At 38.4% G+C, this 45,791-nt stretch carries 31 protein-coding genes and 3 tRNA genes; 22 read left to right on the top strand and 12 right to left on the bottom strand.

The window, feature by feature from the left end; translation table 11 throughout:
- The first annotated feature begins 768 nt into the window (after window positions 1-768).
- The 11 genes from ACRD64_RS21875 to ACRD64_RS21825 all read left to right on the top strand — a co-directional run bounded on the left by ACRD64_RS21875 (window position 769) and on the right by ACRD64_RS21825 (window position 18,305).
- Entirely contained in the window at window positions 769-2,670 is a 1,902-nt protein-coding gene (locus ACRD64_RS21875; RefSeq protein ID WP_430936096.1) for a 4Fe-4S binding protein, read from the top strand.
- A gap of 142 nt (window positions 2,671-2,812) precedes the next feature.
- Window positions 2,813-4,246, top strand: a complete 1,434-nt coding sequence (locus tag ACRD64_RS21870; RefSeq protein WP_430936094.1) for a T9SS type A sorting domain-containing protein — start codon at window positions 2,813-2,815, stop codon at window positions 4,244-4,246.
- A gap of 252 nt (window positions 4,247-4,498) precedes the next feature.
- Window positions 4,499-7,609 (top strand): SusC/RagA family TonB-linked outer membrane protein, encoded by a 3,111-nt coding sequence (locus ACRD64_RS21865; RefSeq protein WP_430936092.1) that lies wholly within the window; start codon window positions 4,499-4,501, stop codon window positions 7,607-7,609.
- Window positions 7,610-7,646: 37 nt separating this feature from the next.
- Complete coding sequence (locus tag ACRD64_RS21860) at window positions 7,647-9,119, top strand: RagB/SusD family nutrient uptake outer membrane protein (RefSeq protein WP_430936090.1); 1,473 nt, start codon at window positions 7,647-7,649, stop codon at window positions 9,117-9,119.
- Window positions 9,106-10,596 (top strand): hypothetical protein, encoded by a 1,491-nt coding sequence (locus tag ACRD64_RS21855; RefSeq protein WP_430936088.1) that lies wholly within the window; start codon window positions 9,106-9,108, stop codon window positions 10,594-10,596. Before ACRD64_RS21860 ends, ACRD64_RS21855 begins: the two co-directional genes overlap by 14 nt.
- A gap of 141 nt (window positions 10,597-10,737) precedes the next feature.
- On the top strand, window positions 10,738-13,155 hold the full coding sequence (locus ACRD64_RS21850) for a zinc-dependent metalloprotease (protein WP_430936086.1): 2,418 nt from the start codon (window positions 10,738-10,740) through the stop codon (window positions 13,153-13,155).
- Window positions 13,156-13,422: 267 nt separating this feature from the next.
- Window positions 13,423-13,629: a hypothetical protein gene (locus ACRD64_RS21845; protein ID WP_430936084.1), complete on the top strand. Its 207-nt coding sequence runs from the start codon at window positions 13,423-13,425 to the stop codon at window positions 13,627-13,629.
- Between the two features lie 52 nt (window positions 13,630-13,681).
- Window positions 13,682-14,035, top strand: coding sequence for a hypothetical protein (locus ACRD64_RS21840; protein WP_430936082.1), 354 nt, complete (start codon window positions 13,682-13,684; stop codon window positions 14,033-14,035).
- A 270-nt stretch (window positions 14,036-14,305) separates the two neighbouring features.
- Window positions 14,306-16,678, top strand: a complete 2,373-nt coding sequence (locus tag ACRD64_RS21835) for a DUF2339 domain-containing protein (protein WP_430936080.1) — start codon at window positions 14,306-14,308, stop codon at window positions 16,676-16,678.
- On the top strand, window positions 16,668-17,912 hold the full coding sequence (locus tag ACRD64_RS21830) for a DUF3999 family protein (protein WP_430936078.1): 1,245 nt from the start codon (window positions 16,668-16,670) through the stop codon (window positions 17,910-17,912). Before ACRD64_RS21835 ends, ACRD64_RS21830 begins: the two co-directional genes overlap by 11 nt.
- Before the next feature lie 129 nt (window positions 17,913-18,041).
- Window positions 18,042-18,305 carry a hypothetical protein gene (locus ACRD64_RS21825; protein WP_430936076.1) on the top strand — a complete coding sequence of 88 codons (264 nt, stop codon included), beginning with the start codon at window positions 18,042-18,044 and terminating at the stop codon, window positions 18,303-18,305.
- 447 nt (window positions 18,306-18,752) lie between these two features.
- On the opposite strand, the gene ACRD64_RS21820 is transcribed toward ACRD64_RS21825, so the two are convergent.
- The 4 genes from ACRD64_RS21820 to sqr are packed head-to-tail and all read right to left on the bottom strand — an operon-like array spanning window position 18,753 to window position 21,531.
- Window positions 18,753-19,253 (bottom strand): DsrE/DsrF/DrsH-like family protein, encoded by a 501-nt coding sequence (locus ACRD64_RS21820; RefSeq protein ID WP_430936074.1) that lies wholly within the window; start codon window positions 19,251-19,253, stop codon window positions 18,753-18,755.
- A gap of 26 nt (window positions 19,254-19,279) precedes the next feature.
- Window positions 19,280-19,591, bottom strand: a complete 312-nt coding sequence (locus ACRD64_RS21815; RefSeq protein WP_430936072.1) for a TusE/DsrC/DsvC family sulfur relay protein — start codon at window positions 19,589-19,591, stop codon at window positions 19,280-19,282.
- A 28-nt stretch (window positions 19,592-19,619) separates the two neighbouring features.
- Window positions 19,620-20,282, bottom strand: coding sequence for a DUF1641 domain-containing protein (locus ACRD64_RS21810; protein ID WP_430936070.1), 663 nt, complete (start codon window positions 20,280-20,282; stop codon window positions 19,620-19,622).
- A gap of 10 nt (window positions 20,283-20,292) precedes the next feature.
- On the bottom strand, window positions 20,293-21,531 hold the full coding sequence (gene sqr / locus ACRD64_RS21805; RefSeq protein ID WP_430936068.1) for a type III sulfide quinone reductase, selenoprotein subtype: 1,239 nt from the start codon (window positions 21,529-21,531) through the stop codon (window positions 20,293-20,295).
- 318 nt (window positions 21,532-21,849) lie between these two features.
- Between sqr and ACRD64_RS21800 the strand changes: the two genes are divergently transcribed.
- Window positions 21,850-22,536, top strand: a complete 687-nt coding sequence (locus ACRD64_RS21800; protein ID WP_430936066.1) for a Crp/Fnr family transcriptional regulator — start codon at window positions 21,850-21,852, stop codon at window positions 22,534-22,536.
- 82 nt (window positions 22,537-22,618) lie between these two features.
- Here ACRD64_RS21800 and ACRD64_RS21795 read toward each other — a convergent pair.
- From ACRD64_RS21795 to ACRD64_RS21785, 3 genes are all read right to left on the bottom strand, one after another.
- Window positions 22,619-22,691: transfer RNA gene (locus ACRD64_RS21795), tRNA-Lys, on the bottom strand.
- A gap of 61 nt (window positions 22,692-22,752) precedes the next feature.
- Window positions 22,753-22,825 (bottom strand) — tRNA-Lys (locus ACRD64_RS21790).
- 61 nt (window positions 22,826-22,886) lie between these two features.
- Window positions 22,887-22,959, bottom strand: a tRNA-Lys gene (locus ACRD64_RS21785).
- Window positions 22,960-23,170: 211 nt separating this feature from the next.
- Between ACRD64_RS21785 and amrB the strand changes: the two genes are divergently transcribed.
- From amrB to ACRD64_RS21765, 4 genes are all read left to right on the top strand, one after another.
- The gene (gene amrB, locus ACRD64_RS21780) at window positions 23,171-24,574 is read left to right on the top strand and encodes an AmmeMemoRadiSam system protein B (RefSeq protein WP_430936064.1); all 1,404 of its coding nucleotides are present in this window, start codon (window positions 23,171-23,173) and stop codon (window positions 24,572-24,574) included.
- A 12-nt stretch (window positions 24,575-24,586) separates the two neighbouring features.
- Window positions 24,587-25,501, top strand: a complete 915-nt coding sequence (locus ACRD64_RS21775) for a metallophosphoesterase (protein WP_430936062.1) — start codon at window positions 24,587-24,589, stop codon at window positions 25,499-25,501.
- Window positions 25,461-26,501 carry an AmmeMemoRadiSam system radical SAM enzyme gene (amrS, locus tag ACRD64_RS21770; RefSeq protein ID WP_430936060.1) on the top strand — a complete coding sequence of 347 codons (1,041 nt, stop codon included), beginning with the start codon at window positions 25,461-25,463 and terminating at the stop codon, window positions 26,499-26,501. The genes ACRD64_RS21775 and amrS overlap by 41 nt, the downstream gene beginning before the upstream one ends.
- A gap of 560 nt (window positions 26,502-27,061) precedes the next feature.
- The gene (locus tag ACRD64_RS21765; RefSeq protein WP_430936058.1) at window positions 27,062-27,493 is read left to right on the top strand and encodes an Hsp20/alpha crystallin family protein; all 432 of its coding nucleotides are present in this window, start codon (window positions 27,062-27,064) and stop codon (window positions 27,491-27,493) included.
- A gap of 239 nt (window positions 27,494-27,732) precedes the next feature.
- Here the strand turns inward: ACRD64_RS21765 and ACRD64_RS21760 are convergent, their stop codons facing one another.
- Together ACRD64_RS21760 and ACRD64_RS21755 are read right to left on the bottom strand one after the other, a co-directional pair.
- On the bottom strand, window positions 27,733-28,806 hold the full coding sequence (locus ACRD64_RS21760; protein ID WP_430936056.1) for a PorP/SprF family type IX secretion system membrane protein: 1,074 nt from the start codon (window positions 28,804-28,806) through the stop codon (window positions 27,733-27,735).
- Between the two features lie 106 nt (window positions 28,807-28,912).
- Entirely contained in the window at window positions 28,913-33,910 is a 4,998-nt protein-coding gene (locus ACRD64_RS21755) for a PKD domain-containing protein (RefSeq protein ID WP_430936054.1), read from the bottom strand.
- A 317-nt stretch (window positions 33,911-34,227) separates the two neighbouring features.
- Here ACRD64_RS21755 and ACRD64_RS21750 point away from each other — a divergent pair, with 317 nt between their 5' ends.
- Window positions 34,228-35,139 carry a proline dehydrogenase family protein gene (locus tag ACRD64_RS21750; RefSeq protein WP_430936052.1) on the top strand — a complete coding sequence of 304 codons (912 nt, stop codon included), beginning with the start codon at window positions 34,228-34,230 and terminating at the stop codon, window positions 35,137-35,139.
- Between the two features lie 72 nt (window positions 35,140-35,211).
- Here ACRD64_RS21750 and ACRD64_RS21745 read toward each other — a convergent pair whose 3' ends face one another.
- The 3 genes from ACRD64_RS21745 to ACRD64_RS21735 form a co-directional block, all read right to left on the bottom strand.
- On the bottom strand, window positions 35,212-38,007 hold the full coding sequence (locus ACRD64_RS21745; RefSeq protein WP_430936050.1) for a T9SS type A sorting domain-containing protein: 2,796 nt from the start codon (window positions 38,005-38,007) through the stop codon (window positions 35,212-35,214).
- Between the two features lie 58 nt (window positions 38,008-38,065).
- Complete coding sequence (locus tag ACRD64_RS21740; RefSeq protein ID WP_430936048.1) at window positions 38,066-38,455, bottom strand: hypothetical protein; 390 nt, start codon at window positions 38,453-38,455, stop codon at window positions 38,066-38,068.
- A 158-nt stretch (window positions 38,456-38,613) separates the two neighbouring features.
- The gene (locus ACRD64_RS21735) at window positions 38,614-39,915 is read right to left on the bottom strand and encodes an MATE family efflux transporter (protein ID WP_430936046.1); all 1,302 of its coding nucleotides are present in this window, start codon (window positions 39,913-39,915) and stop codon (window positions 38,614-38,616) included.
- Window positions 39,916-40,193: 278 nt separating this feature from the next.
- Here ACRD64_RS21735 and ACRD64_RS21730 point away from each other — a divergent pair, with 278 nt between their 5' ends.
- From ACRD64_RS21730 to ACRD64_RS21710, 5 genes are all read left to right on the top strand, one after another.
- The gene (locus ACRD64_RS21730) at window positions 40,194-40,796 is read left to right on the top strand and encodes a superoxide dismutase (RefSeq protein WP_430936044.1); all 603 of its coding nucleotides are present in this window, start codon (window positions 40,194-40,196) and stop codon (window positions 40,794-40,796) included.
- Window positions 40,797-40,968: 172 nt separating this feature from the next.
- Entirely contained in the window at window positions 40,969-42,006 is a 1,038-nt protein-coding gene (locus ACRD64_RS21725; RefSeq protein WP_430936042.1) for a polysaccharide deacetylase family protein, read from the top strand.
- 5 nt (window positions 42,007-42,011) lie between these two features.
- Entirely contained in the window at window positions 42,012-43,568 is a 1,557-nt protein-coding gene (locus tag ACRD64_RS21720) for a polysaccharide biosynthesis C-terminal domain-containing protein (RefSeq protein ID WP_430936040.1), read from the top strand.
- A 104-nt stretch (window positions 43,569-43,672) separates the two neighbouring features.
- Window positions 43,673-44,791, top strand: coding sequence for a glycosyltransferase family 4 protein (locus ACRD64_RS21715; RefSeq protein WP_430936038.1), 1,119 nt, complete (start codon window positions 43,673-43,675; stop codon window positions 44,789-44,791).
- A gap of 482 nt (window positions 44,792-45,273) precedes the next feature.
- The coding region (locus tag ACRD64_RS21710) for a PKD domain-containing protein (protein ID WP_430936036.1) at window positions 45,274-45,791 on the top strand (518 nt) is incomplete at its 3' end.

The following is a 45,791-nucleotide window of genomic DNA, read 5'->3' as shown; positions in this document are numbered from 1 at the left end:
ATTGGGGAAGTCCGTCTGTGTATGTGTTTTTGTACCAATAGGTTCCCTTAAGTTAACGGCTATGGATTACTTTCGGGGGCATCGTTCTGGTGAGTTGAAGTGTTGCAGCGAAGTGTCTTGTTTTAAAGTAATTTCAATGTGTAATAGAATTTCTAATGCATATTGCGGGTTAAACAAAGGAATAGGTTAGGTTTAGGTTAAAGTCATCTGTAATCACATAACTTTTCCCGATGCTAAAGCAGGGGTAGGTTAATTAACCAATCATAAGGTTTGGTTTTTCTCCTGCTTTAGAAAAGGAATTCAATATAAAATTGCAAACAATATATGGTGGTGTCTCATAATGGGGGGTGTGCTTTAAAAAGAGTTGAATAATAAAAGTAGCGCCTTCATTTGTTAGGGTGTTGAAATTTTAACGGGTTTTTTAATTGGGTTTGCCCCTTTGTAATAATTATTAACTTATAAAATATATTCTTTTCATGTTTCTTTACACGGGAACGAGATAATTAGTTCAATTTAGAAAGGTTATTAATTAAAAGTATTAAAAATTTAAACTGCACATAATTAGAGTATTAAAGAGTGCCAAAATTTTTTGGCACCTCGCAAACGGGTACCAGTTGACATTTTTGGGGCGATGCGAGTTTATTTATTGCACAATTTTATCATCGAAAAATAACCTGCCACCAATACTGCCTTAAACTATACTAAAAACTTATTTTAATATATACCGAAGATGCCTTTTGTATTTATTAAACAAACGAAACGATTACAATGAAGAAATTTTTTACCAGAAATGGTATTCGCTCTCTTATTCAGATGAGTATTTTAGGGATTACAATTTATTGGTTGATCAAAGTGTTGATGAATCCTGAATTATTTGTGGATTTTGAGAAGTATTGTCCTATGGGAGGGATTCAGTCGTTGTTTACCTTTTTAGAAAATGGAGCACTAGCCTGCACTATGTCGGGCATGCAGCTGATATTAGGTGTTGCTTTGTTGGTTTGTGTGCTGCTGTTTAGTAAGCTTTTTTGTAGCTTTATTTGTCCACTCGGAACCGTTTCTGAATGGTTTGGGAAATTAGGGCGCAAGCTGAAAATTCAGTTTACCATCAATGATACCTGGGATAAGGTGCTAAGGATATTTAAATACGCTTTATTAAGTATTACTTTCTATTATACATTGTCGTCCAACGAACTTTTCTGTAAGGCCTACGATCCGTTTTTTGCCATTGTTTCGCGGTTTGGACACGATGTAATTCCATGGCTGGCCATTGCAGCTATAGCTATATTGGCAATAGGTTCCATTATAATTCCTATGTTCTGGTGCAGGTATGTGTGCCCACTCGGTGCTATCTCTACCTTGTTTAAGCATATTTATGTGGTTATCGCATTGGTGGTTATTTATTTGGTGATTTACCTGCTGAAAATTGAGGTTTCCTGGATATATCTGCTGATCATCCTATTTATAGCAGGCTATTTCTTCGAAGCCATTTTGCCCGAACGCAGTAAAAGCATTCAAATGATGAAGATTACCAGGAATACAGACTCTTGTATCGACTGTAATCTGTGTTCTAAAAAGTGTCCGCAAGGCATTGATGTGGCTTCACTTGAAGTGGTGAATCATTCCGATTGTAACCTTTGTGGAGATTGTGTGGGGAGCTGTCCGGTTAGCGATACCTTATTAATAAACAATAAAAACAGTTTCCGTTGGATGCCTATTTTAGCCTTGGCGGTGTTTGTCTTGGGCGGTATTTACCTGGGCAGCAAACTGGAACTGCCTACCGTAGATATTAAGTGGGGGACAGAAGAGGAAGTGGCACAAAGCGAGTATGTTGAGTACTCGGGTCTCAAAAATGTGAAATGTTACGGAAGTAGCATGTCCTTTGTGGGGCAGATGAAAACCGTAAAAGGAACAACAGGAGCAGCTACCTATACAAACTCACATACGGTAAAAGTTTGGTACGATACTACCGCAACTACCGGAGCAGAGGTGAAAAAGGCCTTGTTTAGTCCGGTTAGGGTGCATGTAAAGGATGGTGTCGATTCACTAAAATATGCCATCGTAGATGCCAAAGTATATAATTTCTTCGACCAGATGGATGTTTTTTATCTCGACCAGATTGTACGCAGCGACGGTAATATACTGTCCTTTGAATCATCGTTTGGCGAACCTGTTAATATCAGATTCTATGCCGATTACAATATTAATACAGATTCGTTACGAAAAAGTATTGAACGTAAATACATTACCCTAAAAAGTGGTGGAAAAGAATACCAGCAGAGCATTAATTTCAAAGTGTCTGAAGCCAATAGAACCAAAGAGTATGTTACCGGAATAGACTTGAAACGAGGTATGTTTATGCCGTATAAACGGACTTGCAATAATTATAAGTCGTACCCGAAAGATCAGATAGTTTCCTTTGAAATGACCTTTGATACTTATCCGCGTAATGAGCAGATGATGCAATATGTAATCAACTCGGTGGCGAAAAAAGATACGGCCGTTGTGGGTATGGTAACTTATTACAAATCGGAACCTACACTGCGCGTGTATTTTGTTAAAGATAAAACAGACCCTCAAGAGGTGGCAAATCTAATTACAGCTGAAAAGCTCACTATTACCTACGACAACGGAGTTGTGGAAGAAATGGATAACCCATATACCTATAGATAAACAATATAAGCAGGTTTATAGCTGGCTACCCAAATAATCCTTTCCCTATTATTAGTGATTGTTGGTAGTTGACTATAAATCTAGCTTTGTTCCCCAAAGGGGAATTAGTAAACAATAATATTAATCTTTAAATTTTTTTACAATGAAAAACCTTTACATGACATTGGTTGCACTGATGGTTGCTTCCTTAAGTTTTGGACAGATTGAACTGGTTAAGGATATTTGTCAAGGAACAAACAGTAGTAGTCCATCGGAAATCTATGTTTTTGGTGACAACCTATTTTTTAAAGCAGATGCATATTATGATGCAAATGCAGATGGTGTTTATACTGGCGAAGGAGAGTATGACTATGGTATCGAACTCTGGATGTCAGATGGAAGTCCTACAGGGACAACAGAATTAGTTAAAGATATTTTGCCTGGAGATGGTACATCATCAGTTTTTGATTTTTTTGCATTGAATAATAATCTGTATTTCTCTGCTAGAAACGAAAATACATATCCAGCAACAGTAATGTATACTACGGATGGTACAGAAGAAAATACCGTTCCAACAGGAGTAACCCATGCCGCTTTGAATCCTTTGCAGTATGGCGATCTTATTTACTATGTTGCATCGAATAATCTTTATTCATACGATGGATCAACTTCAACATTAATTGATGCCACAGTTACAGTTGGAGGAGGAATATTTACTGTATTTAAAGATAAATTATTCCTTTATATGAAAACAGCTGACGCTACCACAGGAAGCGAATTGTACAGTTACGATGTTACAAATGGTTTTGTGCCTATCAAGGATGTAGACGAAGGAACAGGAAGTTCGAGTATCAGCTATTTTGCTGTTGTTGGTGATAAGCTATACTTCGAGGCTGACAATTACCTTTGGGAGACTGATGGAACTACTGATGGAACGGTTGCTGTTTCTTCTGCTTCGACAATTGGAGGTGTAAAATACTTATACGCCTGGAATGGTAAATTATATTTCGAGGGAGATGATGGTTCAAAAGACCAACTTTGGGTATTTGATCCAACAGGTGAAGGTTCCGTTACAAATATTAGTATGTTAAAAGATGATTTAGATGCAGATGTAGATCATAATCCAATTCACTTTGCTGCAATTGGTGATTACTTGTATTATGCTGCGGATGATGCTGATGCATCTAGTACTGATGATCTTTTATACCGTACTGATGGAACAAATATTGAATTAGTAGAGAGTGGGATTACTAAAATTGATGACATCGTTGTTATGAATGACGTGCTTTATTTTGAAGGATATGCAGCTGCTAAAGGTAACGAATTGTATAAATTTGATCCATTAACCTTAGATGTTGCTGACGCAGCTTATGCTTCAAGCTTATCTATCTACCCTAATCCAACAGAAGGAACAATCAATATTGCCGGTTTAGTTTCCGCTGATGCCAAATATACTGTATTTGATATTGCTGGTAGAACTGTGATGGCAGGTGTTGTTGCCGGACAAAGTATTGATTTGGATGTTGAAGCTGGTATTTATATGTTGCAATTGGTTGATAACGGAATCAAATTAGTACATAAGATTCAAGTAAAATAATAATTGTGATACTAACGTCATTGCGAAGGGAACGAAGCAATCTATTAAATGGAACAGAAGGCCACGCTAACCTCGCAATGACGATTAATTTATAGATTTATAGGTTTTGTGAGATTCTTGATTAGACTGATACCTCATAACTAAATTAGCCACCACCTATCCTTTATTATACTCCTCCATTGTCATCAAAATAAATTGATGTTTATTTTTATATAGGTCTAAATAATTGAAGTATATAAAAATATATATGAATTGAATAAAGAAATAGAGGAGAACGAAACGAACAAAAACAAATCAATGAAGTCGATTTTTTATATACTGATATCCACACTTCTATTATTATCAAGTAATCTATTTGCACAAGGGCGGGTAGTTACCGGTAAGGTAACCGATGCCAGCGATGGCTCGCCTTTACCCGGCGTAAATATTATACTGCTGCCATCACAAAAGGGAACCATTACCGATTTTGATGGTAACTTCAAACTTATGATCAGGGAACAGGATGAGGATAGCGAAGAAATATTGGTCTCGTTTATTGGTATGAAAACCATCAAGGTACCTTTTACCAAACAAAGTAGCTTTCATTTTAAAATGGAGGAAGAAGTTAACGAATTGGAGCAGGTAGTAGTAACGTCATCATATGGAACTAAAAAACTAAAAGAAGATGTGGTAGGAAGCATAACCACCATACAAGCAAAAGATATTCAGGTGGATCAGGCATTTGAAAGTGTAGACAAGATGCTGGAAGGGCAGATTGCAGGAGTTATCATGGAAGCCGGGTCGTCGCCATTAGATCCGGTGTCAATTGATATTCGAGGGCAGGGAACTTTAACCAATAATACTACTTTGGGTACTTCGTCGCAACCGCTAATTATTATTGATGGGGTGATCATGACAGAAGAAACCGGGATGGACAGTCAATATTTTGACGGGGGTGGCGTTTTTTCCGAAGATTTTTTAAATCCATTAGCTCAAATTGCACCAGAGGACATAGAGTCCATTAACGTACTTAAGGATGCAGCTGCTGTGGGAATATATGGGGCGGATGGTGCTAATGGTGTAATTCTTATTACCACGAAAGGAGGTAGAAAAGGAAAGCTACGATTTAATGCATCCACACAGCAAGGTTATCAGGAAGCAGTAAACCGCATAAAATACTTAAGCGGAGAACAATATACTGACCTACGAAATGAATATCTAAGAAATACGGGTCAAGACGAAATTGCATACAATGGCGTTAACACGGATTGGTTTGATTTACTAAACAGAAATGGTTCTTATCAAAAATACGCCATGTCGGTGAGTGGTGGTTCCGAATTGTTCACGTTCAGGGCTGGGGTTAATTATCTTAAAATAAACGAACCGCAAAATGGCAATAACTCCAACCAATATAAGTTAAGTTCCAAGTTAAATTATCGAGACGATAAATTACAATTGACTTTGTCCTTAAATCCCAGTATTATCCAAAAGGAAAATCCTAACATTTACTATTCATATGCGTTTGCTCCCAATATTGCTCCGTACAACGAAGATGGAACCTTTGGCGAAATTGGAGTGCAAGGTATGGCAAACCCGCTGGCTGCGTTGGAACAAAACATAAACGAAAGTGATACCTATGGGGTAATGAGTAGTTTTGATGCCATATATAACATTACCGAGGACTGGAACTTGTTTACCTCTTTTGGTATTGATTATAAAGACAAGGAACAGGATAGATATTTCTCTGGTGCGAATGAAAGCGGACGTTACAGTGGGACCTTTGAAGCAGACGGAATTGAATACCCCAGATGGGGACGTAGGGTTATTAATCAGCGACAATCTACATCGTGGAGTTGGAAGGGAAATACATCCTTTAAGAAACAGATTACAGAAAGCCACTATTTCGATATCATGGCGGGAGCTGAGTTATACGAGAGTAAGGCTGACCTGCAATACCATTCTGGGGCGGGATTTGTTAACCCGGATATTATCAACCCGGTTTCTGCAGCAGTACAGGATGATGATCCTGAAACTGAAAAGGATGAAACGAACAGTAACCAAAACGATGGTTCAGATATCAATAATAATTCCAGGGTTTCGTTATACTCTCAGATTAATTATAACTTTAAGAAAAAGTACTATCTACTAGTTAATCTAAGAAGGGATCAAAGTTCTGTTTTTGGAGATAATACTGATGTGGCCTTTAATGGAGGAGCCGGTGTAAGTTGGGCTATCTCAAAAGAATCATTTTTAAATGATGTTAAATGGATCGATTTCTTAAAAATTAGAGCCAGTTTTGGATCAACCGGTAACTCTAGGATTGGGTCGTATAGCTCAAAGGGTTTGTATTACTTATCGACTTCTTTTGGGTACAACAGGTTACATTATGCCCGACCAGATGATGCACCGAATGACGAATTGGGTTGGGAGAAGAATTTCAAGTATGATTTGGGAATTGATTTTAACTTCTTAAAACGATTTACATTTACAGCCGAATATTTCTACGATGATATTCAAAATATGATATCTAGTAGAGATGTGCCATCAGAAACAGGGTATAATTCAACTCAAATAAACGGTACCAATATGGCAAACCAAGGGCTTGAGTTTGCTCTTTCCAGTAAAATAATAAACGCTCCTGGTTTTAAATGGGACATGAGAGTGAATTTATCGACATTGAAAAATGAAATCACTTCGCTGAAAAATTTCGGGGATGATTATTCTTTGTCAAGTACAGCCACTTCAATTAGACAAGGCTATAGTACTTCAACTATTTGGGGAATTAAATGGGTAGGTATTGACCCTGCTACAGGACGTGATTTGCTCGAAAAGGATGGGGAGATATACGATGCAGCAACTTATAACAATATTTTCTCTGCAGTAGACTGGGTGCCTATAGGAAATAGACAACCTGATTTTTATGGAGGGTTTTCCACATCTTTTTCATACCGAAACAACTTAAAGTTGAGCGTTAGGGGATCGTACAAATATGGGGTGGATAAGATGGTGGATGATGAGTTGATTGCTAAATATAACATTACAGTAAACCGGAATTTAAGTGTTAATGCATACGACTATTGGAAACAACCAGGTGACATTGCAACACAGCCGGCTGTTACCAGCGATAATCCCCCTATATCTAACTATAACAAATATGTTTATGATGCTTCACACTTTAAAATCAATAATATAAGCTTATCTTATATTTTACCAGTTGCTAAAATGAACATCTTCCTTGATAATTTGGTAGTTAATTTTGATGTTTCTAATGTTGCTACTTTTTATAAAGATAAAAGCCCCTATGGGAAGAATGGTATAAAAGAATTCTATTATTTATATCCTCAGGCACGTACCTGGTCATTAGGTATTAAGGCAAGTTTTTAGTGATTAAAATATTTTCAATTTGAATAAAGAAGAAACGATGCGAAATATATTAGTATATCTTACAGCTATATTGTTATTGTCAGTAAGTTGCAGTGATTTTCTGGAGCAGGAACCAGGAACTCAAACATCTACTGAGGAATTGTTTTCAACCTATGAGGGGTTTCAACTGGCATTAAATGGATGTTATTATGACCTTGAAGATATTTCTACTTTTAGGCAGCATGCCATCTACGCCGATTTATTGGGTGGCAACATTGTTTTTACGCCTTCCCATACATCTTCCAGTAAAGGGGAAATAGATGTTCCATATTCCGTTGAAAATGTATACTCTTTTCAGGATAAAGAAGAGAATAGTGACTTGTCATCGTTGTATGATGGAGCTTATGAAATAATCAATGCGAGTAACGAAATATTGGAACATTTGGATCAACTAACAGAGGTGGGTGATGACGTAAAAAGACAACTTAAGGCCGAGACATTATGCATAAGGGCGTTATGTCATTTTTACCTGGTCAGAATGTATTCGCAGAACTTTTCTTATACCCCTGATGCTTCTCATTTAGGCATTGTTTGTAACGAAAGAACTCAACAGGTTGGCGTAGATTACCCTGCACGAAAAACAGCGGTAGAGAGTTATAGTTTTGTTTTAAATGACCTTGAGGATGCGATTGATAATTTTACAGAAATTAGCTTACTGAGCGGACCTTCATATTCATATTTTAATAACATCTCGTGTAAGGCTTTGTTAGCAAGGGTAGCCTTATATGCCAGCGAATATCAAATGGCTGTTGACTATTGTAGCGATGTTATTCTGAACAGTGGGATTTCATTGATGAGCAAAGAGGAGTATGACAATCAATGGAAAGAAGACAATGCTCCTGTTTCGGAAATTATATTTGAGTTTTCGGCAGTACAAAGCGAGGATGGTACTTATCAAACTACGAATACTATGGCTGGAGCCTACGGTTTTTTTAGTACAAGCGATTATCAGGAATACTCAAGTTCAGGAGATTTGTTGAGTCTGTTTGAAGCAGGAGATGTGAGAGGGGATTCCATGTTTTTAGAAGTTGATTTGCCAACTGTAATCCCCAATCAAACCGATTTGGAGGATCTGCCATATTACTTCACACATAAATTCCAGGATAACCCTGGAAATCCTTTGATGCGATTAAGCGAGCTTTATTTGATTAGAGCCGAAGCTTATGCACGGTTGGATGAGCAGGGAAATGCATTAAGCGATTTAAATACAATAAGGGATAGGGCAGGGGCGACACCTGCTTTAATTACCGACGATTTATTAGATGAAATATTTTTGGAACGAAGACGTGAGCTTTGCTTCGAAGGACATTTGTTGTTCGATATAGCTCGTTTTCATAAGAATGTTGATCGTAACGATGGTTGTATTGCCAATACTTGCCATCTTGATTATCCGTCTAATTATTTTGTGTTACCTATTCCCAGAGGAAATACTTATTTAAATTCAAATTTGGTTCAAAATGAAGGTTACTAAAGTATTATTCATATTAATTATTGCTATTACATTTTTAAGGTGTGATTCCGATGATATTACGGGGGAAATGACCTATAATGGTTCCCCTTTTGTGCGCTTTTTCCTGCTGACAAATAGTAACAATGAACCGTTTGAGGCAGGAGATGTAAAAGATAATAGTGAAACAGCATTGGAGGAGTATACGCATGAATCCATTAAACCGCTGAAAATTCCTGTTGTCTTAACTTATCCCGGTTTAGACAAAGAAATAACGGTTGAATACTCTAGTGATGTAACTGGTAATTTTGATGGTTTAAACGTCAGTCCGGCAAACTTATCTTTTGGTCCGGATAACTTTACAGATACAATTACTGTAAATTTTAACAAACGATGGAATGCGGATGATGACATTAAAATTGACTTTGTTTTGGTGGACACTAGTGATGAAAATGTAAACCTGGGACATCTAAATAGCGAATTGAAAAATAAGAACCTAGCTTTAAGCCTAGGTACGGTTAATACAAGTGTTTCGTTTTCTGATAATCGCAAGGAAATAGATGGGTTGGTGGGTGAACGGATAGAATTTGAGATATTGTTCAATAAGGGGTTTTTACCAGAGGAAGTAGAATCATTACAGTTGTTCGATCAGATTAAAGAGTTTGATTATGTTTTGGAACGTGAGTTGGACCTTGTGAACTTTTCGAAAATTAAATACATATTAACATTAAATGAAAATATAAATGATGATGATGTTGAATATACCACCAAGTTAAAATTGGTTGAAGAATCCTTGTATCAGTCTTCGGGTAATTCCAGTTTCTGGATAGTGAAACCTATAAAAATACCGAGAGATAAAAAAGTGTTTACCGCATCTAATTTTTATAACCTTAGCGATCCTTATTATAGAACTTACGGCGAAAACTGGATGGATTACAATAGTGAGCCTGGTTGTGAGTGGACCGCTTTTAATACCTTCACATATCCGTTGGTTGTTCCAGCCACAGATTCAATGGCAGTGTTGTATTCCGATAATGGTACTTCAGATACTAATGACGATGTTTATCACCATGCATTTAAGGTAGGTTTTTATTCGCCTAATGCAGGAAGAACAGTAAATTCATTTAATTTGAAACGCTGGTTCACTAATGACTATACAGATGAAGATAAGTCTCCAGGGTTTAACATTAGAGATGCGTTGGAGTTTTTCCCGAAAGATGGAACCAGTGCATCAGAGGGAATAGTGAAGGTAACCGGACAGGAGTTAACCATTTCAAATAAGACTTATGAAGAATTTAAGATAGAAATTAGTGGAAGTGGCACATATCAGGAAGTTTCAGAAGGTCTTTTCGAAATAATTTTGGTTTTAAAAGCTTACAGCGAGGAATTGTTCGGAGGGACGCGTGAGTCCCATTACCGGATATATAATAAAAATAGTTATGGAGGAGATCCAGAACCATTAAGCGAAGGATGCTTTGAACCTCAGGAATTAGTGAAATAATTTTCTATTAGAAAAATAACTAAAAATGCAATTATATAGATTGTAAATAAAGTAATGCAGAGCCCGGAGTGAAGAGGTATATTAAAACGATATGTCTCCAAGTCTTTGTGTTCATCCAATTTGATTCTAATTTTAAAAAAAATGAAAATATTCCATTTATTGATAAGCCTATTGGTTATAGGTTCATTTTCGGTACAAGCCGAAGAAAAAAAAGAAACTAAAACCAACGGGAAAATAAAACCTTACGAAAAGGTGATCACCTCCGATTTTACCACGCAAAAGGGAATGTGGACGGTGCATAAGAGTGAAGATAAGTTGTATTTCGAGATACCGGATTCTTTATTCAAACGCGAGTTTCTGATGGCTTCGCGTATTGCCAAGGTGAGCAACCCGGCACGCGGAAAAGCTTATGCAGGTGAGTTACGTGTAGGACCTGTGGTATTCCAATTTTCACACGATGAAGAAAATGTATACCTTTTGGTTCCTAATGTAAAAGACGTATTAGGAGAAAAAAGTGAGGACATTAAAAATGCCTTCGCCCGAAACTACATGACTCCGGTATTGGAAACCTTCCCAATAAAAGCTTTTGGTAAAGACAGTGCTTTGGTGATTGATATGACCGATTTTTTTGATAAAGAATTACCCGTGGTTACACCGTTTAAAAGCAAAGGAAAACCCGGAAAACTGGATACAGAATCATCGTACCTGGCCAAAGTGCAGGTATTTGAAAAAAATATCGAGTTACAATCTTATTTTAACTGGAGCACAAATTCTACACCCTACCGTACCATGGTCAACCGTTCCATTGTATTACTCGATAAAGAACCCATGATGCCCCGATTAAGCGATCGCAGAATCAACTTTTTCGATGGCGGTATAACCTATTTCGAGGACAATGGCGGAACATCCCGGAGGGAATCTTATATTCATCGCTATAGGATGGAACCTAAACAAAAAGACATAAAAGATTACCTGGCAGGAAAATTAGTGGAACCTAAAAAACCTATTGTTGTTTATATCGATAATGGTATGCCCAAAAGATGGCAAAAATATGTAAAACAAGGTATCGAAGATTGGCAAATGGCCTTTGAAGCCATTGGTTTTAAAAATGCCATTATGGCCAAGCCATTTCCTGACGACCCGAAATTTAATCCTGATAACCTGATCAACACCACTTTCCGCTATGTGCCAAATACTACTATAAATGCCCAGGGGACACGCTGGACAGATCCGCGTTCGGGCGAAATCATAAAAGGAGATATTATCTGGTATGGCGATGTGATTCAAAAGCTGCACGACTGGCGTTTGGTACAATGCGGACAGGTTGAAGAGGAGGCTCGCGAGAAGTTGTTCTCGGATGAGCTGATGGGACGTTTGATTCGTTATGCAGCAGCTCACGAAATGGGACATACACTAGGATTTGAGCACAATATGAGAGCTTCATATGCATATCCGGTAGATTCGCTGCGTTCGGTTACTTTTACCCAAAAATATGGCACTACCCCATCTATTATGGATTATGCCCGATACAATTATATAGCGCAACCAGAGGATAAGGGCGTGGAACTAACGCCGCCGCCACTGGGCGTATTCGATATCTTTGCCATTAAATATGGATATCAATGGTTACCTAACATTGCCAAACCAGCTGAAGAATACGAAACATTAAATAGTTGGTTTTTAGAAAAGGCCGATGACCCCATGTATCGTTTTACGCCCCAATTTGCCATGGGTATTTCCGGCGATCCGGCAGCTCAGGCCGAGGCTTTGGGCGATGATGCTGTTTTGGCGGGTACCTATGGTATGAAGAACCTGAAATTTATAATGAACCACCTGGTAGAGTGGGGGACTGAGCCTAACAAGGATTACGATTATCTACGTCAGTTATATAAAGAAGTAACCAGTCAGTACAACCGTTACCTGGAGCATTCCATGTCTTACATTGGTGGGGCTTACCAGTATTTTGGTGTAGAAGGTGAGGATAAACCCTTGTTTACACCGGTTAGTAAAGCCAAACAACAAGAGGCCATAGCCTGGATAGTAAATGAAATGGCCAATAGCGAATGGCTCGTTAACAAAGATATTGAAGACCGATTAGGTTCGTTACGAAATGATTACTATAAAAAAGTGATTGGTGCCTTTGATAAGATGATGAGCGGATTCTTCTTTCAACGTATCGAAACCAACCGTTCTGTTTATTCATCGGAAGCGTACTTAAGCGATATGAGCGATTTGATTTGGGGATTATCCGAAGGTGGATTAACTGATATTGAAATGGCCTTGCAACAAAGCTACGTGCATAATCTCATTACGATGACCAACTCGGTAAAAAACCATTTAAAACCACAGATTTCCAGTAAGCTGTTTGAGGATAGTTTTGGTAATGAAACAGCCCTGGCAACAGGAAATGCAGCTAAAGTAAATTATGTAGATCGTTTTATCGTGATGGCTTCTTTAACTGAGTTAGAAAAAGCAGAGAAGATAGTAAAGAAGCAAATCAAAGGAACCCATAAAGCACATTATGCGTTGATGTTAAAAATTATTGAAGCGAATAAATAGAGGGATGGCATCGCTCCAAGCGATGCTATCCTATTAATATAACTCACCGGATGAATATTTACATTACGCAAATTTTCATCCGGTGAGTAAAAACAACCTAAAGCTAGCTCGGATTTGTAATCCGAGTTCAAATAAACATTGTGCACCTTAGTGCCCTTCGTGCCTCCGTGGTAAAAAAAACCAATGAGAAAGATTTCCGAGAAATTATCATTACTTCTTTTAGCTATTTTGTTTGCATCAAATACCATCGCCTAAACCTCCTATGCCGTGGACCAGGTAAAAGGCACCAACCTTAAAACTATTGACAGGTTCTCGCTCAACTACCAATATATCGATAAAGATAATAATGTGGTTATCGATTCCGTTACTTTTCAAAAAGCATGCGTAACGCATAAGCTACCTGCGTCACAAATGAAAACCTACACCGATTCGGTAGCTGTGGCTATGATGCTGGAGTTTAACGATGGAACATAGCCAACAAAGCCATTAGTACCGCGGGTATACCTGGACCAAACAAAGTTATTTTATGTGGATAGCTCCAACTGAAGCCAAAAAGTTTGCATCATCACTTGACTTACACCATTCTTATAAGCTACGCCAATGGTTAAGCGCCGAGAATAATCCCGACAAAAAGGTTTTAAAGGCATTGAAGAAGATTAAGGCCAAATTAAATAAGGCTGGCCTAACAGAATACGACGAGACTTCAAGAGCTAAGTTTTTAAGTTATGCTTATACCAACAACCCAGATAAAATAGCTTTTTATGTCCAAAAAAGAGCCGAGAAAAAACGCCTGATGGAAGCCTACAAAAAACGACATGGTAAAATAGATCGTTTAAAAATTGGCGTAGGCTGCGATGAGGAAAATTGTTGCCAGAAGTAAAGGTCAACCAATAAACGCCGTGGTATCCTCGATGATCAAGAACCTGGTTCGGGAACAACGGAGGTTTATTCCATACAGAAATGAATAGCCTATATTTCTAAAATTGGTTTTATAGTAATCCGAAGTAGTTGTTTTAAAGGATTTCACCATTGAAAAGCGTTCAGGACCTCCAATCGTCGCAGACATTGGAGCGTCAGAATATACCGTCCCTCGTATTTCAAAAAAAATCGTACTTTGTAAAACCTAAATTACAAACCGAACAGACTTGATATGGATAGCTCAGACGATCAAATCAGAAAACTGGAACAAAAACTTGACTATATCCTTAAGCGACAAGTTGATTTTACCAAGGAAATTAATAACATAAAGGAAGAAATAAACCTTATCAGAAAAATCGAAAGTTTGTCATCTTCGCAAACAGAGGAGTCGACCTCGAAAGTTTCGACAGAAAAAGGTATTTATAATCCGGCAGGTGTTAGATCGTTGCAGGAAAATAGTAATCCGGAGCAAAAGCAAAAGGCAACAGAACCTGCTATTTCTTTAAAAGAACAGGCTAGGCCAAAAGACCTGATTAAACACCAAAGCAAAACAAGTCTGGAAAAGTTTATCGGCGAAAACCTGATGAACAAAATAGGAATTGCCATCTTGGTAATAGGAATTGCTATCGGAACCAAATATTCCATCGAGCATAATCTAATCAGTCCCTTAACACGGATCATCCTGGGCTATGTAAGTGGTATTGCACTCCTTGTGGTTGGGATGAAACTGCGGAGCAAGTACGAAAACTACAGTGCCGTATTGGTCAGTGGTGCCATGACAACCATGTATTTCATCACTTTCTCGGCCTATAGTTTTTTTGGTTTAATACCGCAAGTACTCACCTTTGGTCTAATGGTTGTGTTCACGGTTTTTACGGTTATTGCAGCGCTATCCTATAGCCGTCAGGTGATTGCCCTAATTGGTTTGGTGGGTGCTTATGCCATACCTTTTTTGTTGAGTGATGATAGCGGGAATGTACTAACCTTGTTTACTTATATAGCCATCATCAATGTCGGTATTCTGTTTATCTCTCTAAAAAAATACTGGAAACCACTTTACTATGTTTCTTTTGGTTTAAGCTGGTTGATGTTTTTTATGTGGTACCTGCCCGAATATAAGTTTGAACCGTATTTTGCCCTGGCATTAACTTTTGCCAGTATTTTCTTCATATCGTTTTACATCACCTTTTTAGCCTACAAGCTACAGAAAAACGAAGTGTTCAAACGACCCGATATTATTCTGTTATTAGCCAATTCGTTTATTTTTTATGGAATAGGATATTCATTGCTCGATAAACAGATAGGGTACGAGCAATTACTGGGTTTATTTACCCTTTGCAACGCCATTGTTCATTTTACGGTAGGACTTATTATTCATCAACAAAAACTGGCAGACAAGAACCTGTATAATTTGGTGACAGGGCTGGTACTGGTTTTTGTGGTGATTGCTATTCCTGTTCAATTGGACGGAAACTGGGTGACACTGCTTTGGGCAGGTTTGGGTGCATTGTTATATTGGATTGGTAAAACAAAAGAGGTTTCCTTATACGAACTGCTATCTTACCCGTTAATGCTGTTGGCATTTTTTAGCCTTCTTCACGATTGGATGTTTAATTATAATGTGCCATACAGTGGTGTTGACAAGAGTTTAGTCAGTATTTTTAATATTAACTTTTTGTCTTCGTCGCTGGTGATTGCAGCTTTCGCATTTATACAATATGTACAGCATAAAAACCAATCTCACTTGTTGGAATACCCACGAATATCACAACGGTTTACTTATGTTATTCCCGGTATGTTGCTGTTTGTTACCTATTACGCATTTAAAATGGAGATATCTTATTATTGGAATCATCTTTTGGTGGATACCAGAATTTCGGTTAAACCAGAGGGAAAGGATTACTATAATTTTATCAGTAATTATGATTTAAATCGGTTTAAAACCATCTGGTTGTATAATTACTCAATGCTATTTGCAGCTATTCTATCGCTTATCAATTTAAAGAAAATTAAAAGCATAAGTCTGGCCTATGTTACGCTAGGCGCAAGTGTGTTGATTATTGGCTTGTTTATAACCAATGGCATTTACACCCTGGGTGAATTACGGGATAGCTATGTACTTCAATCGCAGTCGGAATATTTTCATCGTGGATTTTTTAATGTAGCCATGCGGTATGTGTGTGTCGCTTTTGTGGCAACACTTATGTATTTTGCTTATCTAAATCTGCATATCAATAATCTGTTAAATAAATATAGGCTTTACTTCGACCTGTTATTACATATCACGATTATAACAATGTTGAGTAACGAGTTGGTTACCTGGTTGTCGGTAAATGGTTTTGAATCAGTTTATAAAACCACTTTGAGCATTTTGTTTGGGGTTTATTCGCTTGCAATCATAATCCTGGGTATGGTTCAAAAAAGGCAACACTTGCGGATAGGGGGGATGTCGCTTTTTGCAGTCACGCTGTTAAAACTTTTCTTTTATGATCTGACCAACTTAAGCACCATACAAAAAACTATTGTGTTCGTTTCCCTGGGGGTGCTACTTTTGGTGATCTCATTTTTATATAACAAATACAAACCCGTAGTCAATGAAGAGTAGATATATAGTATTTCTTCTGTTTATATTGCTCAACTCTTTGATGTGTGCACAAATAGAAAAATATAAGTACAAAAGGGAGATTTTGAATATAAACGAAACATGGCATAGATTGGAGCTTCCAGATAATATGTTCGGAAACTTAGAGGATAACCTTGCCGATATTCGAATTTATGGAATAACGCCATATAAAGATACGGTTGAGGCACCTTATTTTTTAAAGGAAAATGTTCCGCAAACATCTGTCAAAAAGATCCGTTTTAAAACGATTAATAAATCGCATGATAAAAATGGTTATTACTATACCTTCGAATTAAAAGAGGGTGTATCGGTTAACGAGATAGAGTTAGACTTTACACGGAAAAATTTTGATTGGCAGGTGCGTCTCGAAGGAAGCTCGGACAGCAAAGAGTGGTTCACGATATTAGATGATTACAGAATCGTATCCATAGTGAACGATTTTACTGATTTTCAGTTTAACAAACTGTCATTTTCTTCATCAAAGTATAAATACCTGAGGCTATTTATTCCTGCAACAAAAAATCCACGTTTAAGCAGTGCGGCTCTTGTTCAATCGAGTACACTTGATGGGGAAGGAAAAAAATATCCAGTCAAGAACTTTTATGTAACCGAAAATAAAAAGTATAAGACGACCGAAATTGAAGTGGATTTTGATGACCCAGTACGTGCAGGAAAAGTGACTATAAACATTAAAAGTGATTTCGATTATTACAGACGCGTTAGTATTAAATTAATACAAGATAGTATTGAAACAGAAACTGGATGGGTTTATAGGTATGGTAAATTGCTCATAGGAACTTTAAATTCGCTGGCAACGAATGATTTTAACTTTAAAAGTACAACATTAAAGAAGATGCTCGTCTCTATCGAGAACAATGATAACGAGCCATTGGATATTGAGTCAATAGAAGTAACGGGCTACAAACACGAATTGAACGTCAGATTTGCAAGAGAAGCGACTTATTACTTGTTTTATGGAAACGAAATGGCTTTGTTGCCCAAGTATGATATAGTCAGGTTCCAAGATCAAATACCTGCACGGTTGACTGCCCTGAATTTAGGTGATGAAGAAAGGATGTTTGACCGTAAAAACATCCCCCCATCCGCAATTTTTAACAAATTCTGGCTTTGGGGTGTAATGGTTGTTGTAATTGTTTTATTGGCGTGGTTCTCTTTAAAAATGCTTAATGGAAAGCACTCATCGGATGACGGTTAGTTTTTAGGTATAGCCGTCAGATAAGTTTGCAGTGCAGCAGCCCATAAAGCGCGTGAGGATAATGTAAAATAGAATTGACTTTTGACAGCCAAAACACTAACTTCCTGTCAACTATTAAATCCAGACATTATGAACTCAGAAAAAATCACAATTTTAGGCGTTAGTGTGTTCGATCGTACCAAAGAAGCGGGAGAAGTGCAAAAAGTGTTAACTAAATTTGGCTGCTCCATTAAAACCCGTTTGGGATTGCACGAAGTTTCGGATGACTTTTGTAGCAAAAGCGGATTGATTATCCTCGAATTGTTTGGCGATAAAAAAGAACAGAAGAAACTGGAAAAGAAACTGGTAGGCATTGAAGGTGTTGAGGTACAGAAGATGGCCTTTAAGTGTTAGTCCTAAACTCATTGGGTGACTATTTATATTGTATCAAAAGTCATCCATAAGTGTTTTGGGTTAGCCGCTTTGTTTACGGCATGGCACCTGCATTTTGTTCTGGCGAAGAGGCTGATATCTCGGTTACCAGGTTGGCAGGTTTTTGGATGTCAGCAACCGATCTGGTAAATTTCTTTCCAACCCTTTGAACTACATCTAAGCTATTGGTACCTTGCTCACTAATTTCATTGGCACAATTACGACGGCGTTCTGCTACTTATCTGCATCTTGGAGAAAGCTTAAGTACGAAAACAAAAGGTAAACCCTTTGAAGTATGAAAGTACCAATTGTCCCTACACCGGAAACCATTTGTAATAAGTATTAAATAATTAATTGGTATAAAACCTATCGACAAAGTTGCCGGTAGGTTATTTAACACTAGTCACAGATTCAATTAGAATGGTTATATTAAGTAAAAATAATCTGCGTGTTATCTCCGCCACACATGGCATAAAAATCGGCAACAGTTAATACCGCAGAGACCTCTTCGTACAAATCATCCTTGGTTAATTTAAACATGTCCATGGCTAATTTACACGCATAAATTTCTCCACCTCCCGCAGTAATCATTTCAAAGAATTCTTCAACAGGAGGAATATCCAAATCTTCCATTTGCTTTTTCATCATAGATGATACGCCAGCTTCTACGCCCGGTAACATACCCAGTAAGCTCGGAAATGCCAGGCCACCAGGCATTCGCATTGCTGGATTTCCTATGGTTGCCGTATGTAGCTTGTTCATTTGTTTTTTAGTGATCGCATCTAAACCAAAAAAGGTAAAAAATAATTTTGCTTCGATGCCTTCCATAACAGCACCGTTAGCTAATACAAGCGTAGCATAAACATCTTCAATGGATCCTTTTGCACATATAATACACACTTTTTTTAATGGACTATCTTCTTTATTCATGGCTTTTGTTTTTTAATGAGACTGACTTAAACACAGCTTGAAGGTTTTGGAATACCTGCAATTCGGGAGGCATATTTTAATGGTCCACCAGGGAATAGCTTGTATAATCCCTTAATGTCTGTGATGCCTGACTTACCCACTTTACGAATAGTTAATACTTCACCACTTTCAAATTTCTCTCTTAAATAAGCCAACACTTCAAAGTGTAATTCTGTAAGTTCAATACCTATCTCCTTGGCAATGGCATGGGCTATTTCCCGATCCCATTGTGCCGGATTGGTCATATAACCTTCATCGTTTACATCTACCGTTTTGTTTGCATATTCTTTTTGTGCCATCGTAGTATAAATTTAGTTTGTTAGAATATTATTCTTTCGACATATTTTTCATGAAGGCAACCATAAAACCCATTGCCTTCTTCATTTCAGGTTTATTCAGTTCGCGAATTAATTTAAACACGGAATACTCCGGAGTGTCTTTTACATCAATGCTTTGGTACACCTTAAGGGCATTTTGTACCGAATGCATTATTTCTGGCTGGGTGAAATTTTTAAGAGTGCCCATAATGGTCACGATATTATCGGCCAATAGACGAACATCCTCAGATGAAAAATTAGTGACTACATTGTCGATAATGCGACTTGCTTCGCGAAAGAACTCGAAATAGCCCTTTTGCTCTACTTTGTGTAAATTTCTTGTTAAATCGATGATGGAATTGCGAGCTAAGGGAGCTGCATCTTTTACGAAATCTATCGAGCTTTCAAATAGAGATAGGATATCAGATATATTATCGACGTTTTGCAACAGTTTTATGCCGAGTTGTTTTAATTGGTCTATATCAATTTCCACCTGTTGGTTCTCCAGTTCAACAACCGCCGTATCGTACATGTCCTTGCCCACAATTTGCAAGTCGGCTAGTAAGTCCTCTACGCTTTCCGCCTTTTGGTTTTGCAGATTGAGCGAATCAAGTACCAAATCCATTTTGTGATTGAGCAAGTTTATTTGCTCTTGTAAATATTGCTCATTCATAGTGTTGGCTTTAAAAGGTTACACGTTTCTTGCCGGCCATAGTCATATCTGCTTCCACAGGCAATTCCTTCCCTTTTAACAGTAAATGCCAATAAATCCATCGAAACATTATTTTGCCATAATGATTTATTTTGGTGTTTTTGAGTAAGCCAAATGGTCCAATGCCAGGTAAAGGAAAGGTGCCCGGAAGGGGTTCTGTTTCATAGTTAAAATCTATTAATGCCCCCATTCCGTATCCAGTTTCAATATAACAGTTGGCATGTCCATCGAAATGAGCGGTCAATGGTCTTCCATCTATCGCGTTCATCAGGTTATCAAACAATATTTCAGAAGCAAAATGTGCCACTGAACCAGCTTTGGACGTGGGTATGTTAGCGGCATCACCAAGTACAAATATATTGTCGTGATCCCGATGTTTTAAGGTGTGTTTATCCGTAAAGGCAAAATTGAGTTCATCACCTAAACCACTGCGATTCACCATTTCATCGCCCATATTCACAGGAATTATTGTCAGGGTATCGAATTCTACTTCCCGCTCGTCGTACGACACCAAAGTTTTTTTATCATTATCGATACGCTCGATATAAAAATCGGCAACTACATTGATGTTTTTTTCGTTGAGCAATTCTGAAAGCATCTTGGTGGCAATAGGCTTGGTAAATACACCCGACATGGGCGTAACGATGGTAATATCAACCTTATCGCGCATCCCTTTCTTAGTAAAGAATTCCTCCGCTAAAAACACAAACTCTAATGGAGCAACCGGACATTTGTAAGGTATCTCCGTAATTGCCATCACTAATTTACCTCCATTCCAACGTTTAAAGTGTTTTTGTAAGGCAAGCGCTCCTTCAATCGTATAAAAGTCAAATATGTCTTTATACCAAAGCTCTTCTTTCAAACCCGGGGTTTCATCCGGCCGTGTTTGTGTTCCTGTAGCTATAATCAAAAAGTCGTATGGCAATACTTTTCCACCTTCTAATTGCACTTTTTTATTTTCGGCATCTACTTTATCTATGGAAGTGTACAACACTTTAATTCTTGCCGGAAAGAAAGAGCTTTTGGGCTTTGTGACATCGCGTTCGTTATAAATACCAAAGGGAATAAATAAAAAACCCGGCTGGTAATAGTGCGTACGGTGTTTATCAACAATTGTGATGACCCATTCTTCTTTATCCAGAGCATTGGCTAGCTTATTGGCCATCATGGTGCCAGCTGTGCCTCCACCTAATATTACAATTTTCTTCATTTCGGATATTTTATCAATGTTATACTCTTTTCAGGCAATTCGTTTTTTTATTTCGAGGTATTCAACTTTGCACATTATGAAACTTGACATGGATCATACCGCGTACATTGGGCAAATCATTATTTTTAATCTCCTTAATTTTTAAGTATATTAGAATAGTTACCTCGATGTAATTATTTGTTAAATAATCCTAGCTCTAAATGATATAAGAAAGTTAGTTGTTGTGAACGGTAATAAAGTGTAGTGAGTGGGTAATAAGTATCAGTTTATGATATATATCAATTGAAATCAAAGAATAAGATGATATAAATCAATTATATGGATCAGGAATGTAGTTGTGAAGCGTGTGAACTAAAAGAATTGTTTTTTAAGAATGTATCTTCTGACCAATTGTCGAGTCTTTGCGGAAGTAGAATAGAAAAAAAATATAGCAAAGGTGAATATATAATTGAAGAAGGAAGGTTCATAGAGGAATTTATATACTTAAAAAGCGGTTTGGTTAAACTGTTTGTTACCAATACAGATGGCAAGGAACAGATACTTTCATTTGCCAAGCCTTTTGATTTTGTGAGTCTGCTTAGTTTATTTTCAAAGCCACACTATAGTTATTCGGTTATGGTCATTGAAGACTCTACTACATGTAATATTCCCATTGAACACATAAAGAGTCTGATTCTTCTGAACGGAACTTTTGCTAAAAGTATTATTGAAAAAATGAACCGTGTAAGTGATGCCGTTATTCACGAATCATTGGAAATAAGAAGACGAAATCTTCGTGGAAGAATAGCCTATGTATTGTTACATTTCTCTGATAACATATACAAAAGCAGAGAATTTGAACTACCCGTCAACAGAAAGGAGATTGCAGAGTATATTAGCATGACCACCGAAAATGTGATTCGCGCATTGACCGAATTTAGAAAGGATGGCATCATCAAAATTTACGGTAAATTTATTGAGATTTTAGCTTACGATAAATTAGTACAGATTTCGGAACATGGGTAACTTTGGGCGTGATCCTTCAATATTTCGCGTGATCTATAGGAATCATAAAAAAAGGAGAACAAAACTTGCTCTCCTTTCTTTGTGATTCAGCTGGGGTTCGAACCCAGGACCCCATCCTTAAAAGGGATGTGCTCTACCAGCTGAGCTACTGAATCATTCTGATATATCGGGAACCCCGATTTTATTTTCAAGACCGCTTTCGATCTTTTTAAAGTGTGATTCAGCTGGGGTTCGAACCCAGGACCCCATCCTTAAAAGGGATGTGCTCTACCAGCTGAGCTACTGAATCATTCTAATATATCGGGAACCCCGATTTTATTTTCAAGACCGCTTTCGATCTTTTTAAAGTGTGATTCAGCTGGGGTTCGAACCCAGGACCCCATCCTTAAAAGGGATGTGCTCTACCAGCTGAGCTACTGAATCTCCTTGTTGCGTCGTCTTATTTCGTTAACGCGGATGCAAAAGTAGATGTTTTTTCTTAAATGCCAAATTTATTTGGCGCTTTTTTTGTGATAGTTTTTTGTAGTGTTATAACGGTTGATAACAAGAGTTTTGTTGTGAATAACTTGTGTCAAATAATGATTACAAATAAAAAAATAAAGCATTAACTTTAAAGTACTAAATACAATATGTCATGTTAAGTGTTGAAAGAGAACCTGTGGTGGCGGGTACGTTTTATAATTCAGATCCTGCGGAGTTAATTGTTCAGTTGAAAAAATGTTTCGATGGAGTTCAGGAAGCTGTTCAACGCTGCGTTTCTGCACTGATCGTTCCACATGCCGGATATTCTTATTCAGGAAAGGTGGCGGCGAGTGCATATGCCCTCGTTGATCAAGAAGCCGAATTTGATAACGTCTTTATTATTGGTTCAAGTCATCACGTGGCCTTTAACGGAGCCTCGGTATACAATAAAGGGCATTATAAAACGCCATTGGGCGTTGTTCCGGTTAATTTGGATATCGCTAATGATTTGATCAGTAAAAGTAAAAATATGCTTTTTAACAAGGAAGCGCATTCCGAGGAACACACAATAGAAGTTCAATTACCTTTCCTGCAATACAGAATTAAGAATCTTAAACACATTGTGCCGATAGTTATTGGGGTTAAAGATTATGCTCATTGTAAAAAAATAGCTGAGGATTTGCGCCCGTATTTTAATAGTAAGAACCTGTTTGTTTATAGCACCGATTTTTCGCATTATCCTAGCGATGATGATGCGAGGAGAGTGGATGAAGGAACGGTAAATGCAATTTGTAGCAACAAACCTAAATTGCTTATCAAAGAATTGGAAAAAAAGGAATTGCGAAATATACCCAATCTATTTACAGGATTATGCGGCTGGAGTTCAATACTTACTCTTTTGTATTTAACCGAAGGGGAGTCAAGGTATCAGTACAAGAAAATTAAGTATATGACATCTGGCGAGACCCAGTTCAGGAATAAGGATAGAGTGGTGGGGTATCAATCTATTCTCATAGTGGATAACGGAAGAGATGAAATGGGTATCAGTGAAAAGAAAAAAAATATGTTATTGCAAATAGCGCGTCAGGCTATAAAAAGGCAATTGGGAGTAAAAGTTGACGAATCCGGGTTTATTGTTGATGACAGTATCAAACATCTCGACAGTGCATTTGTTTCGGTATATGTGGGCAGTAATTTGAGAGGTTGTATCGGTCAATTCACTTCATCCCATAGCCTGCCCGAACTGGTTGCTGAACTGGCGGTTTCATCCGCATTTAACGACGGCAGGTTTACGCCGATCTCAAAAAAAGAATTAGATGATATAACTATAGAAATATCTGTGTTGACACCAATGCGTAAGATACATAGTATCGAAGATATTGAATTGGGAAAACATGGTGTGTATCTAAAAAAGGGAGATAGAAAAGGGACATTTCTGCCGCAGGTTGCTACGAAAACAGGATGGAACCTGGAGGAGTTTCTAGGGCATTTGGCACGTGACAAAGCCCATGTTGGTTGGCTTGGATGGCAGGATGCTGATTTGTATGTTTTTGAGGCAATTGTTTTTTCCGATTAAACGTTTCAGGTAATGGGTACAAAATTAAATAGGCGAGAATTTATCCGAAATGGCGCATTGATTATAGCAGGCCTTTCTTTTTTGCCATCATGGGCTAGTCCCAGTAGAAAATTAAGGTTTGGGTGGGTCACTGATATTCATTATGCCGAGGCGCCCGTAAAATGGGGGAGATATTATTCGGAAGGAGTTTTTAAACTTAAAGAGGCGGTGAACCTGTTCAATAGTGAAAATGTAACTTTTGCCATTGAAACGGGAGATCTGAAGGATCAGTCAGAACTCCCTGTCGAAAAAGAAACTTTGGGTTACCTTAAAAAGATAGAAAACGAATTTGCCCAATTTAAAGGGCCGCGTTACCATGTCCTGGGTAATCATGATCTAGATTCCCTTTCTAAGGAACAATTCATGAGCCATGTGGAAAACACGGGGATTGATAAAAGTAAAACGTATTATTTCTTTGAGCATGCAGGGTTTAGGTTTGTGGTATTGGATGCCTGTTTCAAATCGAATGGTGCAGATTATGACCACGATAACTTTGATTATCGTGATACCATTATTCCTCAGGAAGAAATACTGTGGTTGGCCGATGTGTTAAAAAAGAGCGATAAGCCGGTTGTTATATTCGTGCACCAGTTGTTGGACGGCGAAGGGGATTTATATATTAACAATGCTTCTGCCGTGCGCGATGTGTTAAAGGCATCAGGTAATGTTGCGGCGGTGTTTCAAGGCCATCATCACGATGGAGGAGCAAAAGTGATCGACGGTATTTTATATTACACTTTAAAGGCCTTAGTTGAAGGAAGTGGCGCGGCAAACAACAGTTATGCTATCGTTAATCTGGACACAGACGGTGAGATAACTATAGAGGGGTACAGAAAAGCAGAGGGTTATGAATATGTATCGTCACAAGAAAAAATCCTTGCCATGTAAAGAAGCGCTGTATTGGCATGCGAAAGGAGATGGCGTGCAATGTGTGTTATGCCCGCACAATTGTTTTTTAAAAGAAGGCGAGGTGGGCATATGTCGTACCAGAGTCAATCGAAACAGTAAATTGGTTGCCCTGACTTATGGATACCCATGCGCTATGTATGTGGATCCCGTCGAAAAAAAACCGTTGTATCATTTTTTACCCGGGAGCAAAACTTTTTCTATCTCTACTACCGGATGCAATTTAAGGTGCTTAAACTGTCAGAACTATAGTATATCTCAGGCAGATTTTATCGAAGATGAGTTTCAATTTGTTTCTCCGGAAAATATGGTGGATGCTGCCCTGTCTCAAAAATGCACCTCTATCTCCTACACATATACCGATCCTGTTGTCTATTATGAGTATGCCTATGATATTGCGGTTCTAGCAAAAGAAAACAATCTGAAAAACATAATAGTTTCCGCAGGATATATTCACAAAAAGCCTTTGCGTGAGCTGTGCAGATATATTGATGCAGCTAATATCGATTTAAAATGTTTCGACCCCAAAATTTATAAAACATTATCGGGTGTAGCCATGAATAATGTTTTGGATACGCTATTGGCATTGAAAGAAAAGGGAGTCTGGCTTGAAATAACAAACCTGTTAGTTCCGGGTTATAGTGATAGCATAAAAATGATAGAGAGGATGTGCTGCTGGTTGGTGGATAATGGATTGTCAGATTTTCCTTTGCACTTCAGCCGGTTTCACCCAACATACAAGTTATTAAACAGTCATCCAACTTCAATCTCAATATTGGAGGAAGCTTATTTGATGGCCCAAGAAATAGGGATTAAATATGTTTATCTGGGAAATGTCCGGGATGAAAAATATACTAATACGAAATGTCCGGCATGTAATAACGTAATTGTTCAACGTGATGCGTATCGTATCAGGATAGATTTAAAAGAGAACGGTCGATGCAGGTTTTGTGATTGTAAAATTGAAGGAGTTTGGAACTGAAAATTGATCATGTTTCTTTTTGGTATTCATTTGTTTTTCTGTGCCTGAAAATAGCATTCTACGAAACAAAAATTTACTTTATAATCAGGTGGATCTGGAATAATTTAAGGGAGTAAGCGCTCAATGCCTAATGATCCCAATATATTATAATGTCGCAAAACAGCGAAAAAGAATAAATGAAGTCTCCGCTTAATCTATCTTTGTTTAACTTCCATTTAGGCAATACAAAGGAGGTCATATTCAGAATGAATACGACCTCCGGTACACACAGGAATTGTTGGGAGGAAAAAATTTTCTTTTGTAATATCTGAAGGCAAATATCAGTTTTTAAGCATTCTTTACTATTACCCATCTGTTACCATTATCTTAAATTAAATTACACGTTGTTTTATAGGTGTAGGACAAAATGGCGTAAAAATAAGGAATAGCAATGTCAAAATGACATTATTATGTTGTGAATGTATGACTTTATGTCCTGATTAGTAGGGTGGTATACAGTTTGAGAATAACAGTTCAAACAATGAAAAATATTAAAAACTAAAAAATAGGAGGATTTCATTATGACACTAGTTAGAAGAACAAACAGAAATTTAGATTCATTATTAAATGATTTTATGGGTGGTGACTTTTTTATGAACCAAAACGGATTGTATTCGGGAAGTAAGTCTATCCCAGCCGTAAACATTATCGACGACAACGATCAATATTTAATTGAATTGGCGGCAGCCGGATTAAAAAAAGAAGATTTCAACATCGAGTTTAATAATGGTAAACTGACCATTTCGGCTAAGGAAGAAGAAAGTAAAGAAAACGTTAAATACACACAAAGAGAATTTAACTATGCCGGATTTACCAGAACCTTTGCGGTACCTAAACAAAAAGTAGATGATGGAGCAATCGCTGCAAATTACGAAAACGGTGTATTGAGAATTACACTTCCCAAGAGGGAAGAAGTGAAACCAAAACCGGCACGATTGGTTGAGATTGCATAATTGATTTGGTTAGTATGATTTGTATTAGGGGGCCTTCGATAGAGGGCCCTTTTTATTACGAAGTCTTTTAACTTAAAATCTATTGTCTGATTGGTAACTGTTTAAAATCATTGACCAATGACTAATTGAACCGGTATCGATCACTGAATGTCAATTCCTAAAAAAAACCGATTACTGATTGCTGAATCCCAAACACCTTTCATTTCCCACCTCTCATCAACTCACCGGTTCACCAACCACTAAAACACCCTTCGCCTTTTGCGTTTATATTTGCTTCGGCTCGTACTTGATAAAGGATTCGCTGTTTCGGAACAAGGTAATGCCGGACGTTTACCGTTAAGCCGTAAACCCATTCTCTGGTTAAACTCAAATATTACCGATAGTTCATGGGCGCCTTGAGAGTTCCATCCCAAACTGGATATGGAAACATCGTAGCTATAACCAAAACGGAGTGGTCCATATTTATACGACAGTAATGCAACTATGGCATCTTGATTAATGCTTGAGCTGTTTTCCGTTGATATAAACGGAAGTCCGCGGTACCAGATTCCAATCTCTATCGGATCGTTAAACCAGTATACGCCCAAATCCATTTGAACATCCTGAGCTTGTTGTTGCAGTCTATAGCTTAATGAAAAAGATCTGGCATGACCTTTTAGACGTCTTTTTTCGTTCCAGATATTTACCCCTCCAAACAAAACTGTTTTCAAAGGCATTCTCATCTCTTCGTTTAAAAAGGAATAGTTGGGTTGAGCTAAGTGGTCTACCGTTATCCCAAACCAATATTTCGAACTGTAAAGAAATGCCGAGGCGGCAAAGTCTATGTAGTTAGCTTTTTCGTTGTTTAGTCTGCTCCAGGATCCTGATCCTCCTAAACCTTGCATTTCATCCACAAACATAAGTTTGTTAAAGTCAATAGTCTTATCGCCGTAGGTAAACTGCAGTCCGGGAATTAATTGCCATTCATCGTTAATTACCAGATTGTAGCTGTACTGAAAGGCAAAATTAGTTGTGGTTAAGCCGGCACTTCCAGCCTTGTCTTGATATAGCAAAAAACCAAGCCCGCTATTTAGACCTTGAAAGAAGTTGTCAAATGAGATGGAATAAGTTTCAAAAGCGTTTTGTATCCCTGGCCATTGGTTTCGGTAGTTAGCTATTAATCGGCCACCATCGGTAGAGCCTGCTAAAGACGGACTCATATACAGCGGATTAGCATAGAACTGCGAAAAATGCGGATCTTGAGCCATAGTGCTATTTACCATACCGCTTATAGCGATGATTAGAAATAATAGGTATGTTTTAAATCTATTCATCTGTTTAAAATTATTGAAACCTCTTTAACCTGAGCAATATTCTTTAATTATTATATAAAACTTATTTTACCCTCAGGGCCTTTTGCCAGCAGGCATGCATCCCGGTTTATCTCAATAAGGTTACATCTCCGGTATACACTTTAAACTGGCCCGTACTAAACCTACAGGATACTTTCCATATATACACGCCCTGCGAACAGAGCTGCTTTTTGTGATATCCATTCCAGCCCACCTCGATGTCTTCACTCTCGAACACCAACTGACCCCATCGGGTAAAAATCTGGAGTTTATATTCAACCACTCCTTTTTGAATCGCGGGATGGAAGATGTAATTGTTGTTGTCGGTACGGTCATATCTGCCATCTCCGGGCCCTGAAGTGTTAGGGGTGAACGCGTTCGGAAAAGTGATTTCTCCGCCCTCCTTGGCTGTTACTGCCTGGTATTGAATGTACGAGTTGGTGCAGCCAAATTCGTTTTCGGCGTCCAGGGTGATGTCGAAATTGCCTGCGGAAGTATAGTTGTAAACCGGGTTTTCGTCGGTAGATGTTTGCCCGTCACCGAATCGCCAAAGGTAACTATCCGCATCCATCGATTGGTTCACAAACGTTACGCCTTCTCCCGGAATGGTAACTACGTTAGGGCGTACATCAAATAATGCTGTAGGTTCGGGATAGACCTCCACCTTAAGATCATCTTTTATCGTTGTGCCACCGGGGCCTTCCACAGTAAGGGTCACAGTATAGGTTCCTTCGGTATAATAAATATGTGTGGGATTAGGATCGGCAGAGATATTTCCGTCACCAAAATCCCAGTGATAGGTTTCAACGTTTGTCGCATTGCTGTAAAAATCTACTTTTAAGGCAGGGCATCCTTCGGTGGGTGGCCCATATTCCACCGTTGGCAGGCCGGCAATAATGATAATTCCTTTTTTAATTGTGTTTTCACATTTATCGGAATAAACCCGAAGGGAAAGATCATATTCACCGTAATCCGTGTAAGTGTAGCTGTTGGGTTGTCTTTCCGTTGAGGTATTTGAATCTCCAAAATCCCATTGATATTCCCAAATATCTCCTTGGGTTAAATTGTTAATTTCTATGGTCGATTCCGGCATCTGTAGTTCTTGTGGTGCAACACTGAAATCAACATTTGGAGTTGCATAAACGGTAACTTTTGTGTAGGCTGTATCACTACATCCATAAGGTGAATTGGCAATCATACTCACATCGTATTCAATGTCGGCATCCGTATTATTCTTAAACATATTCAGTCCGAGGTACGATTCGGAAGTGTTTCTGTCACCGTAATCCCAAATAAAATCGTTGGCTCCTTCCGACTCGTTACCAAAACTGACTTCCAAAGGCGAACATCCTTTGCTGTCTCCCGTAATTTTAGCCACCACATTGGGTTTTACACTTGTATAGCCTTCCATCGAGTCTTTACATCCAAAGCTGTTTTCGGTGAGGAGTTTAATTTTAAACTCCTTTGGCGTATAATGGTCGTTGGAATAAATATGGTCTACGCTTTCGTTCCCTGTCATGGTAGCTGAAGTACCGTCGCCAAAGTTCCAGGTTGAGCTTACGATATTTTCGGTATAGTTTGTAAATGTTACGCTTTTGGGAGAGCATACCGAAAAATCGTTGGGTTCGAAATAAGTGTTTGGGCTGGGTAGTGCTTTCACTTCTACCGAGGCTGTGTCTGAACATCCATAGGGAGAAGATGCTATCATCTGAACGTCGAAAGTTAACTCTTCGTCTGTGGCATTTTCAAATATATTCTGACCTAAGACTCCTGCTGAGGTATTTCCGTCTCCATAGTCCCAAAGATAGCTGTTTGCGCCGGTTGAATTATTGGCAAAGTTGGCTTCGAAAGGAGCGCAGTCTGTCACCGCTTCGCTGATATCGGCATGTACGGATGGATTAACGGTAGTAAACCCATCCAACGAATCTTTACAGCCAAAACTGTTTTCAGCTATTAATCGTATCCGGTAATTAAGTGGACTGAATGTGTCGTTGGTGAATGTGTGTTCAATGTTTTCAGTGTCGCTAGTCGAAGCTTTATCACCATCGCCAAATTCCCAATAGGATTTAACTGTGTTTTCCGAATTGTTTTCAAAAAGAATATTCTTTGGCGAACAGATGGCAAAATCATTGGGAACGAACTTAGCAGTGGGAGACGGCAATACGGTTACCGTTACTTCGGCAGTATCTAAACACCCAAATCCGGAGGTAGTGTAAAGGGTTACTTTATGTTTTTCTTTTACCTGGTTATTGTTTGAAAACAATTTTGCATTTACATTTCCTCCTGTAACAAGATTTCCATCTCCAAAATCCCATTCGTATTTAAAGGCTCCTATGTCAGCCACAAAATCTGCGTTTAAAGGTGAGCATCCGCTGTCGGGATTAGCGGAAAGGTTAAATTCCTGTCTTGGATAAACGGTGGTGTACAATTCGGAAGTATCGGTACAACCAAAAGCGTTTTCGGTTACAAGTTGTACCTCAAATGATTGTGTATACGACTCGGGGTTAATGAATAGGTGCGCAGCATTTTCTGAAGTTATTGTGTCTGTGCCATCACCAAACATCCATTCATAAGCACTTCCTCCTTGCGATTTGTTGGTGAAGTTGCTTTCCAAAGGTGTACATCCCACTGCTTCATCTATCTCGAAATAAGAAATTGGAGTAGGGGCTACCTTAACGGAGTGGATAGTTGTATCTGCACATCCATTTAGGGTTCGTGCAATTAATGTGATTTCGTAATCAACGGCAGCTGGTGTTTTGTTGGTAAATACCAGCTGTGGGTTTTCAAGGTTCGAAATGATTCCGTTTCCAAAGTCCCAGTAATAATTGTCCGCATGGCTTGAAGTGTTTTCAAATTCTATTTCCAACGGAGTGCAGCCCACGGCTGGAGGAGGGGTTATTTGCGCATCCGGTAGCTGGAAAAAATTGATTTCAACAGTGTCTCCACCAACACATCCATTGCCGTTATCCTCGTTCCAGGCAAATTTAAAGGTTCCAGGTGTGTCTACGGTAACATTTGTAATTTCCGATGCGTCGTTATTAAAGTTGGCGGTTCCTGTTCCTTCGGCTTTTGTCCATTTGCCGGTTCCAACATGTTTGAACGCAATTAATTGTATCGACAAACCACAAGTGTCTTTGTCCTCCATAACGGCAGGTAATGGTATTTCGGTGAAAGAAAGGTTGATGTCGGCCGAGTCAACGCAACCGTTGTTTTCTTCTATCCATCTTACTACGTAAGTGCCATAAGTATCGGCAACAACATTTGGGTCGGGTAAGCTGAATGACGAAAATGCCAGGTTACCCGGGCCACTGACGGTTTTCCAGCTTCCTGTTCCTATACTTGGCATCGCTGTAAGAATGGTTTGTAAACCACATTCGTCAATATTGTTGCCGGCATTGGCTATAGGTTGAGCATCCACTGTTATAGTAATTGTTTTGGTATCCTGACAGCCATGCGTATCCCTGACGGTATAATTATATTGAAAGGTGCCGGCTTCATCGGCGGTGAAAACAGGTGATTGAATATCAGTTGCAGATAACTTGTCCGTTCTGGTTCCTGTCCATTGATGAAATATGTAAGCGTTGGAACCACCGGATGGCTTTGGATCTAGTGTAATGTTCGTGCCTAAACATACTTCAATGTTGTTATTGGTAATACTGATGTTAACTTGCTGAACATCCATAATTATGGTGTCACTGCTCCAACAGGTGTTTTGGTCTTCCACGCGATAAATAAGTTCATATTGTCCACTTGTAGCTGTTGTAAAGTCCGGGTCGACGATGCTGGTACTGCTTAAACTACCGGTTTGGCCACTCCATGAATGTGTATACGGCGCAGTTCCCGAGCTGGGGTTACCATCGAGCCCGATTGCAACCCCGGGACAAAGATGGGTTGTATCCCCTTGTGCGATATCTGCTTTGGGTGATTCCAGTACTTGAATGTTTACAGTACCTACATCGGAACAACCATTACCATCGGTAATAGAATAGGTAATAGAGTGTGTTCCGGGGCCCGCTATTTCGGGATCGAACATAGCACTCCAGGGGTCACTAATTCCCGGGCCTGCCCATTGTCCACCTCCGTCAGCTGCAATCAATAAAAAGGGATCTTCCGATTCGCAAACAGCTGCTACCGGATGAATTGAAGCATCAGGTAAATCCACAATAATGGCTTGGGCTGTTGTGGTCACCGGAGGAAAATCACCGTTGATAGGGTCGGCAGGAGGCAGACCGTCGTAAAGGTCCGCATCGTAAGGGTTGCAAACATTCCAGTTGCGAAGCGTTACTTCAAAAAAAGCGCCAACCGGATGCCCCGTTGGAATGTAAATATCCAGTGTTGTATTGTAAGGAGCAGAAGGTGCCTCAACTGGGCCCGGCATATAATCTATCGATCCTGACCAGGGGTAAGCCCTTACGGAACCATCTACCTGGGCATTGGCAATTGTGCTTCCCCCAGTACCGTAGATCCATTGAACCCACCTGTCGGCATTGTTGATCACATCGTTTTCGTCAGGTGGAGTACAATTCCACTGGCTTACATCTTCAAAATGGAAAAGAGCATCGTTCCCAACGCAAATTGGTTTAGGATCGGGAGTGATGGCTAAATAGCCCCCGTTTTGGTCGTCCGTGTCCCATACTGTTACAATCTGTTCCTGTTCGGAACTGGTGCAAACAACTCCATTAACAACCAAAGCCACTCTCGGATGATAATTGCACTGGTTACCTGTGTTGGGATACGTATGGCTATGGGTTGTTTGCCAATCCCTATCGGTGGCATTAATCAAGGTAGCATCAATGACCTCAACCGGGGTGCCATCGTCCCAATCGTACTGTATTTGTATGGTCGCTGTGCCTTTGTCATTTACGCCGTAATACGTAACCTCCCAATCTACATCTACCGGGGCACATTTTCCAATGGGGTGAATGTCGTTCCCTTTTGAAAGATGGGTGCAGTCTTGTCCGAAACTGAAGCTGTAAATCAGAGTGAACAAAATAATGCAAAGCCCCAGGCGATGTGGTGTGCTGTGTTGATTGATCACCGTGGTTAATTTATATGTTGTGTTCCCTTTGTTACGTAGTATATCCAAATTAGTTTTGACAAATAGATGTTTTTTTGTGATAAAAACTTTTATACGCACATTTTCAGTAGATTATGATAATAAAAAAGTGGGTGAGGTTAAATCTGTAAATATTTTGGCAATGAGTATATTCTGATTCGTGAATTGTCTTTTTAAATATGATTTATGTCAGGATTACCCTGTACGTAAGGGTTTTATGAGAATAGTCATTTTTTCGGAATGTAAAAAAGTAGAAGTTTATACTGGATAACAATATCAATCGATTTGAAAAAAAATGTTGTTGTACTCATAAATTTAATAATAAGCGATTGATGAAAATAATGGATATGATTAACAAAGCAGTTGCCACGGTAGTACCCTATTTTCCTAAGAAGTTTATATGGGTATTCTCTAAGAAATATATAGCAGGAGTTACCGTGCAAGATGCCATTCAGGCTTCTCAAAGCCTGAATATGCACGGAGTATGTGTTACTGTGGACTTGCTCGGGGAGTTTATCACGAATATGGAGCAGGCCAGCTTTAATAGGGATCAATATTTGCAAATTATCGAAGCATTTGAAAATGCCAAAATTGATGGTAATTATTCCCTTAAACCAACAAGCTTTGGATTATTGATAGATCCCGAGAAGTGTTATCAAAATATTCGTACCATTGTTGCCTTGGCTGCCAAATACGGCAATTTTGTACGAATCGATATGGAAGATTCAGCATGTGTTGATTTGGAATTGACATTGTACAAACGATTAAAACAAGAGTTTCCGAAAAGTGTGGGGTTGGTATTGCAGGCGTATCTAAAAAGGACAGCGGATGATATTGATGCGCTGTTAAATTTACATACACCGGAGTCACCTTTAAATTTCAGGCTATGCAAAGGAATCTATAATGAGCCGGAGGAAATCGCAATTAAGGATGGAAAGAAGATAAATGAAAATTACCTCAAACTACTAGATAAGTTGCTTTTTAGAGGTGTGTATGTAGGTATTGCAACACACGATAAGGCATTGGTAGACGGAGCCAATAAGCTTATTGAAAAATACCAGGTTCCTAAGGATATGTACGAGTTTCAGATGTTATACGGGGTAACACCTGAACTGAGAAACAGTATTGTAGGAAATGGAAATAAAATGCGGGTTTACGTACCTTATGGTGAGGACTGGTTTGGATATTCAACGCGAAGATTAAAAGAAAATCCGAAAATGGCACAGCACATCATTAAATCAATTTTTGTCAAAGGTTAGGTTAATATATTGGTTATGTTTATGTGAGGGTAAGGTCGGGGAAGGCCTTACCCTCTTTTTATTTTATTTATTTTATCGAATGCTAATTTTTTGAGCATAAACCTGGTTATCAAGATTAAGCTTAATGATGTATATGCCTGCACTTACATCGGTAAGATTAAACTGATACGAGTTCAATTCTTCCTGAGAATTAAATTTGTTTTCAAAAACAATACGTCCGTTGTTGTCGAGAATAGAGATGAACATGTTGCTGCCAGATGCAGTTTTTACATCAATATTAAACATTCCATCACTGGGGTTTGGGTAAACCGTAAATGATGAATTATTCTTCGCTGTTGACTCAGGGCTAAAGCCTGTGCCTGAAGAAGGCTTACCAACAAAAATTCCTCTTCCATGAGTGGCAGTTACTACTTTACCATCCAGATCGCTGGTTTTTACCATGTTGCATACTACGTTTCCAAGATTGTTTGTTGCAACATTTTCCCAAACCGTAGAGGTACCATTGAGTGTTTGTGTTTTGTATAGGCCAATACTGGTTGAAATATAATAGGTTTTTTCATCGTCCCAATTCAAAATGGCTGCACCTCTAACCGAAACATCGGAAGCGGTAGGATCTGTAGTAACAACCGAATAACTAAGGTTACCGTCGATCTGTGTGTAATTAACTCCTCCATCTGAAGAATAAAAGATACTGGGGACGTTGTAGTTTGAAAAAATTACGATTATTTCATTGGCGTCTCGCGGGTTAATGGCAATGCAGTTAGGGTACGATCCGGAGTTGGCTTCGTTTATTGAAATGTCGTTCCTAACCAGGCTCCCTTCATCGACAGTACTGTTTTCAACCTTATAAACCAACGGATTGCCCGATTCGGCGTAGGCAGCATAGTAAAGCACATTTGCCGGAGATTGTGAAACAGCCATGGTTGTTACCGTATAGCCCGGTACGTCCAAAACGCTTGGGGCAGACCATCCTGACATATTGGAATTATCAAAATCGAAAATATCCTCAATTGCTTTATTGATCCATACGTTTTCTCCTGCCGCATAATACATTACCTCTTCGTTATTAGGGTTGATGACAAACGGGTTGATATATAATTGTCCGGTAGCGTCAGCCGGTACAACAAAGGACCATTCCGCACCATCATTACCAAAAGGGTTTATCGGAAAATTTTGGGCATCGTAATTTGTCCGTATCACCGTACCGTTTTGCGATGAAACATAAGCATAGTTGGCACCAAGATAACAATAACCGCCATCCCCGCTACTAATGTTCTCGGAGCCGGAAGTGGAAGTGTTGTACCTAAAAGCAGGTGTCCCGTTGTCCTGTGTTCCACCTATATAGCGATCATCGTCAGCAGTATTGATATCGGCAATCGTATAAAATTGCGTAACATTGTAGCCATTGTTCTTATCAATCCATGGCATTAACGAGCTGGCCGTAGTGTTTTGTGTAATATCTGCAACATAGCTCAAGCCTCCATCGTGACCGCTCCAGACAGCATCATTGTTGTTGGGATCAAAAATGGTAATATGGCAATCGGCATGATGATTTGTATATTGACCATTACCACCATCTGTTTCATATCCCCCAATCCAACTATAATCTTTGGTAGGAGAGGATGCAAAACCATCATTGGATCGGAATAGAGAGGTGTTTCCGATGATAATAAAATCTTCATCATCCGGCTTTACCGCCAAAGTCATATTATAATTGGCTTGTGGTCCTAATTTTCCATTGTTACTATCGAAGGCTGGTAAATTCGCCGTCCTGTCTATCAGTTCATTATTTGTCAGATCTATTTTATGAAACGATATGTTGGTTTCGTCAATGTTTGTAAATACATAACCGATATTTGTATTTGATGGTGCGAATCGTATTACGCTTCTATCGTGTGTTGAAGGGAATGTTGTTGAACTGGCATCTATCTGAGAAAAGGCAGTCGCGTTGTACTGCTTATAATATACTCCGGGCGAATTATCCGGCGTGCTACCCTCGTTAAAGTTTGCTTCGGATAAAACGGCTAAAATGTTTCCCTGCGAATCAATGTCAAAATCACAATAAACATGGTCGTTACCTCCACCTAATTCGCCACTTAACGAATATGTGCCGTCCGTCTCCGATAATTTGATTAACCCATAGCTATGGGCGGCCAGAATTAAATCTCCGTTGTAAGGGTTTACTTTTATCTTTGAAATATAATCGCTTATATCGTCCCATTCAAAAGGTGCTGTATTGCTGCCATAAACGATATTCCAAGTTTCACCATTATCTGTAGATTTGTATATCCCATAACCTGAATAGAAAGATCCCGTTGCATCGGCAGAGTTGCCATTAAATTCCCCACTGGCATAATACCAATTGTTTTCTTGTCCGGATCTGGTGTCTTGGCATATGGAAGTTACCGAGTATGTTTCGTCAGGAGAGTTTTTTAATTGCCAGCTCTCTCCCTGGTCAGTCGATTTCCAGATACCGCCGGAGACACCTCCCGCAATAACAATGTTCGAGTTACGCGTGTCAATTGCCAAAGCCCGCGTTCTACCCCCAACATCATTGGGGCCTGCTTCGCTCCAGTCATAAGCCGCGCTACCGCTTTTTAAAGTGCTTTTAGGCAGTGAAGAATAAAGTGCCAGTTCTTTACTCCTGATACCATTAGGTATTTTATTCACTGCCGGATCCCTAAGCATATGAAAGAAATAGGCTTCCCTGTTTTTAATGGTTTGGGCCGCTGCTTTTGGCGAGTGTGACGACCTAACCTTTGGAGGTAATTTAATGTGGTTGCGGGTTACATGGCGGTTGGTTAAGACAACAGTTGCGGCAATGGCAACACTTGCGACGCTAAGTAAAATATAAGATCTGTTTTTCATACTTTTAAATTAGACAAGCGGATAATAATTATTAACGATAGGTTCCAGGGTGTTTTTGCTATTGTTGGGAGATTAATATTAATTTCCAAGATTGCGAATCGTGATATGGCCTTACTTTGTTAACTAAAATACATTTAACCGTTTTGTAGGCCTTTGGTTTGGTGTTTACATAGCTTTTAATTACTAGTTTCTCCCCTTCGGAAATAACAGGGGCGGAACTTCCTCGCATATGGATGGTATCAATAACAAAGTATTCGGCCCCGTTTGCAATAGTTAAATGACCGGTGACCAAGGTTTCGTTATGACCTATTTCGTCACCTCTAAATTTAGGTTTTGGGTGGGTTGATGATGTATCTGATTGGATAGTTTTATCGATAGGTTTGCACCCAATCAGGGATAAGGCAATAAATAATATATAAAATTGGCCTGAACTTATGGTTTTTTTCATACGGAGGATATGTTTATTTTAAACAAGTGACAAATTTTGATTGTTCACCAACAAGTATTATTTCACTCTATTGAGCCATGAAATATAAAATTAAACAACATTACAATTGAAATATTCTTTACGGAGATAAGCCAAATTTGATTCGATATATAATAAGATTATTTAATTTTAACAAAAACCGCACTTTTAGCTAAAAGGCTTTGTGAAATACTTCTTGATAGCATAAATAATAACATGGCCAACCATAATGCATGTACTCCAATATAGCCGGCTAATATATAATAAGGTGCAAAGAAGAACAGAATTGATGAAATGAGCATGGTGTTTCGCATGGCTTTGGAAGCTGTTGCTCCAATATAAATTCCGTCCCATATAAATGAAGCAAAGCTGGCCAAAGGTAAAAACACAAGCCATATTATATACTGCGAAGCTTCGCTTAGTACGGTTTCCTTATTGGTGAACAGTTTTAAAAGTTGGTTTCCCGCACTATAATAAGCTAAGGTAAACGACAAGCCAAAAAAGATGCCCCAATAAAAAAGTTTTCTCGAAGCTTCTACAAGTTTGCTTTTGTTACGGGCGCCATAGTATTTACCCACTATAGCTTCCGCCGCATAGGCAAAGCCGTCTAAAAAATACGAAAACAGAAAAAGAAACTGTAATAAGGCACTGTTGGCAGCCAGCGCTATATCTCCGAAGCTGGCAGATTTAGAGGTGAAAAAAGTAAAAACGGCAATAACGCACCAGGTTCTGATAAATATATCAGCACTCACATTTAAAAATCCCTTAAAATGTTTGGCTACCATAACGGCTTTCAGGTTAAGGTAGTGAAGTGTTTCTTTGTATCTTTTCAGAAATAAAATGATGGCAAGTACCAGGCCGGTATATTGAGCAATTACCGAACCCAAAGCAACACCTCGTTCCTCCATGCCTATTTCGCGTACCAGGAAAAAACTGCATCCTATATTGACAATATTTATCAAAACTGAAATAATCATAGGATACAACGCGTTTTGCATTCCTAAAAACCAACCATTAATCACCATTAGCGAAATAGCGGCTGGTGCCGCCCAAATTCTTACGTAATAATAGTTTCGGGCTAATTCCTTAACTTCCTGCGATCCGTCCAATAGCCAAAAGCTTAGTTTCTCGAGACCAGCCTGAAAGATCAGCAATACTAAACTGCCCACAATTGCTATTAACATACCGCGAAACAAAACCATAGCCATTTCCCGATTGCTTTTCTTGCCAAAAGCCTGTGCTGCTATCCCACTAATGCTCATCCTAAGAAAAGCAAACCCCCAATACACAAAATTGAAGATAACGCCACCTAAAGCAACTGCTCCCATAAATAATTCAGAATCCAAATATCCCATTAAGTGTAAATCCACCATGCTCAATAAGGGAACCGTTAAATTGGTTAAAATATTGGGAACGGATAATTTAAGTATGTCTTTATGCACTGTATGTCAGTTGTTTTTGTAAAAAGTAATACTAAGAATACAATTGGAAGTATGATCATATCCTGCGTAATCTTAATGATATGTTCTGGCCTCGCCGGTTTAATTAATTTGGGAGTCGAAGATAATATTTTTATTTTTTTTTAAACATTTTGTTTTGGGTGGTGTTTTACCCTTGATTTTAACAAAGCGGAAAAAAAGATGTAAAAATCTTATTAAATTGTTTTGATTTAATCTAAATAAGAAATAAATTTGTATCACATTCATAACCGAAAACAATTATGGCATTTGAATTACCAAAATTAAATTACGCTTACGATGCTTTAGAGCCGCATATTGACGCCCGTACTATGGAGATTCATCATACGAAGCACCATGGGGGATACACCAAAAACCTAAACGCTGCTATTGAGGGAACTGATATAGCCTCTTTTTCTATTAAAGATATATTAAAGGATGTTTCAAAGCATTCAGTGGCGGTAAGAAATAATGGTGGCGGATTTTATAACCACGATTTATTTTGGAAGGTAATGTCACCCAACGGTGGAGGAATACCATCTGGAGACTTGTTTCAGGCGGTAGTAAAGAATTTTGGATCGTTTGATGCGTTTAAAGATCAGTTTTCAAAAGCGGCTGCGACCCGTTTTGGTTCAGGTTGGGCTTGGCTGGTAAAAAAAGATGATGGAAGTTTAGTGGTGAGTTCCACGCCAAATCAGGATAATCCGTTGATGGATGTTGCCGAAGTTAAAGGTACCCCTATTTTAGGATTGGATGTTTGGGAGCACGCCTACTATTTAAAATATCAAAATTTACGTCCTGATTATATCAGTGCATTCTGGAATGTAATTAATTGGGACGAAGTTTCTAAACGATTAATAGGTTAGTTTGTTTATTTTGTCTGGGTAATGTGGGGTGTCCGTTATAAATGGGCACCCCATTGTATTTTATACACTTACAAAAATTTGAACCTTATCGCCAACGAACAAACTGAAAAAGTGTGTATAATTGATTTGAATGATTAGTTTTGTTGGTGACTAATTTCATCTGCCTTTCAAATTGAAAAAACTAAGACAAAACCTAAAACAACTTTTCTGCCCGCTTGCCGGGATATTGCCATTTAAAATGTTACGACAGTTTGCCAATCGTGATTTGTTGGTAATTAACTATCATAGTATAAATAATGCTGATCCCGATCCTGTTATTAACAAAAACATTTATCGTAGCGTTGAAGAGTTCGAGCAGGATATCAAATTCTTAAAAAAATATTATCGGTTCGTTTCATTAAAAGAAGTGTTGGAAGGCGTGGCGGGCACTAGAAAGTTAGGAAAAAAATGTGTGCTGCTGACATTTGATGACGGATTAAGGGTGGTGTATGACAAATTCCGTCCCGTCTTAATAAAATATGATATTTCTGCGGCTGTTTTTATAAATCCCTGTTTTATCGACAACAAAGAACTGCACTACCAACGAAAAAAGAATCTAATTCTACATACCGTCACAACACGCGAGGTTGAAGAGAAAAAGAAGCATTGGAAAACAATTTTCGCCGAGCAGGAAATGTATTCGCAAAATTTTTACGACAATGTGAATTCCATTTGTTATAAAAATTCATCTTTGCTGAATGACCTTTCAGCGTTGTTTAAAATTGATATCGACAAGTACCTTAATCGCCATCCGATTTATCTAAGCAGTGATCAAATCGAGAAAATGATGGAGGAGGGGTTTTATTTTGGCGGGCACAGCATGGATCACCCAAACTATGACGAAATTTCCTTTAATGAACAGCTGCGGCAAACCCTTGAAAGTATAGAATGGGTGTCCAAGAAGTATGATGTTAACTATAAGGTGTTTGCTTTCCCATTGCGTGAACATAATATTCCGGTTGAATTATTTGAAGCAATTAAAGGTCAATGCGACATCTCATTTGGGGTAAGGGGCATGGGACCGGATACGATAAATAATCATTTGCAGCGGGTGGAAGTTGAATCGAGCTCCATGAAGATAGAACATGCATTGAAACTTGAATACTTAAAGTATATGTTACGATGCCTTGTTGGAAATAGGAAGTACAGACGTAAGAACTTGGTGAAATAGGATTTATGGCAGAATCGCACAAAAAGCAATTGGTTGAAAATACAATGTGGGTTTATGCGAGTAAAGTTATTACCCAAATATTAGGTCTCATCGCTACGGTTTTAGTCATAAGAAAGTTACCGGTTGATACTTATGGAACTTTTACATTTTTATTTGGGTTGTTTTTTGTGTATCAGTTGTTTATTACAAGTCCCATAAAAAATGCTTTGCTCCGTTATGTTCCGGAATTTAGTGAAAATGGTAACGTGATTGTTGTTCGCAAAATGTTGGGATTCGCATTAATACTGTCCATGGTATTAATTACTGTATTTTCATTTGCTCTCCTATCTTTTAAAGACGTATTTGCCAGGTTTTTTAATATAACCGGCTTTGAAACGCATATAAATGCTTTTTTTGTTTTTGCATTTTGTTATGCCCTCAAGATTCTTTCCGAAACGATTATTGCTTCTTTTTTAAAACATCCACTCAGTGCTAAAGCCGGTATATTGGTTGTTGCTTTCAGATCCACAGCCTATCTTGTTTTACTGAATGAAATTTCGGTTAATTTGCTTTTGTATATCGAGGCCTTTGTTTCAATAGTCTTTGTGTGTTATGTAATCCGCGAAATATTTAAACAAATCCTTTTAAGAGACAATAACGAGTCTAATGGAAACTTTAAGGAGATCAAAGGGAGGGTATTGCGATTTTATTTGTTGTCATTTTTTTCGGAATTGGGTTATGGTATTATCGGGAAAACCAGCGATCATTATATCATAGCTGCCATGTCGTCTCCATTTTATATAGGACTATACGGGTTTGCACTTAAAATATTCGAGATGTTCTATAAGATTCTTCCTTTCAGGGAGTTTGAGTCAATTTTAAAGCCTGTATTCTTTAAACGGTTTTCTAAGTCAGGAAGTGATCTTGAAATCAACGAATTTTACATGTTCTCAATTAAGATATTGGTGCCTTTGTTTATGTTACCGGCGCTGTACTTTTTGTTGTTTGGTAAAGGTGTTATCATAAACGTGTTCGAAGAGAAATACTTGCCGGCCTATTGGGTTTCTTGTATTACTTTAGTTGGAATTTTACTGAACGGTTATTTTTATCCGCTTAATCTGGTCATTCAACTAAAAGAACGGTTGGAGATTAATTTATATTCAAGAGTCATAGCGGTGTTCAGCATTGTAGCGGGTATTTACCTGATGAAAATATACGGAATCATTGGTGTAGCGGTTGCAACTGTTGTTGGAGAGTTCCTAAAGAATATTTTTATGCTGTTTATGCTCCGAAGGTATGTGCCAATACGCTATACAAGAGGCGTTTTTAGCAAGTATGGGTTGATTGCGTTGTTAATGGTGGTCTTTTTAATACCCTTTTCTTCTTTTTGGGAAAGTGCACATGGGTGGTTGATGGGAAGTGTCGTGTTTTTTCTGTTATACGTATTTCTGGTTCTTAATGTGAATCCGTTAAGCGATAGGGACATAAGGAAATTAAAAGAATTGTTGGCCAGTTCTACCATTTTGGAAAAGGTTTACGTGAAATTAATGCCATTTATTAATTTTATGAGGTTAAGAGGATAGATCACTGTGACTCATTGTATCTTCTGCTTAAGCGGAGTAAGTTGTGCATGTAGTCGTTTGACCCTTATCGTCTATCTTTAAGTCTCATATCTAACTTAAAACTGATGAAACAGAGTCTTCATAAAAAACCTACGATCGTAGTTATTGGATTAAAGGGATTACCAGGTTTCGGAGGAGCCGCTACGGTTGGGGAAAATATTATTAACCGGTTAAAAGGAGAATTCAGATTCACGGTGCTATCGGTTGAAACACATGCGGATAAGGGTTTTGAGTTAGGCGATGTTCGCCAAATCATATTTAAGAAATTTCCCATATCTAAGTTAAATATTTTTGTATACTATATAAGATGTGCTCTGTATGTGCTTTTCTGCAAAAAGCATGATTTGGTGCACCTGCACCATACCGATGGGGCCTTTATTCTACCATTGTTGAAGTTGCGCAATAGAGTTGTTTTAACATCTCATGCACGTCCACAAGAGCATGTCAAGTGGTCCAATTGGGTTAATTGTTTTTTTAAGATAAATGAAAAAATAGCGATTAGGTTGGCGGATACGTATACTGCCGTATCCAAGCCCTTGCAGAGGACATATAAAAAGCATTATAATAGAGAAATAATGTATATTCCTAATGGTGTGGATCTGGAAGCGGCTAAACTGGAAGTGCATTCAAATAATGGTGAACCTTATTTATTGTTTGCCGCCGGAAGGATTATACAATCAAAAGGCTTACATATCTTGCTACAAGCATTAAGAGCCATAAACTTTACAAATAAGATTAAAATTGCGGGAAACCTGGATCAAGTCGCTGAGTATAAAAAACAAATATTAGAGCTTTCATCAGGACTAAATGTTGAGTTTTTAGGCATGATTAAGGAGAAGAGTACGCTGCTTAAACTGGTAGCAAATGCAGAAGTTTTTGTATACCCAACTCTGTATGAAGCCATGTCTATTATGCTTCTTGAAGCCGCATCGGTAAAGGTGCCGGTTATTTGCAGTGATATTCCCGCGAACACGGCTATTTTTTCGAATGATGAACTTACTTTATTCGAATCAGAAAATGTGGAAGATTTAAAGAAGAAGATTAAATACTTTTATGAACATAAGGATGAAGCATCACTTAAAACACATAAAGCTTTTAAAAAGTTAGAGAAGTCCCACAGCTGGCTAGGTATAGCTATGCAATATAAAGTAGTTTTCGAGGTTTTGATGAAAGAAAGATCTTAATATTAAGTTATTTAATATTCATATAAAACCAGATGATTTTTCTTAATAAAAACACCTTTTGTGTAATAAAATCATGCTTTGAATAAAGATTTAGGTCGTTTATCAAATTCGAAGATCAACACACCTTTTTTTAGTTAAGTTTGTTAAAGTTCAAGTGCGGGTACACATTTGTGTTTATTGTTAGTTGGATACCTTTTGGAATATTTTTCTCGCTATAATGAAAAGCCATTGTCCGCATACTGACTAACCAGAAAGTATTACTTTGTTAGGCACTGTAAAGTGGGACTGACGGGTCGGAGGCGTACCAAGAATGAACAATAAAGAGGTTCAAATTGCTTTCTATAAAACTAAAAGGTATTGTTTCTATCTTTTGGTAAATTCAATATCTGATTCGTACAAAAAAATATCCTGCACCCATTCGTTACATTCAAATTATGAATTCTGATTTTCAATTGAAGCTAATAAATAAAATATTTGGCAGAATGAATAAATCAAACCTGCTGTTAGTATGTATGTTTGTTTTATCAGTTAATGCAATTGGACAAACAGCAGACTTTAATGCTAACAATACAACTGTTTGCACAGTTAATTCTGTAGTTTTTACCAATGCTTCAACTGGAGGAGTTGGAATTGTAACTTACACCTGGAATTTTGGAGCGGGAGCTACTCCTTCAAATTTAATAGGTGAAGGACCTCACGAGGTCACCTACATTGGCTCTGGACCAAGCACAGTTACTTTAACCATGCGTGATACCGATGGGGAATACGTAGAGACTAAAACCAATTACATAACAAGAGTAGCGGCGCCCACTATAAATTTAGCTACAGGATCAAGTAGTCAAAGCGTTTGCCCCGGAACGGCAATTACGGATATTACCTATAACATTGCCAACGCCACGGGTGCCACGGTAACCGGTGTCGCGGGACTGAGCGGTTCCTACAACAGCGGGGTATTCACGGTAACGGGAACACCAACCGAATCCGGAACGTACACGGTAAC

This window comes from Saccharicrinis sp. 156, assembly GCF_050589685.1.
Classification (GTDB): Bacteria; Bacteroidota; Bacteroidia; order Bacteroidales; family Marinilabiliaceae; genus Saccharicrinis.
The sequence above is the reverse complement of the archived record's forward strand: the minus strand, read 5'-3'. Positions and strand labels throughout refer to the sequence as shown.

Bases quoted from the DNA above. Each gene is read 5' to 3' on its own strand.
- ACRD64_RS21720 (WP_430936040.1), top strand. From the start codon at position 42,012: ATGGCAGAATCGCACAAAAAGCAATTGGTTGAAAATACAATGTGGGTT.
- ACRD64_RS21765 (WP_430936058.1), top strand. From the start codon at position 27,062: ATGACACTAGTTAGAAGAACAAACAGAAATTTAGATTCATTATTAAAT.
- sqr (WP_430936068.1), bottom strand. From the start codon at position 21,531: ATGAAGAAAATTGTAATATTAGGTGGAGGCACAGCTGGCACCATGATG.
- ACRD64_RS21855 (WP_430936088.1), top strand. From the start codon at position 9,106: ATGAAGGTTACTAAAGTATTATTCATATTAATTATTGCTATTACATTT.
- ACRD64_RS21815 (WP_430936072.1), bottom strand. From the start codon at position 19,591: ATGGCACAAAAAGAATATGCAAACAAAACGGTAGATGTAAACGATGAA.
- ACRD64_RS21825 (WP_430936076.1), top strand. From the start codon at position 18,042: ATGAACTCAGAAAAAATCACAATTTTAGGCGTTAGTGTGTTCGATCGT.
- ACRD64_RS21830 (WP_430936078.1), top strand. From the start codon at position 16,668: ATGAAGAGTAGATATATAGTATTTCTTCTGTTTATATTGCTCAACTCT.
- ACRD64_RS21800 (WP_430936066.1), top strand. From the start codon at position 21,850: ATGGATCAGGAATGTAGTTGTGAAGCGTGTGAACTAAAAGAATTGTTT.
- ACRD64_RS21870 (WP_430936094.1), top strand. From the start codon at position 2,813: ATGAAAAACCTTTACATGACATTGGTTGCACTGATGGTTGCTTCCTTA.
- ACRD64_RS21730 (WP_430936044.1), top strand. From the start codon at position 40,194: ATGGCATTTGAATTACCAAAATTAAATTACGCTTACGATGCTTTAGAG.
- ACRD64_RS21775 (WP_430936062.1), top strand. From the start codon at position 24,587: ATGGGTACAAAATTAAATAGGCGAGAATTTATCCGAAATGGCGCATTG.
- ACRD64_RS21860 (WP_430936090.1), top strand. From the start codon at position 7,647: ATGCGAAATATATTAGTATATCTTACAGCTATATTGTTATTGTCAGTA.
- ACRD64_RS21740 (WP_430936048.1), bottom strand. From the start codon at position 38,455: ATGAAAAAAACCATAAGTTCAGGCCAATTTTATATATTATTTATTGCC.
- ACRD64_RS21810 (WP_430936070.1), bottom strand. From the start codon at position 20,282: ATGAATGAGCAATATTTACAAGAGCAAATAAACTTGCTCAATCACAAA.
- ACRD64_RS21715 (WP_430936038.1), top strand. From the start codon at position 43,673: ATGAAACAGAGTCTTCATAAAAAACCTACGATCGTAGTTATTGGATTA.
- ACRD64_RS21835 (WP_430936080.1), top strand. From the start codon at position 14,306: ATGGATAGCTCAGACGATCAAATCAGAAAACTGGAACAAAAACTTGAC.
- ACRD64_RS21750 (WP_430936052.1), top strand. From the start codon at position 34,228: ATGATTAACAAAGCAGTTGCCACGGTAGTACCCTATTTTCCTAAGAAG.
- amrB (WP_430936064.1), top strand. From the start codon at position 23,171: ATGTTAAGTGTTGAAAGAGAACCTGTGGTGGCGGGTACGTTTTATAAT.
- ACRD64_RS21850 (WP_430936086.1), top strand. From the start codon at position 10,738: ATGAAAATATTCCATTTATTGATAAGCCTATTGGTTATAGGTTCATTT.
- ACRD64_RS21875 (WP_430936096.1), top strand. From the start codon at position 769: ATGAAGAAATTTTTTACCAGAAATGGTATTCGCTCTCTTATTCAGATG.
- amrS (WP_430936060.1), top strand. From the start codon at position 25,461: ATGAATATGTATCGTCACAAGAAAAAATCCTTGCCATGTAAAGAAGCG.
- ACRD64_RS21760 (WP_430936056.1), bottom strand. From the start codon at position 28,806: ATGAATAGATTTAAAACATACCTATTATTTCTAATCATCGCTATAAGC.
- ACRD64_RS21840 (WP_430936082.1), top strand. From the start codon at position 13,682: ATGTGGATAGCTCCAACTGAAGCCAAAAAGTTTGCATCATCACTTGAC.
- ACRD64_RS21820 (WP_430936074.1), bottom strand. From the start codon at position 19,253: ATGAATAAAGAAGATAGTCCATTAAAAAAAGTGTGTATTATATGTGCA.
- ACRD64_RS21745 (WP_430936050.1), bottom strand. From the start codon at position 38,007: ATGAAAAACAGATCTTATATTTTACTTAGCGTCGCAAGTGTTGCCATT.